The following is a 57,671-nucleotide window of genomic DNA, read 5'->3' on the forward strand; positions in this document are numbered from 1 at the left end:
ACAACTGAGTTTGTAATAAAGCAGATGGATTAATAAATGCAGTGTCTGTCCAGTTAAAAGTATAGTAATTTGTCTGAGCTCCATTTGCAGTACTTAGCAAAATTTCTCCGTTACATTCCATACAATGTGCATTTGTTAAATTATACGAAGGATTAAATGGTGCAGGCTCTACTACCTGATTGGTAACAATACCGCTACGACAACCCCATGTATTAGTTGTTATAAGTGTAACGTTATGTTGTTCGCCTGTTGGCCAGCTTACATAAATTGTATCCGAGACGGTTGTATTCAATATAACTGGTGATAAATTACCATTTGTATATGCCCATTCGTAATTTGTTATCATATAATCAACATGACCAGGTAGCGGCCATGTGTTTGCTATTATCATAGAACTATCATGACGACATGCTGGCATTGTTGTAGTAAATGTACCACTTGGATGCGGAGCAAAATACAATCTTAAAGTATCACTGTTTACACAACCTTCATGATTTTCTTGCCATATAAATTCTCTGTATTTTGGACCTGTTGCATTAAACACAGTATAACTTGTTCCTGTAATATACAAGCTATCGTTATATATTGTAGTTTGTTGTGGTCCGGTAGAATTATGGAAATGCACATTTGTAGGATCGAGCGAATACCAATGCCCATCTCCTATTGAAGGAACAGCACCCATTTCGTAATTCAATCCGCAAACTGTATCTGTTTTTATGCGATGGTTGTTACCAAATAATCCCGACCAGTAATTTGGTCCTGCATTGGCAACTGGCATTTCAATAAATTTAACAGGAACCACTTCAGAGGTATCGCGACACATACCATTTACTGTAATCCAGTAAAAATGATGATATCCGTAATAATCAACACCACCTGTATCTATTGTTGCAACAGGACTAGGGTTTGTTGGAGTTGGAGTAAAGGTTGTATTCTGAACTGTATCCATCCAATAACCACTTCCGTATGCTGGTTGTTGTGCATTTAATAAAGTAAATACCGGTCCGCAAACTACTGAGTCAGCAGGATCTACTAATTGTGTTGCTGTTTGAATACTACTGAAGTAAACATTTACTGAGTCATATCCGGTACATGATCCGTTATTCTCAAACCAATACATTGTTACAGTATCATTTTCTGAAGAATATCTTATCCATGTACAAGGAACATTCTGGTTTGCAGGTGTTAAATTTCCATTTTCTGCATCATAATAAGCTACACCACCTGAAGGACAACTCCATTGACCACCCGGTACAGAAGTTGTTGCGCAGATGTATGCAAATTTTCCGCAAACTGAGAAGTCTAATCCAGCATCCGGCATAGGAACAGTTTTAAATTCTATCCTAACTGTATCACGATCAAAACATACTGTACTTGCCTGATTCATTTCTTTCCAAATAAAATTATATACACCATAATCTGTTACAGTAACAATAGCATCAGGTGTGGTTGTTGGAACAAAATTAGCTGTTCCAGGAGGTGGAGGTACTGAGTTTGTTTGTGTACTCCAAATACCACTATGATTAGTAATACTCCATGCACCACCTAAATCATAAGATTTACCACATATTGCTGTATCAATACCTGCATTAGCAGCTGGTTTCTGGTAAAATGTTACTAAAACACTATCAACAGAATTACAGCTTGCACCATTTTGAGCATTCCAATAGAACCATACAGCATGCTGACTATTTGGATTAAAGAAGTTTGTTCCTAACAAAGTAGCATCAACATTTGGATTCCAAGGTATAGGATCTAAACCTGTAGGTGTGATAACCATTCCAGGTACAGATGGACAAGTCCACCATGCATTTACTATTCCGCTACCAATTGTATCTGCAGCCATTTGACTTGTAGAACCACAAATTGATTGAGTTGGTCCAGCTTCAGCATGAGGAGGTTTAATAAAAGTAATAGTTACTGCATCATTTCCAGGGCAAATTCCATTAAATGCATGCCATGTAAAGGTTACAGGATATGTTGTTGGAGTATATGTAGGAATCCATACATGTGGACTTGGATCAGCAGAATTTGCTGTATATATTGCAGCAACTGAAGAAGTCCAATATCCAGGATAAATACTATCAGCAGAAAGAACGCATGTCTGACCACATGATGTTGCATCAACGCCAGCACTAACTGAAGGAATAGCAAGGAAATCTACTCTTACAGTATCACTACTTGTACAAGTGCCATTAGTCTCAGTCCATATAAAATAATATGTTCCATATCCAGAGTTTGCATGTGCATTAGCATTAGGTGAAGAAACAGGGGTAAATGTAGCACTTAAACCAAATGCTGTCGACCATAATCCAGTAGCACCAGCTACACTAGGAACAGCAGCCATTGTATAATCTGAACCGCAAATCTGACCTTTTTCACCTGCATTTGCTCTTGGTTGTTCAGTAAAACATATAATTACATTATCGGTTGAATCGCATGCTCCACTTATTTCGTGCCAAGCAAAAGTATAACAACCGGGAGCTGTAACAGTAACAGTACTATTATTTGAAGATCCGCTACCAAACATAGATGTACCAGGTCCTGAAACCTGAGACCAACTTGCAACGTTACCTGGAGATGGTAAAGAGGCAGATAAAGAAGTTGTGAAGCTACAAACACTTGCATCTGGTCCGGCATTTGGGTTTGGTGTAAAACAACAATTTGGTGTAGATGCTGCTAGAACATCAACCTGTTGTAAAGTAGGAACAGAAACACAACCAGTAACTGTATTTGTAACAGTTAAATATATTGACTGAAGACCAACAGTACTCCATACAACAGAGTGAGGGCCACAACCTGTTCCGGGAGTAGAAACTCCACCGCTCCAGTCCCATGTATAACTATAGTTTGGATCACAAGGTGTTGAATAAGCAACATAACTTGGATTATTAACACAAACAGGACTTTGAGCAACAAAAGCCGAGGAAGGTATTGAGTTTACTGTTACCACATGAGTTGTTGTATCAGATGTACAACCATTTGCAGCAGTAACCCATAATGAAACTGTATTAGAACCAGGAGTCGCATATGTAATAGTATGTGGTCCAACTGAAACAGCAGTAGCAGGGTTACCACCTGTACCAAAATTCCAGTTAAACTGATTACCGTTTGTTCCGGTATAAGTCATTGTACTTGTTTGACCTGCACATATAGGACTTGGTGCATTAAATGTAGATGTTGGTACAGCATTAAAAATAACCTGAACAGTATCAGTACAAGTTAAATTTGATGAATTTGTTACCTGCCAAACCAAATTATATGTACCAGGAACAGTCGCTATAACAGATGTAGTAGGTGAATTTATACTTCCATAACTAATATTTGCCTGAGGAAGCCAATGAGTATTGATATCAGTTCCTAATTCTGTAGCACTTACAGTTGCATTTAAACCGCAAACTGTAACGTTTGAACCAGCATTTGCAAAGCATTGATTACATGAAGTTGGTGCCGTATATGTTACAGTATAAGTACAAGTTGCAGCATCGGAAAAAGTTGCAGTTAAAGTATGACTTGCACCATCAGAAAGAATACCAGCAAGGTTAAATGCAGTTGGACTAGTAAATGGTGCGTTAAAAGTTTGACTTATACCACTTGGCTGGTCAACTATTGTTAATGTACCTGTCATAGCATAATTTGCAGGTGTAAAATGGAAAAGTAAATTTCCAGAAACTGAATACTGATTAGTAAGAGGATTACATGGATTAACTGTGTAAGTAATATTATCAAAGAAACAAGCAACAATATTACAGTTTGTAGTTCCGGCACCAGTCTGACCATTATTTATCTGAGAGAAAATAATATTACAAGCCTGATTTGAATAGTTTGTAATTAATAAAATATAATATTGTCCGGTTTGAGCATTTGGTATATAAACCCACTCTTGCCATGACGCATCGTAACTACAGTCAATCATGTTACCTGATGGATATCCACCGCCTGCTCCAGCAGCATGGTGAGTAGATCCTGTTCCGGTTAACTGAGCTGTACAAGGTCCGGTTTGAGAAGTAAACGGTCCCCAACAGGCAAAGTCAACATCATGTTGAGGAACTGTATGCATTTCAATAGAAATGTTACCTGGTTGATCAATCAATAAGTAATACCAAGCAGGGTTTGGCTCAGAACCAAGGCAACCATAACTTGGTCCGGTTTCGGCTGTACCAGCATTTACACCGGCAGGAAAATTATAAGTAGTTCCTGTACAAAACGGATCGGATAGGTTACACATGTTATTCTGTGCAAATCCGATAGTTGTTAATCCGGCAATGCTTAAAAATAAAGCAATTAGTCGTTTCATATTGATTATTATTTAATTGTTTCGATGTAAGATTTCTTTGATTCTTTTGCTTTATTTAGCAAATCGTTTGCTTCTGTAAACCATCCGTTACCTTCTGCCATTGCACGTTGAGTAGGATCATTTACTACATAGTTTATTTTTGTTTCAATATTCACAATATTCTGATTTAACTGAGAAATTTTATTGCATTGTTCAGAAGAAAAAGCTTTCCAGTTTTCAATTGGTAAAATAACATCTTCAACATTTACGAACGCAACTCCGTTTTCAACAAAAATATTTTTCAAATAATCAAAATCTGTCTGAGCAGCAATCTCCAATTTTCCGTTACGTAAACCGGCATTTACTGCTGATGTAATATTTGAATTTACAATCTTGTCATTTTTTAATGCTTTAACACTAAATTGCTGAGCAGCTTCATTTGACAGACCTGAAATCTGAAATTCAATTTTTACTGGAGCCTGACTTTCGTTATGATATGACTGGCAAATATTTTTCTGAAAAATGGCAGTCACAGCAACATTTTGTTGAGCTTTTATGCTTGTTAAGCTAATAAACAGCATAAAAAAGAAGAACATTCCGAAGTGTTTCATATTGATTTTTATTTAGTTAATATTTTTTTCAGTTTTAAATTCTTATATAAGACAAATTAAGGTATAATTTCGTTGCCCAACAAGAAAAATATTTTTCATTTTTCTTTAAAACGAATAAAATTTATTTTTTACAATACAAGGATAACGCTTCTTTTGCCTGATTATTTCCATACAATGACGCATCAGTAAAGTACCTGCAAGCTAAATCAGCCTTTCCCTCCTGCCTGTATAACTCTCCTAACCAATAATTTACCTCTCCATTTCTGGGATCAAAAGAAATCACTGAATCAAATACTTTTTTTGCTTTTTGAAAATTCTTTTTTTGCATCCAAATCCAACCAAGATTTAGATATGAATTTACAAGTGACTTATCGAGAGAAATAGCTTTTTCAAACTCAGCTATAGCTTTCTCATAATCTTTGATTTGCATATGGTACCATGCAATATTTTGCCACGACAAAGCACTGTTAGGAAAATATTTTAAAGCAGACTCAAAATCAAATCCTGCATTTTTAATTTCTTTTAAATAAAACCATGCAAATGCCCTGTTTGTAATAGCTGTTTGGTGTTCAGGCACTTTACTTAAAACTTTTGAGAAATCACTTACCGCATTTTTATAATCGCCAATAGATGAATATGTCCAACCTCTATTAAGGTAAACCTCTAAAAGCAAACTGTCGTTTTCTATAGCTTTTTTATAATCTTCAATTGCGCCTGCAATGTCCCCTGAAGAAAATTTAAGATAACCGCGATTATTGTAAGCTAATGCATATTGCGGATTTATTTCAAGTGACTTATTAAAATCATTTAATGCTTCAATTTTTTTGTTTTGTTTTGCATATACCCATCCTCTATTGTTTAAAGCATCCGAATAATAAGAATCTATTTTAATTGCTTTTTCGAAATTAATTAAAGCTTTCTCAAAATCATTTTTCTGAAAATAAAACATTCCTAAATTATTATAAGTGGAAGCAACCAAACTATCTGTCTTTATTGCAAAACAATAGTAATAAAAAGCAAGACTATCGTTACCTGATTTATGATATATTTCGCCCATATTAGTATATGCCAGGGCCTTATCCTTATTACTCCTACTTAAAGTTATAACTTTATTAAAATCACAAATTGCAGAATCAGATTTTCCAATCATAAAATAAATCATAGCTCGATTAAAATAGGCACCAGGATCCAACGAATCAAGGGTTATAGATTTATTTAAATTTTTAAGTGCTTCAGCAGTTTTTTTTTCGTTTAAATAAACTCCTCCTAGATTGTTATAAGCAAAAGAGATCTTGGCATTTTTCTTTATAACATCGTTAAAAAGAGTTACAGAATTCTTCCACACCATTGACCTACTATATGTTATAATCGACAGCAATACAAGAATAATTACAAAAGAGGAATAATATATTTTTTTAAAATTTTTATTGCGCAGAATTAAATTGACCAGATAATGTGAAACTACAATAAACAATCCCAAATATGCCAGATAGCTATAACGATCTGCAACTACCAACCTCCCCTCAATTGGGATTATATGCAATACAATTGAAATATTAACAACAAAAAAGAACCATCCAAAAAACACTAAATTTGGAATTACTTTTCTTTTTATAATAAAATAAACTGACAAAGCTATAACAAATATCAAAATTATTAATGTATAATAATAATCATTAGGGAATCCTACATTATTAATATTTTCGGGATAAGGATGTACAGCATTTTGTGAGATTGGCAAAAACACATTTTTTAAATAAAACCATAAGGCAAAACCGGCTAGAATTAATCTATCAAATATTGAGAATACATTTCTTGAGTCAGGAATTTTTGACCATAACCCAGATTTATTATTTATAAAATAATATAATAAGTATGCTAACAAAAGTAAAGCAACAGTTACAATTGAGAATATCTTTATTTTCTTACTAATTTGAATTAGTTTAATTTTATTTTTTAAGATAAAATACGAAACAAATAACAATAATATCAAAACAACTGTAAGCTTGCTAAAAATAAAGAAAACAAATAAAAATATTAAGACTTTTTCAAATATTAATGAAACGGTTATTTTTCTGATAAAAAACAGATCAAATAAGATTAAAGTTATAGGTATGAGCAATCCCTGAATTTTGGAAAACGATGCTAACAATGCAAATAAAACAACTAGTAATATATATTTATTTTTATAATCACTTTTTAAATATTTAATATAAAACAGATAGCTACATATTGAAAACAAAGTAAAAAGCAAATCCTTAATTTCAGAAATCCAGGCAACAGATTCGACACGCATCGGGTGTAAAGCAAATAATAATGCTACTAAACCATAGATGTATAAATTATCTGTCAGTTTTTTACATAAAATAAAAACCAATACTACATTTAATAGATGCAACAAAATACTAAAACAATGAAATGGAACAGGGTTATTTCCCCATATATTATATATTACTGAAAATGAACTAAGAGTCAATAAAGTAAATCTTTCAAAATTAATATTATGTTTAACACTTTCTAAATTTAGGTTTTTAACAAAAATATTATCTGTAATTTGTTTATCATCATCCCATTTAATAAAATCGTGATTTATTATTTGAGAATAAGAAAATAAACATGCTAACAAAATTATTATTAGCATTATCCTTTCTAATGAAAAAAAACTTTTAATATTAATTATCTTCATTTTTCTTCAAACCTACAGCATTTTTCTAAAACACACAAATACCATTAAAATATATTTTTGACTTAATGCAATATTTTAGCAATTTTGTGCAATGAAAAATAAAAAAAGAACATTTTTAGGTAAAATATTCCGTTTTATAAAACGAGCAATACTTGCTTTTTTTATTTTAAGCATAATTACTGTACTGCTTTATAGATTCTTACCTGTAGTAATAACTCCATTAATGGTTATCAGACTAGGCGAGCAAATAGTAGATGGGGATTCACCAAAGCTTAATAAGATATGGGTTCCTATTGAAGAGATGTCGCCAAATATTGTACAGGCAGCAATTACAGCCGAGGATCAAAATTTCCATAATCATATGGGCTTTGATATAAAAGCTATGAAACAGGCTTTTAAAAACAATAAAAAAGGAAAAAGAATTAAGGGAGGAAGTACTATAAGTCAGCAAGCTGCTAAAAATATTTTCTTATGGCCTTCCAGATCTTATGTTAGAAAAGCTTTTGAGGGATATTTTACGATTTTAATGGAACTTACATGGAGTAAAAAAAGAATAATGGAAGTTTATTTAAACGTGATAGAGATGGGCGATGGTATATACGGTATTGAAATGGCTGCTCAAAAGTATTTTCATAAGCCTGCAAAAAAACTTACAAAAAGTGAATCTGCCTTGATTGTTGCATGTTTTCCTAACCCAAGAAGATGGAATGCATCAAAACCAACAGGATATATAAAACGTCGTCAACAATGGATTTTGAACAATATGGGTAAAATGAGGCGTGTAGACTGGACGAAAAAATAAATTACGGATAAATAATTACAGATTACTAATTATAGTTAAAGCTAAGCTTTTATAGTTTCTACAAAATATTTCTTTTTAAACCAGAATGCTACATTTACAAGGGCAATCATAACAGGAACTTCAACTAATGGACCTATTACTGCTGTAAAAGCCTCGCCTGAGTTCATTCCAAAAATTGCAATAGCAACTGCAATTGCCAGTTCAAAATTATTACTTGCAGCAGTAAAAGAAAGTGTAACAGTTTGTCCATAAGTTGCCCCTACTTTTTTACTCATAAAGAAAGAACCAACAAACATTATTACAAAATAAATTAATAATGGAATTGCTATTAAAACAACGTCCAAAGGAATACTAATTATTAGCTCTCCTTTTAGCGAAAACATTACAAATATTGTAAATAAAAGCGCAATAAGAGTTAAAGGGCTTATTTTGGGAATAAACTTAGTGTGATACCATTCTTTGCTTTTTACTCGAATTAAAATAAAACGGGTTAAAAATCCTGCTATAAAAGGTATTCCTAAATAAATAAATACACTTTCTGCAATTTGTGCAATAGTTATTTTACTAACTGCATCACTTGTTGGAACACCAAATAATCCGGGTAATATTGCAATAAAAACATAGGCATACAACGAAAAAAACAATACCTGAAAAATACTGTTAAAAGCTACTAATCCTGCAGCATATTGCGTATCACCTTTTGCAAGATCGTTCCAGACAATTACCATTGCAATGCAGCGTGCAAGACCTATCATGATAATTCCATACATGTATGGAAGATTTGCATTATTTTCTCCGGGAAACAATTTGAAAAATATTATTGCCAATGCAAACATTAATACCGGACCAATAATCCAGTTTTGAATTAACGACAACCCTAAAATTTTATAGTTTTTAAAAACATCGCCCAATTCCTCATATTTTACTTTTGCAAGTGGTGGATACATCATTAAAATTAATCCGATTGCGATTGGAATATTTGTTGTACTTTCAGGTGATGATTTTAACGATTCCCAAAATGTAACAATATGCGGGAAAAAATATCCACTTATTATACCAACCCCCATCGCTAAAAAAATCCACAGTGTTAAATAACGATCTAAGAATTTCAATCTTGCTTTCATCACTTAGAATTTAATTTTTTTTTCTGATACGAATTTCACTAATTTATAATCAAATAATTCGTGCAATTAGTGTCATTTTTAATAAATAATTAGTTAACAAATTTCTTCATTATAAAACTTTGTTAGTCTTTCTTTTATCTGATCTCTTATTTTTCTGTAAACAATAAGCTTTTCTTCATCTGTACCTGTTGCATCTGCAGGATCTTCGAATCCAATATGAACTCGCTCTCTAACATTACCGATAAAAACAGGGCAAACTTCTTTTGCATTATCGCATACTGTTATTACAAAATCAAACGGTTGTGAAATAAAATTATCAACAAGTTTTGGATAATGTTGTGATATATTTATCCCAATTTCTTCCATTACTTTTACAGCATATTTATTTACTTGTTTTTCGGGACGAGTACCTGCAGAAAATACTTCATTTTTCGGGTTAAGATTTCTCATAATCCCTTCAGCCATCTGACTACGACAGCTATTACCTGTGCAAAGAATCAGAATTCTCATATTATTGTTTATTATTATTTCTCGTAAACTTCTCCCTGAATTGTAAGTTCAATTTTATTTGTTACAGCATTTGAACTAACAGTAACTGTTTTACTAAAAACACCAATTTCTTTGGTATCATAAACTACTTTTATTATTGCTGATTTTCCGGGCATTATTGGTTCTTTTGGCCAGTTTGGAGTTGTACAATCACATGAAGGTGTAACATTATTCAGAATTAATGGACTTTTACCTGTATTTTTAAAAACAAAATCGACTTTTGCTTCTGCATTTTTTAGTAACGAGCCAAAATTATGTACTGTTTTAGTAAATGAAATCTCAGGAGCGTTTGGATTTGATTTTACATATGTGTTATCAATCTGTCCATAAACAAAAACAAATGACATTATTAACCACATTAACACAAAAGATGATTTGAAGATTTGATTGTATTTCATAAGATTCAATAATTAAAATATTAATTTACTAATTCACCATTGTTCAATTTAATCTTTTTATGTCCATATTCGGCAGCAGTAGGACTATGAGTAACCATTATTACTGTAATTCCTTTTTCGGTATTTATCTTTTTAAGAAAATCAAGAATTTCGAGTGATAAGGCTGGGTCTAAGTTTCCTGTTGGCTCATCGGCAAGTATAACAGAAGGATTATGCACTAAAGCTCTTGCAATAGCTACACGTTGTTGCTGACCAATAGATAACTGTCGAGGCAAATGATTTAAACGGTTTTTTAACCCAACAAATTCGAGAACTTCAGTGGCTCTTTTAATTTGTTCAGTTTTACTCACCCTAAGTAAACTTAACGGAATCATTACATTCTGAACAGTTGTCAAATATGGAATTAAAGCAAAATTCTGCATAATAAAACCAATATGATTTTTTCTGATTTTTGCTAATGCACTGTCTGAAATATTATCTATTCTTTTATCGTCGAAAAATATTTTACCAGATGATGGTTTTATTAAACCAAAAAGACTTAACAATAATGTACTTTTTCCAGAGCCGGAAGGACCAGTAATAGTAACAAAATCGGATTTATTAATTACTAAATTAATATTATTTATTGCATTTACCTTACCATCTTTGGTAGTATATTCTTTAGCTAATTTTTCTATTGTTAGTTTCATCTTTATTCCTCCTGTAAATTAGTGTGAGGATCAATTTTTGACGCAAGGTAAGCCGGAATAACAGTGCCGGTTAAGGCAATAACAATTGACAACAATAATGACCATAATAAATACATATAAAGAGGCTGAACAGACATACCAGCTATATATGGACCTAAAAGCATACCTGCAATTGTACCTATAACAAAACCCAGAACACCGCCGACAATTCCTAAGAAAACAGCTTTAAATAGGAATAATTTATATATCATACCTTTTGAGGCACCCATCATTCTTAGAACTCCAATCTCTTTATGACGCTCATTTACATTTGCCCAGATATAATTTCCCATTGAAATTCCGCCAACAAAAAATATAATAATTAGAAAAATTAAAGTTACCTTATCCATAAGTCTGTTGGTTTCAATCTGAGTTGACACTATCTGATTAATAGTTGTAATACGGGTATCTGGTAAAATATTTCGCAATTTTCCAAGTAAACCTTCAGATATGGCATTACAACATCCCATAATTTCAATAGTACTAATCTGATCAGGAGCATTTAATAATTCCTGAACAGTGGTTATATGAGCAAATACCCTATCATCATCAACTGTGCCAGTTTCGGGTAATACTTTTACAACCTTAAATTCCTGACTGTTTATTGTAATTTTTGAATTCTCAACAAGCTTTAGTTTTTTTGAAATTTGTGATCCCAACAAGCAATCATAACGATTTAGTGTATCAATTACTTTACGCATTAATTTTTCATCTTCAAATCCCTGCGATTTGTTTTCTGTATTAGATGGAGCACATGCAGTTTCTAATTCTTTCCCAACCAATCCTGAATTTTGCCATAATGGCTTAGAAGCTATTTCACTTTTCGGTAAAATACCAGTAAGAACAATACTTATTTCGCCAACCTTTACTCTTCTTGTTAATTTTGGCGACATATTATCAACACCAGAAATACTTGAAGTTAAAATTCTTTCAACATACTCCATTGGTATAGTTGGAGCATCAATATCTGAAGTATAATAATCATCGATACTTGTTCCTTGAGGTAATACTAAAATATTAGCCCCAAGGTTATCAAGTTTTTTTGCTACATTTTGTTTTGATACAACCGAGATACTTTGAATTGCCACAATTACAGCAATTCCAAGTGTTATTGCTAATATTCCGCTTATCAATTGTGATTTTCGTTTCCACAATTCAAGCCAAATAATTTTAAATGTATTCATTGTTAAAAACTAATTTAACATTTTTTTCCGCTGCCACAGCTACCTGGAGCACAACCTCCAACTCTTTTGTTAACTGTTTTAACTAAATCTTCAGACTTTGTTAAGCTATCCATTTTTCCGGTAAATTGCCCTTTACCATTAAAAATAACAACCGTAGTCTTTGTTAAATCAGGTTTAAGTAAATCAACAAAGTTCGCCTCTTCTTTACTTTCAACATCAACAAATACAACAGTTGCCTTATTTCCTAAGCTTGTTAATGCTGTTTTACATTCAGCCTGAATTGCTGCTTTGTCTTTTGCATTTTTCTTTCCACAGATAATTAATGCAGCTTTACCATTTTCAAAACCCAACAAAACTTCAGCCTGTGTTTTTGATGGTAATGTTGAAATAATTTTTTCTATTGACGCATCCTCAGATGTTAAAGCACCTGTAACTACACCATTTGACGCAACAACTAATATCAATGGCAATTGCGCACCTGCAATTCTGTATTTTGCAACCAAATCGGCATTTGCTTTTTCATCTCTATCTAATTTTAAAACAGTATTATTTTTAACCTTTTTATTTGCACTCTGAGATAACTGAACTAAATAATCAGTTCCTTTTGCTAATTTATCGGTAACAATTAAAAAAATAGATTTACCACTTTTTTGAGCCTTTTGAATATCAGCACTTACTCCTTGAGCAAAAATGTTTGTTATTACAAACAATGAACAAATAATAATAATTGTAATCTTTTTCATTTTATAATTTATTTATGTTTAACATTTACATTTAAAATCAGATATAGAACTTTTAAAAAATGTATCATATTTATCCTTTATTTCTTTAAGCTTTTTAAAATCCAGACAATAATGAATTTTAAGTCCGTCAATTGTACCTTTAATAATTCCTGCCTCTTTTAAAATTTTTAAATGTTGAGACACTGTAGTTCTTGAAATTGGTAAATCATCTGAAATATTTCCTGTTTTTATTTCCTTTTTTTTCTTTAAAAGTTTAATTATTGAAATTCTTGCAGGATGCGAAAAAACTTTACTAATTAATGCAAGTTCTTTTTCAACTTCATCAAACTCTTCTGCTTTATTGTTTGTCATGAATTAATGTTTAATGTCGTAAACGTACGACATTAATTTAAAATAAAAAAATATATAATTAGGCTTATTATATATTTAAGAATTATTAATATTTAAAAACTACCTATTATTATTTAGCGTGTTTATTTGAAGTACCTACACCATTTGTGTATGTATCAGAACAGGATTTCTGGTTTTCAGATTTTTTAATTGCACTAAGTATATCCATATATTCAAATGGATACTCGAATTTCTTAGCTAATTTACCTTTGCTATTAAATACATGTACAACAGGTCCTACAGCTTTCAAATTAGGTGCAAGTTGTTTAATAAATTCATCTTCAGATTTATCATCCAAATCAATTTCAATATTTATTGAATTTCCATTTAATACCTTAGAAGCTTTATTACATTCTTCAATCACTGCAGTTCTGTTCTTCATTGTATCTTTATACATAATAACAAAGACTGCTTTATTTTCGCTAAATGCTAAAAGAGCTTCAGCATGTTTTTTTGTAGGAATTGCTTTTAAAAGAGCATCAATAGTTGCCATGCTTTTTGTATAAAAACCACAAAGCGCGCCATTATTTGCTATTACAATTATTATTGGTGCACCCCATTCTTTAATGTTATATTTATTTACTAATTCTGTATTTGCTGAATCAGTTTTATCCATTTCAATAATAGCAGATTTTGAATATAATTTTTGTGTTTTTAATGCTATCTCTTTTGATTCAGAAATATCTGTTTTACCATCTCCAACAATTAAAAAAACTACTTTTCCTTTTTTATTTTGTTTTGCTATTTCAGATTTCACCTGTCCAAAACTAAAATTTGCTACTATAAACAGTATAAAAATTAAATAGTAACGAATTTTTATTTTCATAATTAAATTTTATTTATCATTTGCAAAGATACTAACGTAAATATACGACATTAGTTTTGATTAAAAAAAAGCAAAATTTTAGGTTATTTTAAAATAAAATGGAATTCTTTAGTTCCTACTATTATTCACAAAATAACCTAATTCAAAGATTTAAGATTTTTTAATGCATCGGGAACAAATTGCAGAACATTTTTAAGTATTGCACAATCCTCAAGTTTATCGCATTCTCCACATGTTTTAAAGTTTTTAGAATCTGCACAATTTCTAATTTCACATTTTTCGCAATGATTAAATTTAACTCCTTCTTCTCGACACCCTGTACAATTTATCATTTCTGAGGTAATATCGGGATTATGCTGAGATCTCCATGTTTCAGCAGTTTTAATGCGCAATTCATTATCATTTGTTATAGTAGCTTTTCTTGCATCGCAAGAAGCACAATTAATTCCACAACACGAAATAAGTTTTTCCATTATTCAAAATATTTATATTAATTATTTTTTTATTTAATATATTCAAATGATAATCTGGCAAATTCTTGCCATTTCTCAGAATTTACTGCAGAAACCTGAACCCATTCTTTCATTGGTCGGTTTTTACCTGATGGATCAAATAATTTTGAACCCTTTAAATTAATAGCTTCTTTATGTGCTTCGCCGGTGAGCTTAAATACCATTTCATTTTCAAAAAAACAGGCAAATGCTTTTCCATTTATTTTCAAGCATGGCTTACCAAACATCTGACTAATTACAGCATCTTTAAGATTCTGCCCAATGTTATTATATAGTTTTTCTTCTTTAGTCATAACTAATAAAATAATCGGTTATTTGATAAACTTTTTATTGATTTACACAAAAATACAAAAAACAAACAAAAGATTAATAAATTTTATCTGTTATTTATTTAACAATTTTCTGGTGTGGGTTAATAAATTAACCCCTCCGTATTGTCCGTGACCTGGAATAACAATTTTAGCATTTGGAAATTTACTTATTATTCTATCTATTGTTAAAGGGTAAGCAACTAAATCTCCATCTATAACATTACCCAAATCTTTTGAATTTATACTTTTAATCATGCACCCTGCAAATAAAATTGTTTCGGAAGGTATCCAGACTATAATGTTATCCATAGAATGCGCAGCACCTAAATAATAACAATGAATACTTTTATTACCCAAACTTATTTCAATAGAATCCTTAAATCCATGATTCGGAACAGGTAAATTTCTGGACTTTGCAATATCAATGGTCAATTGATTTGCAAACGATTCTATATTTTGAGAATGAATATAATTAAGTCCTCCTATACAGTCGTTATGCCAGTGATTTGGTATAAAACCTACAACTTTTAGATTCATCGAATCGGTTATCCATTCAAATAAAACTTTTGTCAATGAATCAGTCCATGACGAATTAAAAACAAAAGCCTCATTACCGTTAATAAATATTAAACCGTTTGCCGGAGTTCTTCCGTAATCTGGCAAATCAAGGTATGAAATATGCAAATACGCAGACTCAGATAATTTAATTAAATTAATATCCTTACAAACCTTAATAGTTTTATTATCAGTTTGCGAGAACCCGGTATATTGAATAAATACAATTAATAATAAAATCAGAAGTTTTTTCATTATCGTTTTGTGTTATTATAACATAATGTAACAATTGTCATAGTTATGGCAAATTATAATTAACTGCAATTTGTTTTCGCTGATAATGCATTAACTGGTATTTTATCCATTTTCTTTTTTGCATATTATATACCAAAACTTCTGCAATGGTTTATCGCCTGTATTCTTTACAGGTTCATTAATTTCTTTAGCATCTATAAAGCCAAAATTACCAAATTCTGATTTAATTGAATCTGAATCGTAAAAAAACAATGTTACACCAGGCCAGGCTTCAAATGTATCTTTGCTAATTTCGTTTCCTTGTCCGTATCTGAAATCCGTTTTTGAAATCGAAACAAAAACCATGTATCCATTAGGTTTAAGCTGATTATAACAATCATTTATCATTTTTCTTCGTTCTTTAGCGCTTAATAAATGGATTAATGCATAACTAAAGATTCCATCATATAATTCCTTATCAAACGGCATTGAACTAACAGAACCATGAAATACATTTATACTATCTTTAAAGTGTTTTTTTGCTAAAGAAATTGCAGTTTCAGAAATCTCGATCCCTGTAACCTTAAATCCATTGTCAGTAAATATTTTGGCATTTCTACCATAACCAAATCCGGGAATCAGAATTTTATGTAATCCGTATTTTTTAAATAATTCTAAAGTTTCAATAGCCGAATCAGCTGGGTCCCATCCCCACATTTCCTGTTTATCTTTAAAACTTGACTCCCAAAATTCTGTCATATATTTTATTGATTAATTTATTTGTGGTGCTTTGTTACTTGTTATAATGTTTTGACGCTTCCCAACACCGTGCACTATTTGCAGTCCACCTTAATTTTAACCGGGTGTTATATGGCGTTTTCTTATTTTCTCTTAATTAATTCTTCCTTTGCTAATTCCTGAACTTCTTCTGTCAAAGTTGTAATACCATTGGCAATATGTTCTAATTCTGCTATAGTCTTTGTTTTTAAAATACTTTCCCAATTATATGTCCCTTTAAATCTGCTACCATTTTTCAGTGAGTCTAAAAAAAGTTTCCGATGTCTCAAAATTCCATATCCAATAGAAAGAATTGATATAAAGATAAAAATTATTAAACCATAAACCTTATAGGACAAACTTAAATCAAATTTAAAAAAAAATAGATTTAATACTAGTAAAAAAACAATTGATAGAAAAGAAGCAATAACAGCATATGTAAAATCTAATGTATATGAAATCTCATTCTTAATAATTTTGACTTCAGTTCGTCTTGAAAAACTTGTCCAAAGATTCCATGGAACATTTTTAAAAGGGTTAAAAGAAAAAAATTCTCCTTCAATTACTATTTTATTATTGTCAATTCTTTCAATATTAGTATATAAAGATCCACTTAAATTAGCAATAAGAATATCGAGAATATCATTCTTTCTATTTTCTGGTATTTCTTTCTTGAAAGTTATTTTAAATATTGACATTGCTTTACATATTTATTCTAACAATTATCATAACTATTCATGGTGTCTGTCATAAAAAATGCCACTAACACATCACTACTCGTATCGTTAATTATTTGTAATTAAAATCAAAAATAAACAATAACACATTTAAAAGCAAAATAATGAATGAATTAGTTTTTATTTATAATTAGCGAATCTATTTTGTATTTTATCTTTAAATTATCAGTGTGTACGTAACGATAAAATTCGTCTATTTATAAAAGATGAAATCGACCTGACAGCTAAGGGTTTTTGAATGTTGTATTATAGGGTAGCTATTAATGAAATGCTTAAAATTTTAATTTATTTATAATACTGATTTTTTTATACTTGACAAAGTTACTCTTTATTTTTTTTAGAAATAATACCTACATTCTGACACAAATAAAAAGGTACAATTACTTAGTTAAAACAGTAAATAAACTCTTATACAAGAAATAGCTGAGTAGTAATTTTGATTAATAAATAATTAAAGTTATGAAAACGCATAATAAAAGCATATTAATAGTTGATGATCAGTTTATTAACTTTTATTTAATAAAAGAATTACTAGCAAATTATAAAATCAACGTAATATATGCAAGTTGTGGAATTGAAGCCTATGAACAATGTTTAAAAAACGAAAATATTGCTTTAGTTTTCATGGATATAAAAATGAAAGGCATAAATGGTTTTGAAACTGCAATTCATATTAAAAACATAAGAAAAAATTTACCAATTGTTTTTCAGACTTCTTATGCAAAAGAGTTTCTTAAAGATGAATTAATGAATAAAATAGGAAATGGATTTCTTGAAAAACCAATTAAAAAAGAAACTTTACTAAATGAAATTAAAAAGCATACAAATATTGAATTTAATAATTACGTAGATAATAACATTAATCAAAAGAAGAGAAAAGGTTTCTTCCACAACATATTAAATCAACTTGCTGCTACTTTTTATTAATACAGAATTTATTTAATACAAGTTCGATATAAAATAATAGAATACATAGTTTTGTTATTATGTCGCAGTATATGTCATTGACTTAAGCTAAAACTCCCTGTAGTTCTCGATTGAACTCGAACTAGCATTCTAGCTTGTTCCTCAGCCGCTCTGCGTCTGAGGAACAATTTCTATTTGCAACTTCGTCCGCCGCTCCGCTGCGGCGGAGGAAGCAAAGCGTATCTAGAAGTAAGCAAAAGGATTAACAAAATTACATTTTCTTAAGTCAATAACATTGATGTCACAGTTAAGAGTGAATTGTCAAAAAAAAACTTGTATTGAAATGGACAAAACGACTTGTTTTCGATACGAAATTATACAAAGAATTTCACTCTTCGCCGCGGCGAACCAGCATCATTTTCTTATATCGAACTCACGTTATTTTTAATTAATCCCAATCCCAGCTATCGTAATTACTATTACTGTTTGACTCGCTAAATCCACTATGAGCAACAGGAAGCTTGGCATAAACTCCAAAACAATTAAGCTTCTCCTTGTTTACCCATCTTTTACGGTAATCAAATCCTATAAAATAATTTGCCCATACAGATGTTTGAATTCCAAAATGTGCAGATCCCTCATTAGTATTAATTTGCAATAATGGTCCCACTGATAAACCAGCAACCAATATTCCGGTTTGTATTTCACTATAAAATCTAATTTTCTTTGATTCGAACTCTATTCCTCCATCGAAACTATATGGAAAATGCTCTAGGTTCCAATAAGCAACCTCTAAAGCAAATGACCCCCTTATTTTTTCACCTCCAAAATTTACATGAAACATTGGGCCAATAGTCCACACCTTTTGAGAAAAACCTACTTTAGCAGTAACAATTAACAGGAATGCTAAAAAAAATAACTTTTTCATATTGTTTAATATTTTATTTTATTATTCCATCAGATTATAACAAATCACAGTTTGCATATATCTTAAATACAACTTCCCATTTGCCACAACAGGAGAAGTCCACGCAAGGCTTTTAACATCCTTAATTGCATTTAACATTTCACCCACCTTTTTAAATGAATTAAAATCCGGTTTTACTAAATAAAGATTTCCTTTTAAATCAAGACAAATAATATAATTGTCAACAAAAATACAAGTACCACCACCAATTTCATTTGTACTCCACATTTCTTTTCCTGTTTTATACTCTACACACTTAAATGGGCTTCTGTTATTACTTTCACCTGTATATCCATACAGATAACCATCTACAAGAATCTGATCAGAATGCTGAGCTTCAATAACATTATTTTTCCATATTACTTTGCACCCTTTTTCGGTTGCTTCAATTAACTCACCTCCCATACCATAACCAGATGTGTGAAATATTAAATTTCCTGTAACAATAGGTGTAGTTGCATTTACATTATATTCTGTTGCCCATGGGATTGTCCATAACACTTTACCATCATTAGGATTTAAACAAGATAAACCTGTTCCATGATAAATTAAAAGTTTTGGAACAGAATCAAAAGTAATAGTCATAGCAGCAGAATAGCCGGCTTCACCTTCAATAGATTTCCATAACACTTTACCCGTAATTTTATCATATGCAATTACAGTTGCCTTTCCCCCACCCTGCACAATTAGCTTATCTTCTAAAACAAATGGCGTAGCTGAATGCCCCCACTGAGGCTCACTTCCGCCTTCATTCATCACATTCTTTTTCCATAATATTTTACCATCTAACAATTGCCAGCATACAACATCGCCACCACGTCCAAATGTGTAAACTCTGTTACTATCAATAACTGCTGTTGCACGTGCTCCAGGACCATGACTTGTATTAGTTTTTGCTTCATATAATCCTTTCCATATTAATTGTCCGGTTTCAGAATTCAGACAGAATACAAGATCATTATTTTCATCTCTTCCGGGTACAATCAACCTGTTTCCCTGTACAACAACGGTTGCCCATGATGCAGTTGCATTACCCTGACATAGAAAATCAACCTGCCAAAGCTTTTTTAATCCTTTTGACCAATCAGTATTTATTCCCTTTAAAGAACTTTTACCATCAAAATTAAAACCTCTCCAATTGGGCCAATCTGCATTACCAGTTGTTAAAGGTGGAATTTCAATTTTATCGGTTGGTATAGATTCGATATTTCCAGTAAGTTCCTCACTTCCTAAAACAGCCTGGTACCCTTTATATCCGATTATAGCACTAACAATTAAAAAAATTGAAAGAATTATAAGAATAATTTTGGTTCTTTTTTTCATATTTGAAGATTAAAAAGTTAATGGGTTATTTATTTAATAATTTATTAAGCTAATAGTTATTTAGTTAACAGTTACTTAGTTCAAAATTATTTTACTTGTTTTTTAATATTATAGGCTATTAAAGATTGTCCATGCCTTATATATAAAACACCATTTTTAATAACCGGATGTGCAAAATGTTCTTTAGTACCTTTATCTATTTTAAAACTACTTATTAATTCCATTTTCTCTTTGTTAGAATTTATAAGCATTACCTCTCCTTTTTGATTGTAGTAATACAACATATTATCAGCCATAACAATTGTACCAACACCTATTTTTAAAGAATCTGTTACCTGTCCAGAAATTGCATCAATACACTTTAAGTCCTTTCTTGAGTTTGTGCATGAATATATTTTGTTATCAACCTTAATAAATCCACCCATAAAATTATCAATATCTTTATTTCTCCATACTTCTTTCACCTGTTTACCATTATCTAAAAGTTCGAGTTTTACTGCACAGTTACCATCACCCGCTATATAATATATAAAACCATTTTCATACCAGGCACTGTTACTATGAGTGTCACCGTTACCAGGCTTTCTTTCAGCTAATGGAACATTATCTTGTTTGTGAACCCATAACAATTCACCAGATTCAACATCAATTCCCATTAACGAATATGCAGAGAATGTTACTAACAATGTTCTTTTTCCAAGTTGAATCAACACAGGGCTGTTATATCCGGCAATTTCACTTTGTCCTTTACAAACCCACATTATTTTTCCGGTAAAACGATTAAAAGCAATCACATTTGAATCGACACCACCATTTACAAAAAATACTTTATCCTGAAATACAAGTGGAGATTCAGAATGTCCATGATAAGGCAACCTTCCGGTTTTGTCTTTTAACATATTTGCAAACCAGATTATTTTGCCGGTTAAATCAAAACATCCAATATTACCTATACCGGAACATACATAAACCAAACTATCAACAACTGTTGGAGTAGAACGTGACCCTGGAAAAGATTTTATCCATTCTTTACCATAATCTGATTTCCATAACAATATACCCTGAAGATCGATTGCAAACAGATAACCAATAGAATCGATAGCACCTGTAATAAATATTTTATCAGTGGTAATTGCAGGAGATCCATAACCATCACCAACTTCATTGTTTAACCATAACTTTTCAGGACCAGCAACCGGCCATACCTTCAATAATTGTTCTTCTTTATAAATCCCTTTCCTATCAATTCCTCGCCATTGCACAACATCCTGAGCATTTAGAAACAGTATTAAATGCATCAAACAGAATAACAATGATATTTTTTTCATAATATTTTATTTTTTAATTTTATATGCCATTAAAGATTTACCATGTCTAACATACAAAATTCCATCTTTAATTACAGGGTGCGAAAAATGCTCCCCTGAACCTTTAATTATTTTGAAAGAACTTACCAACTGCATCTTTTCACCATTTGGATCAACTAAGCCAAACTGACCTTTTTCATTATAACAATATAACATGCTATCAGCATAAATTGTTACTCCTTTTTTAAAATCAAGTGAATCAAGCAACTTTCCACTGGTTGCATCTATAGATACCCATTTGTTTTTATCTTCAGATGCACCATATATTTTATTTTTAAATTTTATAACACCACTGAAATAATTAATAAGATGAGTATTTTTCCAAATTTCTTTAATTGTACTTCCATCATCAGATAATTTAAGCTTAACAGTTCCATTCCCACATCCTGCAGAATAATAAATAAACCCATCCTCATAAACCGGTGTATTTCCATGAATAAGACAAAATGTATCCTGTTTTTGAGACCATAATAATTTTCCATCACTACAATCTATTCCAACAAATTCATTTTCGGTGAATGTTACCATTATTTTTCGAACCGGAAGATTTATTAATATTGGCGAACAATATGCACTTTTTAAACTTTTCGCTTTAGAAATCCATTTTATTGTACCATTAAACCTATCAATAGCAACTATATTAGTATCCTTTCCACCAGGTGTTGCAAACAATGTACTATCATCGATTAACAAAGATTCGGAAAAACCAAAATCTATATTTTTTCCATGAAAATCGGAAATCATATTTTTCGACCAGATTTTTGTTCCATTATCTTTGTCAAAACATACAATCTCACCTAATCCTGAACATACATAAACTAATTTACCTGAAACTGTTGGGGTAGATCGAGAACCTTCAAAATTGACCATCCATTCTTTTCCATATGCTGATTTCCAAAGAAGCTTTCCACTTAAATTGAATGAAAATAAATAGCCAATACTATCAACCGCTCCATTTACAAATATCATATCTGATGTTATTGCAGGAGAACCATATCCACTTCCAATACTATCATAACACCAAACCATTACAGGACCATTTGCAGGCCATAATTTCAACAAATCTTTTTCGTTGTAATTCCCATCACGGTTATCGCCTCGCCACTGGGCTAATTCAGGAGTTTCTACTTTTTCAATAGTTTCTGAACAAGAGTATAGAAACACAATAAATACTACAAAAATTAAATTCTTCATATTTCAATATATTTTTAACCACTAAGTTACTCAAAGGTATTCACAAAGGAACACTAAGATGTTTTTTTTATTTCTTATTTGTTCTACTTTACGACTTTCTTAGTGCATCTTTGTGGTTAGTTAAAAAAAAAAATCCAAAGTTACCTTATTACTCTTTTTATTCCATCTTTTAAATGTTTAACATTAAAATTAACTAATAATCCTAATTTACAATCAGAAAGTTTTAAATAAGTAAGTATTTGCGCCATATGAATATCAGCTAACGATTCAACAGATTTAATCTCAACAATTACTTGCTTTTCTACTAATAAATCAATTCTATAACCAATATCAAGTTTAACTTCCTTATAAATTAATGGCAATGCTTTTTGTTTCTCCACAATTAATCCACTTTCTAATAATTCATAAAATAAACATTCTTCATAAGAACTTTCTAATAAACCAGGACCAAGACATGTATGAACTTGGAAAGAACAATCTAAAACTTTTTTAAATACTTCTTCAATATTCATATTCTTATTTTTACTACTAAGTAACTCAAAGGTTTTCACAAAGGAACTCGAAGGTAAAATAAATCTCTTTGTGAGACTTTGTGCCATACTTAGTGCACTTTGTGTTTAATTTTTTATTCATTTCGTAATGAAATTATTATATTTTTCTTTAAAGCCTTTTTAATTTGAAAATAAATCCAAATTAATGCATTAGTAAATATCAGAATAACAAGTAAAAAAACAAAAGTAAAAGACATGTTATAGGATATTGAAATTAATGAAGGCAAAATTCCAATAAATGAGGATACAATTCCTATTGAAATTCCAATAAATATTAAATAAATATTCTCTTTAAAAATCAAAGAAAAAATATTCTGTTTTGTAAAGCCTATAGCCAACATCATGGATAATTCCTGTTTTCTATCAAGTAGATTTCGGTATAATAATATTCCTATTCCAATGGTTCCGATTATTACACCTAACCCTCCTAAAATCATAAAAACCGATAAATATGTATTCGTTACGGAGCTAAACTGACTTAAGCGTTCTGTTGTTTTTGTAATATCTATTCCATAATCTTTTAAATAACTATTTAATAAATCATTTACGACTGTAATTTTATATTTCGGAACATCTACAAGCATTATTTTAGAACCACCTATTGAAGGGAAATTTTCTTTAAAATGTTTTTCAGAAATCAAAATATTTCCCTGAAATATAGAGGAACTCAAACCACCAACTAATACTATTTTCAGATTTTTTCCAGATTCATTAACATAAGTCAGAGTATCTCCAAGTTTCTTTAATAAACCCCATGTAATAACTGATTGATCGGCAAATGCAGGGATTATATTTTCGCCGTATTGTTTATTTAATTCTGTCCAAGGATTTAAATTATTTACATTTTCTGAAATATTCTCAAATGAGAAAGATTTACGTTTATTAAATTCTTCGGGATTTACACCAATTATTTTTGGATTCTGAATGTGATTTAAATTAAGACAACTTGCATCGTCACCATTTAATGAAAGAAACTGTGCAAAATTAACATTATTCAAAATACTATCATTTGAGAAACCCAATTTGTCTTTTCCATTTTTAGTATTTAAATTAAAGGTTAACGGAATACTTGTTTCTGCCCAAAAAGTATAGCCACCGGTACCAGAGTTATTTTCATTTTCGCTTCCTACAAATGTATTTTTATTTGCTCCAGTAATTACAACTACAAAAACACCCAATGAAATTAATATAACAATTGTTATACTCCTTAACTTATTTCTAGAAGCATTAATAAATGCAAGTTTATTTAAACTTGTTTTATCTGAATTATTCTTATTTCCAATTAAAATATAAAATAAAGTAATACATCCAACCAAAAACAATCCACCAGACATCAGAAACAAAGCAGCATTTTTATCTACAGAGGTTAATATCGAATATAATATTAAAGTTAATGATCCACCAAATGCAATAATAACAGAAAAAAACTGTATCCATTTATTTCTATTTCTAACAAATTTCAATGATATAGAATTATTATTAATCAGGTTTACTGCAGTTTTTTTAAGATTAAAATAAGTAACAACATAAATGGTTAACATCGAAATTTCGAAACCACTTAAAATACCTGTTAGCAATGTCATTGGTTTAATAGAGACATCCATCATTGAAGTTCTTATAATATCATTCCATACAGAATTTATTGCTAACATTAAACCATAGTTATACAAAATCCCAACACACACTCCAAATAGACTTCCTATTAATACAGTAATTGTGCTCTCATATACCTGCAGATTCAATATTTTACCTCTTCTATAACCCATACTAATCAGCAATCCAATTTCAGCTTTACGTGCTTTAAGATTTAAAACAAATAGCATTACTGTTAGAATAATTCCTGCAAGAATCACAAAAAAACTTAGACTTAAAAACAATTGACCAAAATCAACTCCAGTACTTGCAGACTGCATACCAGAGGTTTTAACATCAACAATAGAAAGGTTAAGATCTTCAGGATTAATTTCTTTTAAAATTTCCTGATCTGGAGTTTTTGTAGAAGAAATAAAAGTTGAATCGTTAAATCGAATTGAAGTATAATCACCAAACTTATTTTCCCAATGCTTTTTTCCTGCCTCAATTGAAATTACAGCTTTTGGAGTTCCTCTGTATTCATTCCAGTATTTTTCATCTTTATCACGAATTTTCTTTAGATCAATTGGGATATTAGTATTCCATTCAACACAACTAATTGCAGTTGCAAATCCAGGAAATTTAGGCATTAATGAACGATTAATAAGACTGTCCTTTGTTTGAATAATACCTTTTACAATAAAGTGACTACTATCTTCTCTTAAATTCTGTCTGTCATCAATAACAAAATACATTAATTTAAGTGTATCACCAATTTTTGAATCTAAGTCTTCAGACAACCAATCATTAATTAAAATTTCATTTTCTTTAAGTTCTTTACTATAATAATTCTTTGAAACAGCAGTCACAAAAGAATAAGGAGTCGATTTTTTCTTTAAACTTATTGAATTAACAAGATACGTTAAAATGGTTTTAGCAGTTGGAATTTTATTTATTATTGATAACGAAATCTGTTTATCAATAAATATTCTATCAGATGTTATTTCACAATTCCCTTTTTCGTCTATCTTATTAATTTCGATACCAGCATCTTTTACATTCCAGACATCAGAAAGCACACTATTAAAAAAATCTGTGTCAGCAATGATATTCTTCTGTTCTGTCAATAAAACAACGTTCACTAATCCATTTACATCTAACTTTGCACTTAAGTATTCTCGCGAAATAAAAACATTATAAGGAGCTACCTGATTGTTTTTCAAACTGAATCTACCAAGGTTATTTTCATCAGCAATTGCTTTTATTTTTAAGCGAAAAGAGACTGAAGGAATTTCTTCTGCACTAAATGGAGAATTGATTGGAATAACGCTTAATTTCTCAACCCTTAAAACTAATTCATCATTAACTTTTAAGTTTAATTTTTCTGCAGTATTTGTGCTGATTATAGCTTCATCAGTATTCAAATCAGGCATCTTTTTATTTGATAACAACCAAAAACTAGAATCGATACCTATTACCTGAGTCTTATTTATTCTTGTATCATTTTCAGGATTAGAAGAAATACCTTGAAGTAATATAATTGGTGCTGCCTGTACTTTTAATTTATTTGAAATTTCTTCAGCAAGTTTGGCTCTTACAAACCTATCGTTTGATTGCAGAACATATTGCACATTTCCAAGTCGATTTTCAACAATTCCAGTTAAACTAGCTTTTACAGAATCGCCTACTATTAAAGCTCCAGTTAAAACAGCAGTAGTAATAATTGTTCCGGCGAAAACAGCTAAATGTTGTTTTTTAAAGAATAGAACTGATTTTAATATGTAGTTTAGTTTTGTCATTTTTTTGTTTTGTCATTCAGAGCGAAGCGAAGAATCTAATTGTAGTATATCAAATAGGCACTTCGATCCGCCGCGGCGGACGCTCAGTGGGACATTAAGAATTATTATGATTTTATTAGTTTTCCATTATTCAATTTATAAATTATTTTCATTTTGTTAGCCAATTCAAAGGAATGAGTCACCAATACAAGTGCTACATTTTGTTCTTTATTAATTTTTGACAACAACTCACCTATTTGTTCAGCAGATTCCTGGTCAAGTGAACCAGTAGGCTCATCAGCAAAAATAATTTCAGGTTGATTTATCAATGCTCTTACAACAGCAGTGCGCTGACATTCTCCCCCTGAAAGTTGACCCGGATATTGTTTAATTTTATCTTGTAATCCTACAGATTTTAACAATTCTATTGCTCTTAATTTAGCAGCTTCTTTATGCTTACTATCTTTTATAATTAGAGTTGGCAAAAGAACATTCTCCAGTAAATTTAGTTGCGGTAACAAATGATGCAATTGAAAAACAAAACCAATTTTCTGATTTCGTATTTCTGCTAATTTCTTGTCATTAAATGTAGAAAGATCATCATTATTAATCTTAATTATACCAGAAGTTGGTTTATCTAATGTTCCAAGTATATTTAATAAAGTACTTTTACCGCAACCTGAAGGTCCTACAATTGCAACAGAATCTCCAGAATTAATTTTTAAAGAAATATTATCAAGCACCTTAATCTGCGATGAAGCAGTATTGTTTTGATAACTTTTATAGATCTTTTCTAATTCAATAATCATATTTTTCTTTTTCTATATTATGCAAGCCCTACAGGCTTGAGTTCAACTTATTTTTTTTACTTACAATAATGCAAGCTCTACGAGCTTTGACCACACATTTTATTTTTAACATAATTCAAGCCCTACAGGCTTGGGTTTAACTTATTTTTTTTACTTACTATAATGCAAGCTCTACGAGCTTGGGTAACACATTTTATCTTTAACATACAGCTTCTTTTTTTAATCATCAAACAATATTCAGATGCTCGTAGAGCATCCATTATTGTATCTAAAAACTCCAAACACCAATTTGATGCCTGTAGGGCATCCATATTTAGACATTATCAAAGAACTCAAATAAAAATCTATCATCGTAAACTACATCAAATTTTTTAAGTAAATCCAAATACTCCTCTCTAAATGGTCTTTTTTGATGATGCTCTTTCTGATTTAAAATGTAATTATAAACGTTTTCAACATGAGATTTACTATAAGAAAAAGCACCATAACCTTCCTGCCATTGAAATTTTCCTTTAACCAGTTTTTTATCATTAATAAAAAGTGAACTACTTCTTTTCAGATCTGATACAACATCTGAAATTGAAACTGTTGGGTTAATACTTAAAAAAACATGTACATGATCTAAATACCCATTAATTATAATAGTTTTATGTTTTTTATTTGTTAACAAATCACTCATATTACTGAACACTTCATTTCTGATAGATTCAGTCAACAAACATTCTCTGTATTTTACAGCAAAAACAAGTTGTGTATATAACTGTGTATAAACTCCAGGTTTCATTATTTCTTTTTTATGAAAGCCCTACAGGCTTTATTCCTTCTCTTTCTTTTACTTATTATTATGCAAGTCCTACGGGCTTGAGTTATAACTTTACTTATAATAATACTAATATATTATTTCCTGATTACTTTTTAATTTTAAAGTTAATCATATTTTCATAAATTTCAACTAGTCGCTTTGTTGAAACTTTCAAATTAAACTTTTCTTCAATAGCTTTTCTACCATTAATACTCATCAGATTTAATCTAGTTTGATCAGACAAAACTTCTGCAAGTTTTTCTGCAAGGGCATCTGAAGTATTAGGTTTGTAAATTGCACCAGCCTTAGATATTTCAACAATTTCGGGGAATGCAGCCAAATCGGGTTGAACAATTGGGATACCAGATGCTAAGGACTCAAGTTGGTATAATCCAAATGCCTCACCATTTAATACAGGAACAGATAAAACTGTAATTTTATTGAAAAATTCATCTAATACAGAAGTTCTGAAATCATCGACAAACTCAACAAATTGCAAAACTTTATTCTTTTCTAATTTGTTTATTTGTTTTTGAATAAATTTATTATCATCAGAAGTTTTACCACCAGTTAAGATTAACTTAAGATTAGATAATTCAGGTTGTGTTTTAATTTTAATAAAAGCATCAATAACGATTTCAAAACCGTTCTCTTCATTCATTCTTGACAAATACCCTATAGCCTGAGGATTCTGAGCTGGCGAATGAACATTATACATTTCCGGATTAACACCTAAATGGATCACATGTAATTTTTCTTCTTCAATCTGCATATTTTTCTGCATAATGTTTTTAAAGAAATCACTTACAGCAATAAATGCATCAATATCTTTTGCTTTTTCACTCATTAACTGCCAAAGCTTGGGTTTGTAATGCTCTTGCATTGCATTAATCCATACATCTTCATCCTGCAAAGAACAAAATACAGGAACATTTAATTCTTCTTTAATTTTAGCAGCTAATCCCATTAACAAGGCATTGGACAAATGAACAACATCTGGTTTCTCGTGATGTTTTAGATAATAAATTAGTTGATTTAATTCTTCAGTCTGAAAACCATCGGCTCCTTTAAGCATTGAAATTGTCATTTCTTCAAGACCTTCTGCACGAGTTGAACCTGATTTTTTTGCTGCATATTTTAAAATAAATGGAGAATTAAAGAATTTGTAAAGCCATTTTGGCATTTTGCGAAACAACTTAAAATTCTGTTTCAAATAAATATTTACAGCTCCATAAAAAACGGGAACTTCTGATTGATGAGCAAATTCTTCAATTGAATGGGGTAAATATAATGGCAATGTAATGGAATCATGTCCCTGTGCTTTTAATGCTTTCGAAAATGCACTATCGCGCAGACAATTTCCGCAATAAAATGTTCCTCCAAAACCAGGTACTATATAGGTTATTTTCATTTAATTTTTCATTTTTACTTTCTTCACCCTGAAGCTCTCGAAGGGTGACACTTTGCCCACCGCACAATATTTCGAGTACCTCAATATGACCCAACGCTTATTATTTTTATTATTTATCCTTTCCATAATTCATTACTTCCCAAAAACATAAACTTTTCCATCATCGGCACCAACAATTATAAAGTTATTTGTTACAGCAGGAGTGGAATAAACCGGACTCCCAATTTCATACGACCATAATTTTTTACCCGTTTTTAAATCCAAAATATAAAGTCTACCATCACCTGATGCCACAACTACAGAGTTTTGTGTTATAACAGGCGAACCCTCAATTTTTTGAAGAGTTGGAAAATTCCACAATATTTTTCCATCTGCTTTATTCAGACAATAAACTTTTTTATCTTGGGAAGTTATAACAACATACTTATCATAAATAGATGGTGAAGAAGTAAAAGTACCGCCTCCTTCAAATTTCCATACCTGTTTTTTTGTTGTTATATCAATACAGAAAAATTCTCCATCGTAATTACCGAAATAAGCACGATTTCCATCAATAGCAACTGACGAAGCTATATAATTATTGATATTAATTTTTGATATTTCTTTTCCTGAGTTCACATCAATTAAATGCAAAAAACCATCACAACCGCCAAAAGCAGCCATATTCTTAGAAATAGCAGCAGATCCATTTATATAATTTTCTGATTCAAATTTCCAGACAACTTTTCCAGTAGATGAATTAACACAGTGCAAATTATAATCGTAACTTCCGGTCAAAATTCTTTTTTGCTTTTTATCTGACCCTAACACCCAATTTGATGCACCAGAAATTTGTCCGTCAGTTTTATACTTCCATTTTAATTTTCCGGTTTTCGAATCCAAGGCATATAAATAACCTTCCAAAGACCCAACATAAATAGTATTATCAAGCAATAACGGTGCAGCTTCAATAGAGGTACCTGCTTTAAATTTCCAATTTAGTTTACCTGCTTTTGAAATTGAATACAAATAACCATCATTGGAACCAACATAAATATTATCATTACAAAATATTGGTGCTGATTTTATTTTATCCTCAGTTTTGTATGTACATAGCAATTTGTATGATTTCAATAAAGTCACATTTGTATAACCAGTCAAGTTTTGATTTCCACGAAATGAAGACCAGCAATCCTGAGCAAATACATTTATAGAAATTGCAAGTATTATAAGAAGTAATATGTTTTTAAAAAAAATCATCTTTCTCCTTTATAATTAGAAATTGCACCAGTGGGACAATTTAAGATACACTCCAACGCAGAATTTTTTATGGCCTCATCTAATGATTTGTTAAATGGAATATTAATCTGAATATCAAAACCACGTCCAACATATGACAATCCTACAATGTCTTTATTTCTCTTTGTTATTTCAACGCATAAACCACATTTAATACATTTTTCAGACTCATAAACTAAAACCTCATGCTGAAACAATTTTCTAATACTTTTTCTTTCTCGTGATTTAAATTTTTGCTGATCTGCTTCGTATTTATCAGACAAAATTCTTAGTTTACAGCTTTCAGCTTTTCGACAATCACATCTTAAACAGCGTGATGCTTCAGCTATTGCTACCTCATTATTAAAACCGGCAAGTTTACCATTCACGGGTTCATTCCGGTTACCCAACATTGATTCTTTAAGATATTCAGCAATCTCTGATTCATTAAGCTTTCCAAATCTTGAATTAAATTGTCTTTTTTGTTTTTTTAATGCAATTCCTGATAAATAACAATGTACAGAATTAGCTACTGCTTTTCCATTTGCGACAACCTTAACAGCCATCTTAATTGGCTTAATTACTGAACCAGCTGCAAATACTCCAGAAATGTTTGTTGTATAAGCATCTTCATTTATTTCCAATTGCTGAACATTAGAATTTTCACCAGTAGCAATTATTATAGCATCAAAATCATTGCTTATTTGATCAATTGTTACAAGCGAATTTAATTTAAACTCTGCACCAAATTGTTTTAAAATTTCAATCTCTGTTTCCAGAACAAGTTTAGGTAATTCTGTTTCAGATATATTTAATAATTTTCCTCCTGCACTTTCATTTTTATCAAACAAAGTACACGAATATCCATATCTTAACAAATGATAAGCAGCAGATAACCCTGCCATTCCAGTACCAATAATTCCTACTCTGTTATTTGAAGTAAAAAGTTTTTCAGGCAAGTAATACTTACCATTCTCACTATCTTTAATTGCAACAAATTTCTTTAACTGACAAATAGAGACAGCACCTTCAATTTGGTTTCTCCTGCATGCATTTTCGCATGGTGCTGAACAAATATAGCCAAGAATTAAGGGCAACGCTATTTCTTCTTTTACAACTTGAAGTGCTTTTAAAAATTCACCTTGAGCAATTAACCTATTCATTTTAGGAATATCCATAAAAGCAGGACAACTAATTCTGCACGGTGCTTCACAATCGCCCACATGATCACTTAAAAGCAACTCCAAAGCATCTTTCCTAAATTCAAAAACTTCTTGTGAATTACAAATTATATCCATTCCCTCCTGCACTTTCATTTCGCAAGATGGAATAAACTCTCCAGAAATATTATTCTTAACAGCACAAACCATACATGATGCATGATTAGGAACTGACTCATTAAAGCACATTGTAGGAATTTTAATTCCAGTAGTTTCTGCAGCTTTCAAAACTGAAATTCCATCTTGAACATGAATTGTAATATTATCAATTTTAAGATTTATCATTCTACCTTGTTATTACCGCTCCTGTCGGACAAATCTGTTTACAAATATCACACTTAATACATTTAGCAGATACAACGAAATGTAATTCATGTGGCTTTGCTTCAATTGCATCTGACGGGCACCTTTGTGCACACATAGTACAGCCAATACAATCGGTTGTTATTTCATATCTAATAATATTTTTACATTTTCCTGTAGGGCAAGAACCATTGATATGAGATTCGTATTCATGTCTGTAATACTGTAGTGTTGATAAAACAGGATTTGGAGCAGATTTTCCAAGTCCACATAAACTTCCTTTCTTCGTTTTTAGTGCAAGTTGTTCTAGTTTATCTAAATCTTCAGGTTTGCCTTCGCCATCGCATATTTTATTTAAAATATCAAGCATTCTTTTTGTCCCAACTCTGCAAAATGTACATTTTCCACATGATTGATCTTGGGTAAATGAAAGAAAATACCTTGCAATATCAACCATGCAATCGGTTTCATCTAACACTACCAATCCACCAGAGCCCATCATTGCTCCTGCATGAATCAAAGATTCATAATCAATAGTTATATCTGACATTGAAGCTGGAATGCAGCCACCAGATGGTCCGCCAATTTGAACTGCCTTAAATGTTTTACCATTTGCAATACTACCACCAATTTCTTCTACAATTTGTTTTATAGTGGTACCCATCGGAACTTCAATTAATCCGCCACGATTTACCTTTCCAGCTAAAGCAAACACCTTTGTTCCTTTGCTTTTATCTGTACCTATTTTATTGAATTCACTTGCACTATTTCTAAAAATCCATGAAACTAATGAGAAAGTTTCTGTATTATTTATCAATGTTGGCTTATCCCATAGACCACTTTCAGAAGGATAAGGTGGACGAAGTGATGGAAATCCTCTGTCACCTTCAACAGAAGCAATTAAGGCAGTTTCTTCACCACAGATAAAAGCTCCTGCACCTTGAAAAAGTTCAATATTAAATGTAAAACCAGAGTTAAAAATATTGTTTCCTAAAACTTTATTTTCTTTACAAATTTCTAAAGCAGTTGTTATTTGTTTTACTGCAAGTTTATATTCAGCACGAATGTAAAATATACCATGAGTTGCGCCAACTGCGTATGCTGCAATTAGCATACCTTCAATAATTCTAAATGGATAAGATTCTAATAACATTCTATCCATAAATGCGCCAGGGTCTCCTTCATCTCCGTTACAAATCACATATTTCACATCAGATTTCGCATTCCTCACAATTTCCCATTTGAGACCAGAAGGGAAACCTGCTCCTCCTCTACCTCTTAATCCACTTAACTTTACTTCTTCAATTATTTGTTCTGAATTTAATTCATGCAAGCATTTTTTTAAGGCAACAAAACCGCCAAGTTTAACATATTCGTCGAAATCCAAAGGTTTTATAACACCTCGATACTCTGTTGCAATATTAATTTGACTTTGCAAAAATTCAGAAACAGGAGTATCTCTTTTTTCTGAAGAATAATTATTTATTGTTACAGGAACATCATTTACAGCAACATTCTCGATAAAATTATAAAACCGATTTTTGAATTCAGTAATAAAACTATCAGTTTTAAAATGTTTTAATAAAATTTTTCTTACATCTTCAGGTTGAATTTTAGTGTATATAGCTGTCTCCTCACCCTCTTTAACAATTTCCATCATTGGCACTTGATTACAGATTCCAACACACCCAACCTGCTTTACATTTACATTTATTTTATTATTGTTTAATGTTTTTTCAAGCTCATCCTTTACTTCAAAACTTCCACTTGCAACACAACAGGAACCAAGACCAATTCTTACTTCTCCTTTAATATTGGATTCAACAGCAGATTTTTTTTCCTTTTTTAGATAAGGATTATTTTTCTGACTTAAAAAATCCTGTAATATTTCAGAAATTTTATCCGTTGTTACATGACCATAGGTTATATCATCAATCTGAACAACCGGAGCAATGGTGCAACAGCCAAGACAAGCAACTTTAGATACTGTAAACAATCCTTGAGCGTCAGTATCTGTTTGGTCATTTAATTTTAATTCTCTTCTAAATGCATCATAAACAAGCATTGCACCTTTTACATGACAAGCTGTACCAACACAAACATTTATTATATGTTTTCCGACCTGTTGATGTCTAAATTGAGAATAAAAAGTTGAAACACTTTTAATTCTTGCTGAAGAAATATCCGTTGTTTCACAGACTCTTTGAAGTGCTTCTTCTGGTAAATAATTAAATTCTGTTTGAATTGCCTGCAAAATAGGAATAACATTGTTCACCGCAGTACCTTTATCAGCAACAATTCTATCAACAGTATTTAATATTTCTTTATTCATTGTTTATTTTCCAATACAATAAAGATTATTACCAGCCCTTACAAATATTTTTCCATCAGCAAATGCAGGAGTAGAAACAGTATTTTCGCCAAGTTTAGGATCGCCAACAGAACTAAATGTTTTATCAGCTTTGAATATATGCATGGTTCCTTTTTTGTCCATTAAATAAACTCTCTCACCTATCAGTATTGGTGAAGAATAAGTACCTGTTCCAAATTCATGATTCCAGTATTTGTCACCAGTTTTAGGATTATAACAGGCTACTTCACCATAACTGGTAACAACAAACAAATATTTATCATTTGCAACCGGACTAGGAACGTCGGACAAATAATCATTATTCTCCCAAAGTATTTTAGGTTGATCTCCTATTTGTATTGCTACTAATTTTGCATATTCATTTAACGCAAATACAATTCCATTGGCATAAGCAACAGATGGTCCGACTTCACCTGAAGTACAATCAATTTTCCATAATTCTTTACCTGTTGAAGGATCGTATGAAGCAACATATGGTTCAGCAATTAATAGAATTTCAACTCTTGAACCTGTATTAACAATTACAGGTGAAGCCCATGAAATTTTTACTTTTCGGGGTGTACTCCAAATTGTTTTACCAGATTGAGTTGAAAGAGCCATCACCTTTGCACCATTATTCTGATCAAACTGAACAATTATTTTATTCTCAAATAACATTAAAGAAGATGAATGTCCATAATGGTTAGCAGGAACCCCAATATTTCGAGCCCAAACTTTATTGCCCTTCATATCCAATGCTATAATATCTCCTGTGGCAAAAATCGCATACACTTTTTCACCATCTGTTGTTACAGTAGGTGCAGAATATCCAGTATCATCAGTTACTTTAGGTGCAGTTGAAGGAGAACCGTCTATTCCACTTACATCTGCTGTCCACAATATATTCCCCGATTTTTTATCAAAACAATATACTTGTTGCTTTGTGCCATTTGCACCTGTTAAGAACACTTTTTCACCCCATACAACTGGTGAATTATAACCCGGTAGCGGAATAGTAGTTTTCCATTTAATATTTTTGCCACTTGCACCATCCCAACTAGTTGGAATATTTTTATGATAATCAATCCCATTACCACCAGGTCCACGGAAAGAAGGAAAATTACTCATCATTGCAGCTGTTGGAAATTCAATTAGAGTAGCAGTTTTAGAAGTATCAACAATTGCTGTATCAGAATTGATTTTTAAAGTATCACTATTCTGAATAATGTTAGAGTTAGCAATTAATGAATCATTCAAATTTAAATTACTTTCTAAAGAATCTTTTTGAGAAAATTTATTTCCGAGTTCATTATGAGATAAAAAAGCAAATATTAATGTAATTACAGCTAATAAAAGGCCTCCAATAGTTATCCATTTTCTTGCGTTCCTTTGGGTATTTGGCAATTTATCATCTTTAACAAAAGTAACTGCCTGTACTTTGTTTTTTGTAGAATCCATCATTAATACCGCAATAACCATAACAATGATTCCAAATAACAATAAATAACCGCCAAAACGTATTTGCCATTGATTTGTAAAATATGCTTTTCGTGCAAGTAAATCAAATTCTCTTATTTCATTTCTCAAAGCCTGATCTCCGGGATTTTGATTTAACCTTTCAACTAGAGTATTTATAACTTTTGTATTTACTGGATCGGCTTTATTTATCTGAAAATAATTCCCAATAATCAGAATGCATAAAGCAAAAGAAAATACCCCTGCAATAATCAATACTGATTTCCAGAAACGAGCTTTTGAGTTATTATATTCTTTTTCTTTTATCATTTTTTATTTGGTAAAACCGGGCAATAATCCATACATCTTGCACAACTGTGACAAGTAGCTTTGTTAGGACTATAATCCGAATGATATTTAAATACTGTTAAACTAACCAATGTTAAACCAAAAACAAGACCTATAAAGCAACCAAAAATCCAACTTCCGATATAAAATTCATCAATAATAATAGCAGCTTCTGAATACAATTGATCTATTGTTTGACCTGACGATTTAAAAGCAGTTATTTCTATTGCCTCTTTATCTTTTACTCCAAAATTTGTATTATTCATTACTTCTGTTGCTAGTTTCACTTTATGATTAACCATAGCAAGGTTTTCGTGAAAATTTGAAGCAATATATCCACCTGCAAAAACTAATACAGGAACAATAACACTTAACAAAACATATCGCTTAACAATTACCTCAGTTTTCTCTTTTTCTTTAACAGGAGCAGGTATATTAATAGCTCCAAAAGGACAAGAACTCTCACATAACTTACAATTAATGCAATTTGCAGGTGTTATTGTCATATGCTTAAATGAAAAACGACTAACAATATTCAATAAAGCTCCATAAGAACATAAAAAACGACAATAAGGTCTTGCAATAAATACTCCTACTAAAAGGAATATTGCCCCGAGCATAAACATCATAAAAGTGGCATCAAATCTGTAAAATCCAATAAATGGATCATATCTGCAAATTATAAAATCGGTGCCTGTTGCAGCATATAAAATTGCTAATCCTAAATATATAAATGGAATAATTCCAAGAACTTTCTCTAACCATGCCTTTATTGGCATTGGCCGAAATGCAAAAATATCTTGAATTGCGCCTAAAGGACATACTCCAGCACAAAATGTTCTCCCAAAAAACAATGTATACAGTAATGGTATTACAAAAAACAAAAGAGCAGTAATTGGAATATTGTAACTTTCATTAAAAAGCGCAAGGGTAACATTTTGGACTGATCCAACCGCACATACACAGCCTTGTTTGTAAAACCCAAAATAAAGTATGGTAAAAACGGACATCCAGAAAACACCTTTTCTTGAACGTTTTTTAAGAATTAACCATGATATTAGACTGAGTGCAACAATCAATACCAACACATCCAAATATTCAAGAATCATTGCTCTTGGAGCTGGTGTTATTGTCTCTGGTTGAACATGGCCCGATTCAAATTCAGGTTTTGGGAAACGATTTTTTGCGGACAAATCAAAAGCTTGTAATGAAATTATTACAAAAAAGAAAAACAATAATATGTTTTTGATTTTATTCATTAAAAAATCAGTTGTTTATCGGGATTGCAAATCCCGAGTTATTATGTTCTGGATTACAAATCCAGAACAGCTTGTTATTTATAGTTTGTTTTTCCATTTGTTAGAATCTCTTAAACCAAGCATTAAATATGAATCTGAACTCAATACTCTTGAAAATGCATTTGATGGACAATCTCTTGCAATTGAACATTCATTGCAATTATCACATAAATCCTGACTAACCTGAAGTTGAAGTGAACCATTACCAAAAGCTCCACAACCTTTCACACATTTACCACAGCCAATACAAAGTTCTTTATCTATTTCATATTCAAAAAATGGTTCTTCAATAAATTTTCGTTTTAATGCACTTGTTGGACAAAGTTGATTTTCTGCGGCTGTTGTTAAATCTTTAGTTCCCGGTTTAAAATATCCACCACATAAATCGCAGTATCCACACATATCATATGCATGAAAACATTTTACAGCTGAAGGTTTTTTCACACAACTTGTGGCACATCGTCCACATTGAGTGCATTTTTTTGTATCGAGTTGCCAGACAGTTTTTTCAGAAATAGTTTTTGTAATCAGTCCACCAGCAATGCTTCCCAACCCAATAAGGATAGATAATTGCATTCCTTTTCGAATGAATTCACGACGAGTGATTTTATATTTTTCTTCAGAACTCATTTATTTAATTTACCTGTTTCTTTAAATTTAACTGCTTCCGGTAAGTTACATTTATTAAGCTTATTGCAATTATTGCAAATAAAATCAAAATCGCAATTCTCATTTTCATCCTCTCTAGATAACAACGTGCCAGCAACTAATCCTAAACCAACTAAGATTGACCCCCTTGCAACATTTTTTATAAATTCTCTTCTATCCATTTTGCAATCTAGTTTGATTTTTCAAATACTCTAATTTGTTTCATTGACGGATCTAGGATATAAATCTTGTTTCTTGAATCAACTGCTAAATCAAGCCCTTTGGTTCCATCATCAAATTTATCTGGACCAGCAACTATGCAAACAAACTCACCAGAAGGAGAATAAATTTTAACTCTTGGAATTGCTTTTTCAGATGTCACAAATGAACCATCTGATAACAAAGTAAAATTAGTTGGATTACAACAACCACAAAATCCTTGAATTTCTTCAGATGATTTTCCCCAACTTGAAATTAAACCTCCTTTTTTATCAAATGCTTCTAATAAATATGCTCCTGGATTTACAATCCAAATCTCTTCATCTCTTCCTATTGAAACATCAAAAAATGCCGACCTGATAATTATTCCTGGAACACCTTTTAAGGAATCTTCTTTTGCAAAATCTTTCAGAAATTTTCCTTTTAAATCATATTCATGAACTACCCTATCAGTAGCATCAGCAACAAATACAGAAGATTCATTTATTGCAATACCAGATAAAATTGATTCTGTATTTCCGGTTTCCCAACGCCTTAAGAAATTCCCATTTAAATCCCATACTTCAACATGATTCTGAACTCCTAAATATATTTCACCAATTGAATTTACAGCAACACAATTGCCAACTTCACCCAGTTTAAATGATTTTAATTCTTTAAATTCTTTATCATAAACTATTACTTTACTTCCAACTATAACAATATCATCATTATCATCAATTGAGATTCCATTCAATTCATCAATTTCAGGTTTAATCTGAGCTACCTCTTTATAACAAATTAAACTTGTATCATACTTTTTTAAACTATCAGTATTTAATTCATATGGATTATCTTGGCTAACTTCAGAAAAGTATAAATCTTTTACCATTAAGGCTACAACAGCCAAAATCAGTATAATTAAGAATCCTATTATTAATTTTTTATTCATATAAAAACAATTAACCGCAAAGAATGCAAAGTCTTTCGCAAAGCTCGCTAAGTTTATATTCCATTAACAACTCTTTTAATCTCATATAACAACTAAACGCAAAGAATGCAAAGTTTATCGCAAAGTTCGCTAAGTTTATAGTCCATTAACAACTCTTTTGATACCATCTTTTAACCTCAATACATTAAAATTTATCAATAAACCCAATTTATAATTTCCAAGTTTCAAATATGTTAAAGTTTGAGCAAGGTGAATATCATTTAAACACTCAACACTTTTTAACTCTAACACTAACTTATTCTCAACAAGTAAATCTATTCTATATCCGCAATCCAGTCTAACTTCTTCAAATATTAATGGCATTGCTTTTTCTTTTTCGACAAACAAACCTGACTTATTTATTTTATAAAATAAACATTCTTTATAAGCACTTTCCAGTAAACCCGGACCAAGTGCAGTGTGAACTTCTATAGCTGAACCAATTATTATATTTGACAATTCATTTTCAGTCATTCTCTTATTTTTTTCTTTGCGTATTATTCTTTGCGCTCTTTGCGGTTTAATATTTTTATTTTTTAATATCTATACATATCATTTGTTTTGAATCTCTCATAATTAACTTTCCATCAGCAATGGCAATGGGACCCCATGCATCCTGCCCATCCATAACTTTGGTTTTACTTAACAATACAAATTTTGAGGTATTAGCTTCTGCAATTGTTAAAGTGCCATCATCATCAACAATATAAAATTTATCATCAGCAATAATATATGGACCTAAACCAAAACGAATATCTTTTCCACTCGACCAAAGAATTTTCTTACAATTATCAGGATTGCAACACACAAACTGATCGCGCAAACCACCTGCATTTTTTGGAAGTATTGCAAACATTAATCCTTTATAAAAAATTGGTGTCTGTTGTTCTGAAGCTACTCCTTCTGTTGGTAGATATTTTTGAAGAACCTTTACAGAAAAATTTCCTGCAACTCCGGTAAGTTGAAAAAGCATTGCTCCTACTCCATAACCCGCAGTAATAAATACTTTTCCATTATTTAAAATCACTGGCGATGGAGCAACCACATTTGGACCAAACTCAGTTGTTTTCCATAACAATTTACCTACATCACTTCCTTCTGCAGAAATTCCGCAGACACCACCAATAGCAGAATATACATACATTTTCTTTCCGCCAAAAGTCATTGGCATTATTGACGAATGTGACATTTTCCATTTATCAGGATTAGGAGTTTTCCAAAGCACTTTTCCTGTTGCGCAATCAACACCAATCATTATGGCATCTCCACCTGTGGCAATAACAGCAACATCATTATCAATAAACGGACACTGACCAGTATTCCAAAAAGGAATTTCGGTTTTATATTCTCTTTCTAAATCAATCCCCCATAACAAATCACCATTTAAAGAACTAATACACATTACATGTCCCTTTGGACCAATTGTAACAACATATTTGTCGTTTACTGCAGGAATTGTTCTTGAAATTCCATGATTACGTTTTATATGAACAGCATAAAATCTTCTCCATAATTCATCACCAGTTTCAAGAGATAGACATTTTAGAACATCAGCTTTTTTCGCTTCATTATAATCTAAAACATAAACTTTTCCATTATAAATTGCAGCAGCAGCATGGCCTTCGCCCATATCCAATTTCCAAATTATTTTAGGACCATCTTTCCCAAAATTATCAATAAGTTTTATGTTCTCTTTGTTAATATTATCAAAATCGGCTCCTCGAAAATGTGGCCATTTACCTGTTAGTGTTGAAGAGTATTCTTTCAAAGAAGTAAATTTTTCACCAATTTTTACAATAATATTTGTATCAGCAGATCTGGGTGGTCTATTATCCAAACCTGGAAGACTAGCTTTAAAATCCTTTACAGGATCATGAACAAACCATAATACAAAAACAGTAATGCTAATTAAAGCAAGAAGAATAATTATATATTTTGTTATATTCTTCTCAAACATTTGAAATTATTCTGCAGCTAAAGAATAAGCAATTAAAACATTACCATGACGCATATATAAAATACTATTTTTTATTACCGGATGCGCCCAATGATAATCTGCACCTAGAGTAATTTTAATTTTACTTATAATTTCGAAAGCATTTTCGGTAGGTTTTACTAAAGCAAAGTCACCTTTATCGCTATAACAATATAGCAAACCATCATTAGCAATTGTAACCCCTTTACCTAAAGCATCAGTTTGATATTTCATCATTCCAGTTTGCCAATCAATACATTGCCAGGTTTTATTATCCTGACCAGAGCCATATAAGTTTCCACCAATTAATACTACTCCACCCATCTGGTTATCTAAAGTAGTATTTGTCCATAATTCTGTTACTGAATTTCCATCATCGGCAAGCTTTAACATAATTCCACCCGAACCATAACCACTAACAACATAAATTTGTCCATCATGATAAAGTGGTGTATTTGCATGAACCGACCATTTATTCTTTTTTGGGTATGTCCATATAACTTTTCCAGTTTCAGGTTCAATTCCCAATACTGTACTTTCAGTAAGAGTACAAATTATTTTTTTCCCTTTATGATTAATTAAAATGGGAGAACAATATGCAGTTAATTCTCCTGCTCCCGGAGAAACCCATATTGTTTTACCATCGTTTCTATTTAATGCAACAATGTTACTTTCTTTACCACCTGCAGAAAAAATAACTTTATCTTCAACAATCAAAGGTGATTCAACAATTCCCCACTTTGGTGGTTTTGCACCAAATAATTTTGCCAAATCAATTGTCCACAGAACTTTTCCAGTTGTAGCATCAAGACAAACTGCTAACCCATAACTACTATTTACATAAATCTTATTTTCAAATACAGTTGGAGTAGAACGACATCCAGGCCATGATTCAGCCCACTCTCTTCCATATGCAGTTTTCCAAAGTAAATTCCCTTTTAAATCCAACGCAAAAACATAACCTGTAGTATCAATCATACCACATGTAATTATTTTATCAGAAGTAATTATTGCTGATGCAAAGCCTTTACCTAAATCATCAAAATGCCATAATATCTTTGGACCATCTGCAGGCCATTGCTTAATTAATCCGGTTTCATTATAAACACCATCACGGTTAATACCACGCCATTGAGTCTCAAATTGTGCATTAGCCAAGCTAAAAATAAACAAAGAAATTGCAAGGAGAGTATTGAATTTACTATTTTTCATAAAAAATCTTTTACTACATAATTTTATACTGTTGGCAAAGATAACATTTCTATGTTTTTTACATCAATTTAGATTATTAAAAAATCATATTTTAAGACATAATTTTCTAAAAATACATTTTACCTAAGAATAAAATAAATTGATTCTACGAAACTAGAGAAATAGTAAACGAAACATAGAAATAATCTGACAAAAAACTAAACTGCTACATCAATAGTTTCCTGCCTTAACTGAGTAGAACTTTGGCTGATCTTTACTTTAGAAAGTATAGTTTCTAATAACGGCAACATAACTTGTAATGCACCTATGTTTATTATCAAATTCCATAATGGTTCAAATTTTTTCCAGCCACCTGTATAAAACAAATGCTTCATCTGATGTTTAAATAAATCATGCGAAAAGGAAGCTTTTAAAATATTATTCCATGAATAGAATTCCTTATATGACCACAAATACCCTTCTTCTAATTCTATAGAAGTCATTTTTGTTGTATTAAAAACAACATGCCTGGTATCATATAAATCCCAGTTTCTTGTTAAAAGCCTACCGGAATTTTCCATTTCATTAAACAATCTGGTTCCGGGGTAAGGTGTAAGAACATGATACGTAGCAGTTGTTATGGCATTTTTAACTCCCCATTCAACAGTTCTTTTAAAAACATCTTTATCATCATCATCCAGACCATAAACAAAGCTTCCATTTATCATTATACCATGATTATGCAGGCTTTTTATTGCTTTTTCGTAATCAATTTTAAGATTTTGATTTTTATTGCTTTGTTTTAAATTTTCAGATGAAAGAGTTTCAAACCCGACAAACAGACTTCTTAAACCGGCATCAGCAGCTTTATCTAATAAATCATTATTTAAAACAGATGCCACAGTTGCAGCTCCCTGAAAAACCCTGCCCATGCCTTTCATTGCAACAAATAATTCAGCTGCAAATTTTGGATTTCCAAATAAATGATCGTCTAAAAAATATAAATGTTTGCCTGGTAATCTGTCAATATCTGCCAAAATGGAATCTATTTGCTGAGTGTAAAATGATTTCCCACCCTTAAAAAAATCATCTTTATAACAAAAATCACAATTATGAGGACAGCCTCTGGAAACTACAATTGAATTAGGCACAAGATAAAGATTCCGTTTTATCAAATCTCTTCTTATTAATGGTTGATTATCTAATGTTCTGATATTTGAAAAATATCTTTTTTTTGTATTTCCATTTTTAAAATCAATTAAAAATTGCGGAAAACTTTGCTCAGCTGGACCAAGAAAAATTGAATCGGCATACTGTTCTGCTTCATCTGGCAATGCAGTTACATGCAACCCACCCAAAGCAACAAAACTTCCTTTTGTTTTATAATGTTTTGCAATTTCATAAGCCCGATAAGCATTTGTTATATACACTTGAATAATTACAAGGTCTGGTTCATCATCTAGATTTAATTTTTCTACATGCTGATCCTGCAAATCAATCTCATCATCATCACTTAAAAACGATGCAAGAGTTGCTAGCCCAAGTGGTGGAAATAAAGAATATTTTATTGGTCGCCATAATGGACTTTTAGCTTCCCTTAATGCTGGTAAAATTAATTTAACCTTCATAGATATCTATTTAATTTTACTTAGCTTATAGTTTCTGAAAATGTAATAAAATGTAGTAATAAGAATTAGTCCCTGACCTACAATATATGTTAACCAGGGAAAATTCTTCGGAACAAATTTCATAGAAAGAATAAGAACATCATGACTAAAGAGATTAAGTATTAATTTTAACCATGAAAAATACTGATTTAAATATGTAATAAATTCCTGCATAAAACCTCCAACTACAATTAAAGACCCTATAACAAGTAACCACCATTCAATTTTGGACAAATTACATTCCTTGTTTCTTTCACTAAAATGGATTATTCCTATTGAAAGCAAAATCATATTTAAAGAAGTTAGTACTGGAGCAATCACAGGACCAGTCCACATTGATGGAAGAAGAAATAAAACATCCCATGTAAAAAGCGAAGAGGGCCAACCAATAATAACATATAAGAAAACATAATAAAAAATATCCCAGACTGCAAAAGCATAAATAAAACAGGCAAAACGCTCTTTAAAATCTCTTCCTGTTAAATATCCAATAGTAACTAACATTACTAATGTAGCAGCTTCTCTGAAAAATTCTGTAATTGCAACAGTTCTAGTAACAAGTGAAAGTGGAAATGAAAATCCATCAGGATAATAATGTTCACGCAAATAAATTACAATTGCCGATTCGAGCATTGCCATTGCAATACTAAATATTGTTAAAATAAATAATCTTTTTGGCCAGAATAATGATTTCATAATACAATTATTTTAATTACTAAAAATATTTGTTCCAAATGATTCACACCTATTCCACTTTTATTCATAACGGGTTTCGTTACGACTTGCAGTAGAAGTTCTTTTTTGAACTGAATTTTTGTTTCCATTTTCAATTTGTTCAATTTTCATTCTGAAATTTTTATAATGTTTATATTTTTCAATCAACTGAGGTCGGCTAATAAAGTTTTTATATGCAACTTCGTCATAATAATTCCATGATAATTTTGTTCCCATTTCCCATTCATATAAAAAATTGAACACAGTTTTTACATAATAACTTCTAAGATTATAAGCATAAAAATAATTTGACTTATAATTACCTTCAAAAACCCAGGGATTCTTTAAATGTTTTACAGGATAAAACTCATTATAATAAAGCTGATCTGGAAGCTTATTTATATCTATTAATGGAAGAGCTTTTGTTGACATATTAACTAAAAATTCATAATCCAAATCTTTGCAATACTTTGTGTTATATTTAGTAATAATAGTATCATAACTTAAAAGAGAGGTTATTGTTAACACAATGTACATTGCCCACGAGTTTCTATTTATAAGATAATAGCCTGATTTTTTTCTAAGAATTTTAATAAAGAATGTATACAATCCAAACAATACTAACATTAAAAAAATAAAAACACCAATTCTTTTATATGCTAGACCATATTGATCAATATAATGATAGTTTCTAATACCAACAGAGATTGCAAGAATCAAATTCTGAACAATCCATAATGCAGCTAATTTTCTTAAAATTTTACCTCTTGCAAAGAAATTCTGGTTTTTTCTGAAAATATATAACAATATTCCCATTGATAAAAGAATACTTAAAATTAAAAGATATGTACCTTCATGTACAAATTGTTTTAAATTCATTCCTTCTTTAAACTCAAACCCAAACCATAAGAATTTAATATCGACAATATTTGCAGCTAATACAAGAAGGTTAATTAATACCAATAATACCAGCGCAGATAAATATTCTTTTTTCAAGCCTGTGAATGAAAATCTTCTTTTTCTCCGAATTTTCACCCTTGATATTGTCAATGTTAGTTTGCTTTCAACTTTAGATAAATCAGATGCTTTATTTCGTAAAACTAACCATGTAACTAACAATATACCATGCACAAAAAAGAATATGCTTGCAAATGTTATATTACCAAAAATATTATAAAATAAATCCTGAATGGGAATAAGAACCTTGTCAGAGTATTCTGCAAATTTTTCGCTTGCAAAATAAAATATAAAAAAGAAAACAATTAAAATTAATATTGGTAAAATAATTATACTAAACCACCTTGAAAACCCTGAGCTTTGCGATTTCTCTGATTTATTTTTATTTCTTCCTGCAAAAAAGGAATAAGGAGATAATACCATTCCAACAATTGAAGATGGTATTGCATAAACAGGGCTTCTTGTATTTGACCATTGCGAAAAACTAGCGAATAGTATCAATGAAATCACATACATAACAACAGAGAATGAACTTCCATGAATTGTTACAGCAATACTTGTTGACAAAAGCCCAAACATTGACAACCATAAAGGTATTTTTTTAAGCGATTCACGAAAAAGGTACATCAACGATGGAACAATAAAAATTGTAAAAAATAAAAGATTAATACCAGGAGTTTCATGCCAAAAAAGCCACTGAAATAAACATGCTCCGATTAAAATCAGTAAGTAACTGATGTTGATTTTTGTTTTCATAATAGTACTTTGCGTTTCAAAGTTAATAAATAAAAAAAATTATTCGTTTTGTTTAATAATATTTTCAAGAACATTTAAGTGTTCCTTAAAAGCATTTCTGCCTAATAAAGTTGAACGATAAGAAGTATTAGGTTTTTTGTTTATGAAACGTTTATTTATTTCAATATATTGTTCAGCTTCTAATGCTTTTATATGACTGGCAAGATTACCATCTGTTATATCAAGCATCTCTTTTAAAGTGCTGAAATCAACCCAGTCGTTAACCATAAGAATCGACATAACGCCAAGTCTTATGCGGTTTTCAAAGGCTTTATTAAATTTATTTATTGGCAACTCCATAATCGTATTTAAAATAAATTACTATACCATATAAAATATGAAGAACGCCAAAACCAATACCCCAAAACCAAATTCCATAACCATTAAAAAATGATGCTAATATTCCTAAAAATATTTCTGATAATCCAAAATAATATGTGTCAGAATAAGTAAATTTACTTGCATTAACTAATGCCATCCCATAAAATATTAAAGTGGCAGGAATTATCATTAAATAATATTGATGGTATATAAGAAAAAAGCAAAATATGCCACCGGTAATTAATGGAATAAGAAAATGTATTAATAATCTTTTAGATGTTTTACTCCAGAAAGGAACTCCTTGCTTAATGGCTTTTCTCCACGAAAAATAAACACCTGCAAAAAGTGCAATAAAAAAAACAATTAAAGCATCAGCCAGTAAAACAATAACTGAATCATCAAACATTATCAAAATTCCCAATTGATTAATATACCACCATGCATAAACAGCACCTAACAGGGCTGCAATGCCTGCTATTATTCCGGAAAATCCGCTTAATGATAAAAACCTGGATGATTTCTCCATCAGATTTCTTATTTCTTTTAAATCTTCGATTTGAGCCATATTATAGTACTTTGTAATGCAAAGTTAGAAATTTATTTTAAACATGCAAATTAATGTTAGTTAAAATAAGTTAACCAGAAATATGATTTTAATTTATTAAGCTAGTATTATTAAAATTGTCTAGTAAATATTAAGAACTTTAGACACTTTAAGAACTTTAGTCACTTTAAGTACTTTTTAATATCTTTGCGCCTCACAAAAAATAACACAATGATTGCAGTTGACGGACTTACAGTAGAGTTTGGAGGTACAACACTTTTTAAAGACATATCTTTTGTAATAAATGATAAGGACAGAATTGCTCTAATGGGAAAAAACGGAGCAGGAAAATCTACATTGTTAAAAATTATTGCTGGAGTTAGAACTGCCTCGGGAGGAAGAGTTTCGTCACCAAAAGATACAGTTATATCTTACCTTCCACAGCATTTAATGACTGAGAATAATCGAACTGTATTTGAAGAAGCCGCACAAGCTTTTGCTAAAATTTTTGAAATGCAGAATCAGATTGACGATTTAAATAATCAATTATCTACCCGTACCGATTATGATTCTGAAGAATATTATGCCTTAATAGAACAAGTTTCTACAATTAGTGAAAAATTTTATACAATTGAAGAAATAAATTATGATGCCGAAGTAGAAAAAATACTTTTGGGTTTAGGTTTTGTTAGAACCGATTTTACTCGACCAACTAGCGAATTCAGTGGTGGTTGGAGAATGCGTATCGAATTAGCCAAAATACTTTTACAAAAGCCGGATTTAATTCTGCTTGATGAGCCTACAAATCATTTGGATATTGAATCTGTTCAATGGTTGGAAGATTTTCTTATAAACAGTGCAAAAGCAGTAATTGTTATCTCTCATGATAGAGCATTTGTAGATAATATAACAAATCGAACTATTGAAGTAACAATGGGCAGAATATACGACTACAAAGTTAATTATTCAAGTTATCTACAATTAAGGAAAGAACGAAGAGAACAACAACAGAAGGCATTTAATGAACAACAGAAAATGATTGCTGAAACTGAAGATTTCATTGAACGCTTTAAAGGTACTTACTCAAAAACTCTTCAGGTTCAATCCCGGGTTAAAATGCTTGAAAAACTTCCATTACTTGAAGTTGACGAAGAAGACACATCAGCATTACGATTAAAATTTCCGCCATCACCTCGTTCAGGGAATTATCCGGTAATTATTAAAGAATTATCTAAAAGCTATGATAATAATATAGTATTTAAAAACGCTTCGCTAACAATAGAACGTGGAGAACGCGTTGCCTTTGTTGGGAAAAATGGAGAAGGAAAATCAACACTTGTAAAATGCATAATGGGTGAGATTGACTTTGAAGGTGAATGTATACTTGGTCATAATGCTTTGATAGGGTATTTTGCACAAAATCAGGCATCGATGTTAGATGAAGAATTAACAGTTTTTCAAACTATTGATAATGTAGCAAAAGGTGATATACGTTCTAAAATAAGAGATATTCTAGGCGCATTTATGTTTGGTGGCGAACATTCTACAAAAAAAGTAAAAGTACTTTCCGGCGGCGAAAGAACAAGACTCTCGATGATTAAACTTTTACTTGAGCCAGTTAACTTTTTAATTCTTGATGAGCCAACAAATCACCTCGACATGAGAACTAAAGATATTCTTAAAGCCGCATTAATGGATTATGACGGCACTTTAATTCTTGTTTCACATGACAGAGATTTTCTGGGAGGACTTGTTAACAAAGTGTACGAATTTGGCAATAAACAGGTAAAAGAACACCTTGATGACATTTATTCTTTCTTGGAAAAGAAAAAAATGGAAAACCTTAAAGAATTGGAGAGAAAGAATCAGAAATAATATCAAAGAATTTAACTAAATAACATAAACGTATATTTAACTTATACATTGTCATCCTTCGAGTGCCTCAGGATGACAACACGAGTGCCTCAGGAGTCAATTCGAGAAACAAAAGATACATTTAGTCACTCTGAGGCTCTCGAAGAGTGATTGAGATAAACAGAATAAATTATATTTTTGTGTTATTAAATTTTTGCCATGAACTTACTAAGTGTTTATATACTTAAATGTAATGACAATTCATATTACACTGGTGTAACAAATGACATTGAAAGAAGACTATTCGAACACGAAAATGGAATAAATACTTCCTGTTATACTTTTTCACGAAGACCGCTAAAATTAGTTTGGCTTTCAGAATCCATGGATGCAACTCAAGCTATAGAACTAGAAAAACAAATAAAAGGTTGGAGAAAATCTAAAAAAGAAGCTTTAATAACTGGAAATTGGGATGAGTTAATAAAATTAGCTGCTATAAGAAAAGGTAATATTAAGTAGAATTATATAGTCATCCTTCGAGTGCCTCAGGATGACAATACGAGTTACCTTAATGACGAAACGATGGTCTCAGGAAACGCGATGCTGGAAGTGTTTCAACAAAAACAATCAAGATTTCTTTCCTGGCTTTTTCTTCTTTTTGTTCTGAAATGCATCATCCTCGGCAATTAAAGCTTGCCAATCGTGATTGCTGGCTGCAGATAAATCAATAGTCTCAACGTATTCCTCAGGATTTATATTTCTAACAGTAATTGGCTGAGTTAAGAAACTCTCAATTTCTTTTAATATTTTTCTTTCTTCTTTACTACAAAAAGAAATTGCCAAACCTTTTTTATCAGCTCTACCAGTTCGTCCAACACGGTGCACATAATTTTCTACTTCTTCAGGCAAATCGTAATTAATAACATATTCCACATTTGGAATATCAACACCACGTGCACTTACATCAGTTGCTATTAAAATTTTATTTATTCCTTCTTTAAACTGATTCATCGCAGAAGATCGTTGATTCTGGTTCTTATCACCATGTATTGTCTGACTGGAAATACCGACTCTTTCGAGTGCTTTACATACTCTTTCAGCACGAACTTTAGTTCTTACAAATACCAGAATTTTACTATCCGGATTTTCCTTAACAATACGTTCTAAAAAGAATCGTTTATCATCCATCTCAACAAATTCAACCGAATGTGTAATATTTTTAGAAACCGGATCTTTAGGTGATATCTGTATACGAACTGCTTTTTGAACAAGTGAATATGCTAAATCTTTAATTCTTTCATTAATTGTTGCAGAGAAAAAAAGTGTTTGTCTGGTTCTTGGGATCTTTGTTATGAGATGATGCATTTCGTTAATAAAACCAAGCTCCAGCATGTGGTCAGCTTCATCTAAAATAAGAATTTCAACATCATCAAAATAAATATGTTTTCTATGCTCAAGGTCAAACATTCTGCCTGGTGTTGCAACAAGAACATCTACTCCCCTTTTTAACATTTCAATCTGAGGATCTATATCTACACCACCAATTAACCCTAAAACCTGCAAGTTTGTTCCCTTTCCTAATTGCTCAAAAACTTCTGAAACCTGCAAAGCTAGCTCGTGGGTTGGAACCATAACTACACAACGAATTCCATGTTCATGTCGAACAACTCTTCTTCCCTGTAAAATTTCAATTACAGGAATTGCAAAAGCAGCAGTCTTTCCTGTTCCTGTTTGTGCAATAGCTAAAACATCTTCACCTTTTAAAATTGGTGGAATTGCTTTATATTGAATATCTGTAGGCTTTCTAAATCCTAATTTCTCGAGATTCTGCTTTATTTCGGGAGCAAAATTATATTTTTCGAATTTCATTTTTATTTATTCTGATTAAGTGCAAAGGTACAATAACTTTTAGCATGAATATTTGACACAAACGAAGTTGATATTAAATTATAACACAAACCTCTAAAACAATTCATTATTTTTGCAAAGTTATTAATAAAATAATTAATGAATAATTGGCTTGAACGTACAGAATTACTTGTAGGAAGTGATGGCATCCAAAAACTTAAAAATGCACATGTATTAGTTGCAGGCTTAGGCGGAGTCGGTGGCTATGCAGCAGAAATGATTTGCAGAGCCGGAGTAGGAACTATTTCAATTATTGATAGTGATAAGTTTATGCCATCAAATAGAAATAGGCAATTAGGAGCACTTGTTAGCACTAATGGAATGCCTAAATCAGAAGTAATGAAAACCAGATTACTTGATATTAATCCTAATGTTAAAATAATTGCCTATTGCGATTACTTAAAAGAAGATGAAATAAAAGAAATTTTGCTAAAAGAAAAATACGATTTTATTATTGATGCAATAGATACACTGACTCCAAAGTTTTTTGTAATTTATCACTCAGTAATGAATAATTTAAAATTTGTAAGTTCAATGGGAGCTGGCGGAAAACTCGATCCTACACAAATAAAAATTACAGATGTTTCAAAATCTTACGAATGCAAATTAGCATATAAAATAAGAAAAAAACTTCATGCACATAATATAAAAACAGGTTTTAATGTAGTTTTCTCCGCTGAAATTGTTCCGAAATCAGTAATTATTGCTGAAGAAACAGGACCTAATAAAAAATCAACAATAGGTACAATTTCTTATATACCCGCTATTTTTGGTTGCTATTGTGCTTCTGAAGCCATTAAAGAAATTTTAGCTTAAATAATAAAAGCATCTATGCTTTTAATAGTTTACTTTAAGCAATCGTGAATGCTTGCATAATTATTTACAAAATCTAATATTGTTCCTTATCATTTGGGAACTCAACATTTTTAACATCTTGTATGTAATGTGTTACAGAAGATTTTATTTCTTCAAATAAGTTATGGTATCTTCTTAAGAAACGAGGAGAAAACTCATTTGTAATTCCTAGCATATCGTGCAAAACGAGTACCTGACCATCAACTTCATGTCCGGCACCAATACCAATAATAGGTACATGAACCTCCTTAGAAACTTTAGCAGCTAATGCTGCAGGAATTTTCTCGAGTACAATTGAAAAACAGCCGATTTTATCTAAAATATGTGCATCAGCAATTAATGCTTTTGCCTCCTCCTCTTCTCTGGCTCTTACAACAAAAGTCCCGAATTTATTTATACTTTGAGGAGTTAAACCCAAATGACCCATTACAGGAATTCCAGCTGACAAAATTCTTTGTATAGATTCTTTTACAACCTCACCACCTTCAAGTTTGACAGCAGAAGCACCTGTTTCTTTCATAATTCTAATGGCAGAATTCAAGGCCTCTTTTGAATTTCCCTGATAAGTTCCAAATGGCATGTCAACAACAACTAAAGCACGCTTTGTTCCCCTAACTACTGCTGATGCAAAATATATCATTTCATTTAATGTAATTGGAAGTGTAGTATCATAACCAGCCATTACATTTGAAGCAGAATCGCCAACCAAAATAACATCAATACCTGCTTCATCTAAAATTTTAGCCATCGAAAAATCATAAGCCGTAAGCATAGATATTTTCTCACCTTTAAGCTTCATTTCAGCCAGTACGTGCGTAGTGACTTTTCTGGTATTTTTATGAACTGACATATAGTATTTTTATTTCTTGATATTATAGCTACATTTGCGATAAGAAATACAAAGTTGTATAAAATTATTGGAATCCGGATGTCGAAATTTACAAAAATAAAGCTATTAGTCTTATTATCAACTACTATATTTCTAATTCAGTGTAAGAAAGATTTTGATGTAAATGATGACTGGAAAGATATTCCTGTTGTTTACGGACTACTAAATTCTACTGATAGTGTACACTATATCAGACTTTCAAAAGCATTTCTAGGCGATCAGGATGCTTATGTGATGGCACAGATTAGCGATTCATTATACTACCAAAATGCTACGGTGAAAATTGAAGAAAGAATAAATGGAAATTTAACAAATACCTATAATTGTGTTAAAATTGACACAATTCGTGAAGATGGTATTTTTGCACATAATAATGTTGTTTACAGAACTACCGGACATTTATCCACTAATTCTAATGCATTATTTAAACTTGTAATAAATGCTAATGACAACGAAATATCATCAGAGACTGCCTTAATTCAGGATTTCACTGTCTTTCCAATTAACAATCCTGTGTCAATGTCAGCTACTACAAATAAACTTAACATAGTTTGGAATACTCCACCTATGGGAAGATTATTTGAACCTGTAGTTAGATTTTATTATTACGATATTACCGCTACTGATACTACAAAAAAATATTTAGATATCACACTCGGAGCAAAGACCTCAAATACAAAAGAAGGGAACGAATCGATGAGTACTGAATTAGTTGGAAGTAATTTTTTATATACAGTAGCTAACATAATGCCTGATAATCCACAATTAATTAAAAGGGTTGTTGCAAAAGGGAGTATTGAAGTAAGAATCTCTGTTGGCTCTGATGACATGTACACATATATTCAGGTAACCCAACCATCATCCGGAATTGTAAGCGAGAAACCTGCATATTCAAATATCAGCAATGGATTAGGTCTTTTCTCATCAAGATATTTAAAAATTGCACCTGCAACCAAACCATCCTTAAGCTCAAAAACTTTAGATTCATTAGCTGGAGGTATTTATACCGGACCAAACGGTAAAAATCTAAAATTTATAGGTAACAGTGCAACAACAAGTATCTGGACCAGCTTCCCTTAATTCCTGCCTTTTTGTCTTAACTTTTGCCTATTTGACGTATAGTCAGTTTGTCATACTGCCATTTTTACTGTCTTAACACATCATTTTCCATGTGGCATAAACATTGAAAATCTCAGAACAAAAAAATTGAAAATTTTAAAACTATAATAAAATGGGAAAAATTATTGGAATCGACTTAGGAACAACCAACTCATGTGTTTCTGTTATGGAAGGAAATGAGCCGGTAGTAATAGCAAATAGCGAAGGTAAACGCACAACACCTTCTATTGTTGCTTTTTTAGATAACGGTGAACGTAAAGTTGGCGACCCTGCAAAACGTCAGGCAGTAACTAACCCTACAAAGACTGTAGCGTCAATAAAAAGATTTATGGGTACTAAATTTGACGAATCAACTAAAGATATATCACATGTTACATATAGTGTTGTAAAAGGCGATAACAATTCACCAAAAGTAAAAATTGATAATCGTAATTACTCACCTCAGGAAATCTCTGCAATAGTTCTTCAGAAAATGAAAAAAACTGCAGAAGATTATTTAGGACAGGAAGTAACAGAAGCTGTTATTACAGTTCCTGCTTACTTTAATGACTCACAACGCCAAGCGACTAAAGAAGCTGGTGAAATTGCAGGCTTAACAGTAAAACGTATCATTAACGAACCAACAGCTGCTGCATTAGCATATGGATTAGATAAACGCGGAAAAGATATTAAAATAGCAGTATATGATCTTGGAGGTGGAACATTTGATATTTCAATTCTAGAAATGGGTGACGGTGTTTTTGAAGTAAAAAGCACAAACGGTGATACACACCTTGGTGGCGATGACTTTGACCAGACAGTAATTGACTGGTTGGCAGATGAATTTAAAAAAGATGAAGGCATTGATTTACGTAGAGATCCAATGGCTTTACAACGCTTAAAAGAAGCTGCAGAGAAAGCTAAAATTGAACTTTCAAGCTCAACACAAACAGAAATCAATCTACCTTACATTATGCCGGTTGACGGAGTTCCAAAGCATCTTGTAAAAACTCTTACCCGTGCTAAATTTGAACAGTTAATTGACAAATTAGTTCAGGCAACTATTGAACCTTGTAAAAAAGCAGTTGCAGACGCAGGAATAAGTGTTAAAGAAATTGATGAAATAATATTAGTAGGTGGCTCAACCAGAGTTCCGATAATTCAGAAAGTTGTTGAAGATTTCTTCGGAAAAACTCCATCAAAAGGTGTAAACCCTGACGAAGTAGTTGCTATTGGTGCAGCAATTCAAGGAGGTGTTCTTTCAGGAGAAGTAACCGATGTTCTTTTGTTAGATGTTACTCCTTTATCACTTGGAATTGAAACAATGGGTGGTGTAACAACACGCTTAATTGAATCGAACACTACAATTCCTACTAGAAAAGCTGAGACATTTACAACAGCAGCCGACAATCAATCATCAGTAGAAATTCACATCTTACAAGGTGAACGATCAATGGCACGCGATAACAAAACAATCGGACGTTTTCACTTAGACGGTATTCCACCTGCTATGCGCGGTACTCCACAGATTGAAGTAACATTTGATATTGATGCAAATGGTATTCTTAATGTTTCTGCAAAAGACAAAGCAACCGGAAAACAACAATCTATTCGTATCGAAGCTTCATCAGGATTATCAGAAGACGAGATTAAAAGAATGAAAGCTGAAGCTGAAGCTAATGCTGATGCAGACAAGGTAGCAAAAGAAAAAATAGACAAATTAAATCACGCAGACAGTTTAATTTTCCAAACCGAAAAACAATTAAAAGAATTTGGAGATAAACTTCCAGCTGATAAAAAAGCACCTATAGAAAGTGCATTACAGAATTTAAAAGATGCTCACAAGAATCAGGATATTGCAGGTATTGATAAAGCAACTGAAGAATTAAACAAAGTTTTCCAGGCAGCATCCGAGGAGATGTACAAAAACGGTCAACAACCACAAGGAAATCCTAATGAACAACCTCATCACGAACATCAGGAACAACAGGCAGAAGGCAAACAAAATAAAAATGCCGAAGTTCAGGATGTAGATTTTGAAGAAGTAAAATAACAATAGACTTAATAAACATGAAGAAGCCGGCTTTCGCCGGCTTTTTTATTACATAATTGTCACTAATGGGGATTGCAGCTCAATGACGATATGTTTCTTTATTTCAAGCGGAGCCTCTTAAAATAAACTTTTATAATTAATACAATTTATTAAAATTTTTCTCGTTAAAAGAGTCATTAAATAAAATGCATGCTATAAATCTACTTTTTTTTATTAACCTCTTAATCTAAATTTTATGAAAAAAAGTATTTTAATTATTAGCATTGGCATTATTCTTTTTAATTCATGCCGTAAAGAAGATTCTATAACAATAACACCTGTTATAACTCAAGAAACTGTAAACGATTATTTCCCTTTAAATACCGGAAACTATTGGGTGTACAAGCAAACCTCGTTAGATAGTTCTGGAAATATAATTCCTAATACCTGGGGAAACGATTCAATTGTAGTTAAAAATGATACAATTATTAATAGTAATACATATCATACAGTATTTGAATATAATTCTTTAGGTCATACTTCTCCTTATGTTCATTATTATAGAGATTCTTCTAATTGTATTGTTGACAATAATGGTGCTATTGTTTTCAGTATTAACCCAGGGTTTGTTAAAAATCAAGTTTTTGCTTATTTGTCTGATACTATTGCATATGTTAATT

51 protein-coding genes (1 of these 51 running past the window's edge) are annotated in these 57,671 nt (G+C 31.2%); 8 read left to right on the forward strand and 43 right to left on the reverse strand.

Going from position 1 to position 57,671, the window contains the following annotated elements; all coding sequences use genetic code 11:
* The 3 genes from HY951_13090 to HY951_13100 all read right to left on the reverse strand — a co-directional run.
* On the reverse strand, positions 1-4,297 hold a 4,297-nt coding region (locus HY951_13090), incomplete at its 3' end, for a hypothetical protein (GenBank protein MBI5540993.1).
* Positions 4,298-4,305: 8 nt separating this feature from the next.
* Positions 4,306-4,887: a hypothetical protein gene (locus HY951_13095; protein MBI5540994.1), complete on the reverse strand. Its 582-nt coding sequence runs from the start codon at positions 4,885-4,887 to the stop codon at positions 4,306-4,308.
* Between the two features lie 121 nt (positions 4,888-5,008).
* Positions 5,009-7,573 carry a tetratricopeptide repeat protein gene (locus HY951_13100; GenBank protein ID MBI5540995.1) on the reverse strand — a complete coding sequence of 855 codons (2,565 nt, stop codon included), beginning with the start codon at positions 7,571-7,573 and terminating at the stop codon, positions 5,009-5,011.
* Positions 7,574-7,664: 91 nt separating this feature from the next.
* On the opposite strand from HY951_13100, the gene mtgA reads away from it, so the two are divergent.
* Positions 7,665-8,375: a monofunctional biosynthetic peptidoglycan transglycosylase gene (gene mtgA / locus HY951_13105; GenBank protein ID MBI5540996.1), complete on the forward strand. Its 711-nt coding sequence runs from the start codon at positions 7,665-7,667 to the stop codon at positions 8,373-8,375.
* A gap of 41 nt (positions 8,376-8,416) precedes the next feature.
* On the opposite strand, the gene arsB is transcribed toward mtgA, so the two are convergent.
* The 13 genes from arsB to HY951_13170 all read right to left on the reverse strand — a co-directional run bounded on the left by arsB (position 8,417) and on the right by HY951_13170 (position 17,404).
* The gene (gene arsB, locus HY951_13110) at positions 8,417-9,499 is read right to left on the reverse strand and encodes an ACR3 family arsenite efflux transporter (protein MBI5540997.1); all 1,083 of its coding nucleotides are present in this window, start codon (positions 9,497-9,499) and stop codon (positions 8,417-8,419) included.
* A gap of 93 nt (positions 9,500-9,592) precedes the next feature.
* Positions 9,593-10,009: an arsenate reductase ArsC gene (locus HY951_13115; GenBank protein ID MBI5540998.1), complete on the reverse strand. Its 417-nt coding sequence runs from the start codon at positions 10,007-10,009 to the stop codon at positions 9,593-9,595.
* 14 nt (positions 10,010-10,023) lie between these two features.
* On the reverse strand, positions 10,024-10,446 hold the full coding sequence (locus HY951_13120) for a DUF1573 domain-containing protein (protein MBI5540999.1): 423 nt from the start codon (positions 10,444-10,446) through the stop codon (positions 10,024-10,026).
* Between the two features lie 20 nt (positions 10,447-10,466).
* Positions 10,467-11,135: an ABC transporter ATP-binding protein gene (locus tag HY951_13125; GenBank protein ID MBI5541000.1), complete on the reverse strand. Its 669-nt coding sequence runs from the start codon at positions 11,133-11,135 to the stop codon at positions 10,467-10,469.
* A gap of 2 nt (positions 11,136-11,137) precedes the next feature.
* Entirely contained in the window at positions 11,138-12,358 is a 1,221-nt protein-coding gene (locus HY951_13130; GenBank protein ID MBI5541001.1) for an ABC transporter permease, read from the reverse strand.
* Positions 12,359-12,372: 14 nt separating this feature from the next.
* A complete protein-coding gene (locus HY951_13135; protein ID MBI5541002.1) occupies positions 12,373-13,101 on the reverse strand; it encodes a hypothetical protein in 729 nt (242 codons plus the stop codon).
* Positions 13,102-13,119: 18 nt separating this feature from the next.
* Positions 13,120-13,452 carry a helix-turn-helix transcriptional regulator gene (locus HY951_13140; protein ID MBI5541003.1) on the reverse strand — a complete coding sequence of 111 codons (333 nt, stop codon included), beginning with the start codon at positions 13,450-13,452 and terminating at the stop codon, positions 13,120-13,122.
* 109 nt (positions 13,453-13,561) lie between these two features.
* Positions 13,562-14,317, reverse strand: coding sequence for a hypothetical protein (locus HY951_13145; protein ID MBI5541004.1), 756 nt, complete (start codon positions 14,315-14,317; stop codon positions 13,562-13,564).
* A gap of 137 nt (positions 14,318-14,454) precedes the next feature.
* Positions 14,455-14,790, reverse strand: coding sequence for a DUF3795 domain-containing protein (locus tag HY951_13150; GenBank protein MBI5541005.1), 336 nt, complete (start codon positions 14,788-14,790; stop codon positions 14,455-14,457).
* 29 nt (positions 14,791-14,819) lie between these two features.
* On the reverse strand, positions 14,820-15,122 hold the full coding sequence (locus HY951_13155; GenBank protein ID MBI5541006.1) for a hypothetical protein: 303 nt from the start codon (positions 15,120-15,122) through the stop codon (positions 14,820-14,822).
* Positions 15,123-15,212: 90 nt separating this feature from the next.
* The gene (gene bla / locus HY951_13160; protein ID MBI5541007.1) at positions 15,213-15,950 is read right to left on the reverse strand and encodes a subclass B1 metallo-beta-lactamase; all 738 of its coding nucleotides are present in this window, start codon (positions 15,948-15,950) and stop codon (positions 15,213-15,215) included.
* 102 nt (positions 15,951-16,052) lie between these two features.
* Positions 16,053-16,688 (reverse strand): methyltransferase domain-containing protein, encoded by a 636-nt coding sequence (locus HY951_13165; protein ID MBI5541008.1) that lies wholly within the window; start codon positions 16,686-16,688, stop codon positions 16,053-16,055.
* A 122-nt stretch (positions 16,689-16,810) separates the two neighbouring features.
* Positions 16,811-17,404 (reverse strand): hypothetical protein, encoded by a 594-nt coding sequence (locus HY951_13170; protein MBI5541009.1) that lies wholly within the window; start codon positions 17,402-17,404, stop codon positions 16,811-16,813.
* A gap of 498 nt (positions 17,405-17,902) precedes the next feature.
* On the opposite strand from HY951_13170, the gene HY951_13175 reads away from it, so the two are divergent.
* Positions 17,903-18,370, forward strand: a complete 468-nt coding sequence (locus HY951_13175) for a response regulator (protein ID MBI5541010.1) — start codon at positions 17,903-17,905, stop codon at positions 18,368-18,370.
* A 427-nt stretch (positions 18,371-18,797) separates the two neighbouring features.
* Here HY951_13175 and HY951_13180 read toward each other — a convergent pair whose 3' ends face one another.
* The 25 genes from HY951_13180 to HY951_13300 all read right to left on the reverse strand — a co-directional run bounded on the left by HY951_13180 (position 18,798) and on the right by HY951_13300 (position 48,376).
* A complete protein-coding gene (locus HY951_13180) occupies positions 18,798-19,277 on the reverse strand; it encodes a hypothetical protein (protein ID MBI5541011.1) in 480 nt (159 codons plus the stop codon).
* A 21-nt stretch (positions 19,278-19,298) separates the two neighbouring features.
* Positions 19,299-20,639: a PQQ-like beta-propeller repeat protein gene (locus HY951_13185; GenBank protein MBI5541012.1), complete on the reverse strand. Its 1,341-nt coding sequence runs from the start codon at positions 20,637-20,639 to the stop codon at positions 19,299-19,301.
* An 86-nt stretch (positions 20,640-20,725) separates the two neighbouring features.
* Positions 20,726-21,967 carry a PQQ-binding-like beta-propeller repeat protein gene (locus tag HY951_13190; GenBank protein ID MBI5541013.1) on the reverse strand — a complete coding sequence of 414 codons (1,242 nt, stop codon included), beginning with the start codon at positions 21,965-21,967 and terminating at the stop codon, positions 20,726-20,728.
* A gap of 6 nt (positions 21,968-21,973) precedes the next feature.
* Positions 21,974-23,200: a PQQ-binding-like beta-propeller repeat protein gene (locus HY951_13195; GenBank protein ID MBI5541014.1), complete on the reverse strand. Its 1,227-nt coding sequence runs from the start codon at positions 23,198-23,200 to the stop codon at positions 21,974-21,976.
* Positions 23,201-23,340: 140 nt separating this feature from the next.
* On the reverse strand, positions 23,341-23,712 hold the full coding sequence (locus HY951_13200; GenBank protein MBI5541015.1) for a GxxExxY protein: 372 nt from the start codon (positions 23,710-23,712) through the stop codon (positions 23,341-23,343).
* A gap of 113 nt (positions 23,713-23,825) precedes the next feature.
* Entirely contained in the window at positions 23,826-27,122 is a 3,297-nt protein-coding gene (locus tag HY951_13205; protein MBI5541016.1) for an ABC transporter permease, read from the reverse strand.
* Between the two features lie 104 nt (positions 27,123-27,226).
* Positions 27,227-27,910 (reverse strand): ABC transporter ATP-binding protein, encoded by a 684-nt coding sequence (locus tag HY951_13210; protein ID MBI5541017.1) that lies wholly within the window; start codon positions 27,908-27,910, stop codon positions 27,227-27,229.
* A 313-nt stretch (positions 27,911-28,223) separates the two neighbouring features.
* Positions 28,224-28,694: an IS200/IS605 family transposase gene (tnpA, locus tag HY951_13215; GenBank protein MBI5541018.1), complete on the reverse strand. Its 471-nt coding sequence runs from the start codon at positions 28,692-28,694 to the stop codon at positions 28,224-28,226.
* A gap of 124 nt (positions 28,695-28,818) precedes the next feature.
* Positions 28,819-30,123 (reverse strand): glycosyltransferase family 4 protein, encoded by a 1,305-nt coding sequence (locus HY951_13220; GenBank protein MBI5541019.1) that lies wholly within the window; start codon positions 30,121-30,123, stop codon positions 28,819-28,821.
* A gap of 132 nt (positions 30,124-30,255) precedes the next feature.
* Positions 30,256-31,362 carry a PQQ-binding-like beta-propeller repeat protein gene (locus HY951_13225; GenBank protein MBI5541020.1) on the reverse strand — a complete coding sequence of 369 codons (1,107 nt, stop codon included), beginning with the start codon at positions 31,360-31,362 and terminating at the stop codon, positions 30,256-30,258.
* On the reverse strand, positions 31,359-32,885 hold the full coding sequence (locus tag HY951_13230) for an NAD(P)-binding protein (GenBank protein ID MBI5541021.1): 1,527 nt from the start codon (positions 32,883-32,885) through the stop codon (positions 31,359-31,361). The genes HY951_13225 and HY951_13230 overlap by 4 nt, the downstream gene beginning before the upstream one ends.
* Position 32,886: 1 nt before the next feature.
* Positions 32,887-35,235: an NAD(P)H-dependent oxidoreductase subunit E gene (locus tag HY951_13235; GenBank protein ID MBI5541022.1), complete on the reverse strand. Its 2,349-nt coding sequence runs from the start codon at positions 35,233-35,235 to the stop codon at positions 32,887-32,889.
* 3 nt (positions 35,236-35,238) lie between these two features.
* On the reverse strand, positions 35,239-37,038 hold the full coding sequence (locus HY951_13240) for a PQQ-binding-like beta-propeller repeat protein (GenBank protein ID MBI5541023.1): 1,800 nt from the start codon (positions 37,036-37,038) through the stop codon (positions 35,239-35,241).
* On the reverse strand, positions 37,035-38,315 hold the full coding sequence (locus tag HY951_13245) for a 4Fe-4S binding protein (GenBank protein MBI5541024.1): 1,281 nt from the start codon (positions 38,313-38,315) through the stop codon (positions 37,035-37,037). Before HY951_13245 ends, HY951_13240 begins: the two co-directional genes overlap by 4 nt.
* Positions 38,316-38,393: 78 nt before the next feature.
* Positions 38,394-38,984 (reverse strand): ferredoxin, encoded by a 591-nt coding sequence (locus HY951_13250; GenBank protein ID MBI5541025.1) that lies wholly within the window; start codon positions 38,982-38,984, stop codon positions 38,394-38,396.
* Positions 38,981-39,184, reverse strand: coding sequence for a hypothetical protein (locus HY951_13255; protein MBI5541026.1), 204 nt, complete (start codon positions 39,182-39,184; stop codon positions 38,981-38,983). The genes HY951_13250 and HY951_13255 overlap by 4 nt, the downstream gene beginning before the upstream one ends.
* Before the next feature lie 8 nt (positions 39,185-39,192).
* Positions 39,193-40,152 (reverse strand): hypothetical protein, encoded by a 960-nt coding sequence (locus HY951_13260; GenBank protein ID MBI5541027.1) that lies wholly within the window; start codon positions 40,150-40,152, stop codon positions 39,193-39,195.
* 135 nt (positions 40,153-40,287) lie between these two features.
* The gene (locus HY951_13265; protein ID MBI5541028.1) at positions 40,288-40,665 is read right to left on the reverse strand and encodes a GxxExxY protein; all 378 of its coding nucleotides are present in this window, start codon (positions 40,663-40,665) and stop codon (positions 40,288-40,290) included.
* A 55-nt stretch (positions 40,666-40,720) separates the two neighbouring features.
* Positions 40,721-42,148, reverse strand: coding sequence for a PQQ-like beta-propeller repeat protein (locus HY951_13270; protein ID MBI5541029.1), 1,428 nt, complete (start codon positions 42,146-42,148; stop codon positions 40,721-40,723).
* A 6-nt stretch (positions 42,149-42,154) separates the two neighbouring features.
* The gene (locus HY951_13275) at positions 42,155-43,378 is read right to left on the reverse strand and encodes a PQQ-like beta-propeller repeat protein (protein ID MBI5541030.1); all 1,224 of its coding nucleotides are present in this window, start codon (positions 43,376-43,378) and stop codon (positions 42,155-42,157) included.
* Positions 43,379-43,575: 197 nt separating this feature from the next.
* Entirely contained in the window at positions 43,576-44,985 is a 1,410-nt protein-coding gene (locus HY951_13280) for a B12-binding domain-containing radical SAM protein (protein MBI5541031.1), read from the reverse strand.
* 6 nt (positions 44,986-44,991) lie between these two features.
* On the reverse strand, positions 44,992-45,663 hold the full coding sequence (locus HY951_13285) for a hypothetical protein (protein ID MBI5541032.1): 672 nt from the start codon (positions 45,661-45,663) through the stop codon (positions 44,992-44,994).
* Between the two features lie 117 nt (positions 45,664-45,780).
* Positions 45,781-47,451 (reverse strand): DUF4173 domain-containing protein, encoded by a 1,671-nt coding sequence (locus HY951_13290; GenBank protein ID MBI5541033.1) that lies wholly within the window; start codon positions 47,449-47,451, stop codon positions 45,781-45,783.
* Between the two features lie 39 nt (positions 47,452-47,490).
* Entirely contained in the window at positions 47,491-47,790 is a 300-nt protein-coding gene (locus HY951_13295) for a transcriptional regulator (GenBank protein MBI5541034.1), read from the reverse strand.
* Positions 47,771-48,376 carry a hypothetical protein gene (locus HY951_13300; protein ID MBI5541035.1) on the reverse strand — a complete coding sequence of 202 codons (606 nt, stop codon included), beginning with the start codon at positions 48,374-48,376 and terminating at the stop codon, positions 47,771-47,773. The genes HY951_13295 and HY951_13300 overlap by 20 nt, the downstream gene beginning before the upstream one ends.
* Before the next feature lie 210 nt (positions 48,377-48,586).
* Between HY951_13300 and HY951_13305 the strand changes: the two genes are divergently transcribed.
* Together HY951_13305 and HY951_13310 are read left to right on the forward strand one after the other, a co-directional pair.
* Complete coding sequence (locus tag HY951_13305) at positions 48,587-50,230, forward strand: ABC-F family ATP-binding cassette domain-containing protein (protein ID MBI5541036.1); 1,644 nt, start codon at positions 48,587-48,589, stop codon at positions 50,228-50,230.
* Positions 50,231-50,428: 198 nt separating this feature from the next.
* On the forward strand, positions 50,429-50,728 hold the full coding sequence (locus tag HY951_13310) for a GIY-YIG nuclease family protein (GenBank protein MBI5541037.1): 300 nt from the start codon (positions 50,429-50,431) through the stop codon (positions 50,726-50,728).
* Between the two features lie 108 nt (positions 50,729-50,836).
* Here HY951_13310 and HY951_13315 read toward each other — a convergent pair whose 3' ends face one another.
* Positions 50,837-52,078 (reverse strand): DEAD/DEAH box helicase, encoded by a 1,242-nt coding sequence (locus tag HY951_13315; protein MBI5541038.1) that lies wholly within the window; start codon positions 52,076-52,078, stop codon positions 50,837-50,839.
* Positions 52,079-52,216: 138 nt separating this feature from the next.
* On the opposite strand from HY951_13315, the gene HY951_13320 reads away from it, so the two are divergent.
* Entirely contained in the window at positions 52,217-52,933 is a 717-nt protein-coding gene (locus HY951_13320) for a tRNA threonylcarbamoyladenosine dehydratase (GenBank protein ID MBI5541039.1), read from the forward strand.
* 73 nt (positions 52,934-53,006) lie between these two features.
* On the opposite strand, the gene panB is transcribed toward HY951_13320, so the two are convergent.
* Complete coding sequence (panB, locus tag HY951_13325; protein MBI5541040.1) at positions 53,007-53,822, reverse strand: 3-methyl-2-oxobutanoate hydroxymethyltransferase; 816 nt, start codon at positions 53,820-53,822, stop codon at positions 53,007-53,009.
* A 78-nt stretch (positions 53,823-53,900) separates the two neighbouring features.
* Here panB and HY951_13330 point away from each other — a divergent pair, with 78 nt between their 5' ends.
* From HY951_13330 to HY951_13340, 3 genes are all read left to right on the forward strand, one after another.
* Complete coding sequence (locus HY951_13330; GenBank protein MBI5541041.1) at positions 53,901-54,941, forward strand: DUF4249 family protein; 1,041 nt, start codon at positions 53,901-53,903, stop codon at positions 54,939-54,941.
* Positions 54,942-55,092: 151 nt separating this feature from the next.
* Positions 55,093-57,012, forward strand: a complete 1,920-nt coding sequence (gene dnaK / locus HY951_13335; GenBank protein MBI5541042.1) for a molecular chaperone DnaK — start codon at positions 55,093-55,095, stop codon at positions 57,010-57,012.
* Between the two features lie 235 nt (positions 57,013-57,247).
* Positions 57,248-57,671: the 5' portion of a hypothetical protein gene (locus HY951_13340; protein MBI5541043.1), read on the forward strand. It continues 221 nt past the right edge of the window; the window shows 424 of its 645 coding nt (coding positions 1-424); its start codon is at positions 57,248-57,250; its stop codon lies beyond the right edge, outside the window.

The sequence above is a fragment of the Bacteroidia bacterium genome (assembly GCA_016218155.1).
GTDB lineage: Bacteria > Bacteroidota > Bacteroidia > Bacteroidales > GWA2-32-17 > GWA2-32-17.

What these genes read in the sequence shown, in the direction of transcription:
- HY951_13305 (MBI5541036.1), top strand. Translation starts at nt 48,587, where the DNA reads ATGATTGCAGTTGACGGACTTACAGTAGAGTTTGGAGGTACAACACTT.
- HY951_13100 (MBI5540995.1), bottom strand. Translation starts at nt 7,573, where the DNA reads ATGAAGATAATTAATATTAAAAGTTTTTTTTCATTAGAAAGGATAATG.
- HY951_13140 (MBI5541003.1), bottom strand. Translation starts at nt 13,452, where the DNA reads ATGACAAACAATAAAGCAGAAGAGTTTGATGAAGTTGAAAAAGAACTT.
- HY951_13225 (MBI5541020.1), bottom strand. Translation starts at nt 31,362, where the DNA reads ATGATTTTTTTTAAAAACATATTACTTCTTATAATACTTGCAATTTCT.
- HY951_13300 (MBI5541035.1), bottom strand. Translation starts at nt 48,376, where the DNA reads ATGGCTCAAATCGAAGATTTAAAAGAAATAAGAAATCTGATGGAGAAA.
- HY951_13210 (MBI5541017.1), bottom strand. Translation starts at nt 27,910, where the DNA reads ATGATTATTGAATTAGAAAAGATCTATAAAAGTTATCAAAACAATACT.
- HY951_13180 (MBI5541011.1), bottom strand. Translation starts at nt 19,277, where the DNA reads ATGAAAAAGTTATTTTTTTTAGCATTCCTGTTAATTGTTACTGCTAAA.
- HY951_13270 (MBI5541029.1), bottom strand. Translation starts at nt 42,148, where the DNA reads ATGTTTGAGAAGAATATAACAAAATATATAATTATTCTTCTTGCTTTA.
- HY951_13295 (MBI5541034.1), bottom strand. Translation starts at nt 47,790, where the DNA reads ATGGAGTTGCCAATAAATAAATTTAATAAAGCCTTTGAAAACCGCATA.
- HY951_13240 (MBI5541023.1), bottom strand. Translation starts at nt 37,038, where the DNA reads ATGATAAAAGAAAAAGAATATAATAACTCAAAAGCTCGTTTCTGGAAA.
- HY951_13190 (MBI5541013.1), bottom strand. Translation starts at nt 21,967, where the DNA reads ATGAAAAAAATATCATTGTTATTCTGTTTGATGCATTTAATACTGTTT.
- HY951_13185 (MBI5541012.1), bottom strand. Translation starts at nt 20,639, where the DNA reads ATGAAAAAAAGAACCAAAATTATTCTTATAATTCTTTCAATTTTTTTA.
- HY951_13315 (MBI5541038.1), bottom strand. Translation starts at nt 52,078, where the DNA reads ATGAAATTCGAAAAATATAATTTTGCTCCCGAAATAAAGCAGAATCTC.
- arsB (MBI5540997.1), bottom strand. Translation starts at nt 9,499, where the DNA reads ATGAAAGCAAGATTGAAATTCTTAGATCGTTATTTAACACTGTGGATT.
- HY951_13200 (MBI5541015.1), bottom strand. Translation starts at nt 23,712, where the DNA reads ATGAATATTGAAGAAGTATTTAAAAAAGTTTTAGATTGTTCTTTCCAA.
- HY951_13275 (MBI5541030.1), bottom strand. Translation starts at nt 43,378, where the DNA reads ATGAAAAATAGTAAATTCAATACTCTCCTTGCAATTTCTTTGTTTATT.
- HY951_13260 (MBI5541027.1), bottom strand. Translation starts at nt 40,152, where the DNA reads ATGAATAAAAAATTAATAATAGGATTCTTAATTATACTGATTTTGGCT.
- HY951_13155 (MBI5541006.1), bottom strand. Translation starts at nt 15,122, where the DNA reads ATGACTAAAGAAGAAAAACTATATAATAACATTGGGCAGAATCTTAAA.
- HY951_13285 (MBI5541032.1), bottom strand. Translation starts at nt 45,663, where the DNA reads ATGGCAATGCTCGAATCGGCAATTGTAATTTATTTGCGTGAACATTAT.
- mtgA (MBI5540996.1), top strand. Translation starts at nt 7,665, where the DNA reads ATGAAAAATAAAAAAAGAACATTTTTAGGTAAAATATTCCGTTTTATA.
- HY951_13310 (MBI5541037.1), top strand. Translation starts at nt 50,429, where the DNA reads ATGAACTTACTAAGTGTTTATATACTTAAATGTAATGACAATTCATAT.
- HY951_13125 (MBI5541000.1), bottom strand. Translation starts at nt 11,135, where the DNA reads ATGAAACTAACAATAGAAAAATTAGCTAAAGAATATACTACCAAAGAT.
- HY951_13135 (MBI5541002.1), bottom strand. Translation starts at nt 13,101, where the DNA reads ATGAAAAAGATTACAATTATTATTATTTGTTCATTGTTTGTAATAACA.
- HY951_13220 (MBI5541019.1), bottom strand. Translation starts at nt 30,123, where the DNA reads ATGAAAATAACCTATATAGTACCTGGTTTTGGAGGAACATTTTATTGC.
- HY951_13170 (MBI5541009.1), bottom strand. Translation starts at nt 17,404, where the DNA reads ATGTCAATATTTAAAATAACTTTCAAGAAAGAAATACCAGAAAATAGA.
- HY951_13250 (MBI5541025.1), bottom strand. Translation starts at nt 38,984, where the DNA reads ATGAGTTCTGAAGAAAAATATAAAATCACTCGTCGTGAATTCATTCGA.
- HY951_13230 (MBI5541021.1), bottom strand. Translation starts at nt 32,885, where the DNA reads ATGATAAATCTTAAAATTGATAATATTACAATTCATGTTCAAGATGGA.
- HY951_13120 (MBI5540999.1), bottom strand. Translation starts at nt 10,446, where the DNA reads ATGAAATACAATCAAATCTTCAAATCATCTTTTGTGTTAATGTGGTTA.
- HY951_13330 (MBI5541041.1), top strand. Translation starts at nt 53,901, where the DNA reads ATGTCGAAATTTACAAAAATAAAGCTATTAGTCTTATTATCAACTACT.
- HY951_13265 (MBI5541028.1), bottom strand. Translation starts at nt 40,665, where the DNA reads ATGACTGAAAATGAATTGTCAAATATAATAATTGGTTCAGCTATAGAA.
- HY951_13255 (MBI5541026.1), bottom strand. Translation starts at nt 39,184, where the DNA reads ATGGATAGAAGAGAATTTATAAAAAATGTTGCAAGGGGGTCAATCTTA.
- HY951_13130 (MBI5541001.1), bottom strand. Translation starts at nt 12,358, where the DNA reads ATGAATACATTTAAAATTATTTGGCTTGAATTGTGGAAACGAAAATCA.
- HY951_13245 (MBI5541024.1), bottom strand. Translation starts at nt 38,315, where the DNA reads ATGAATAAAATCAAAAACATATTATTGTTTTTCTTTTTTGTAATAATT.
- tnpA (MBI5541018.1), bottom strand. Translation starts at nt 28,694, where the DNA reads ATGAAACCTGGAGTTTATACACAGTTATATACACAACTTGTTTTTGCT.
- HY951_13150 (MBI5541005.1), bottom strand. Translation starts at nt 14,790, where the DNA reads ATGGAAAAACTTATTTCGTGTTGTGGAATTAATTGTGCTTCTTGCGAT.
- HY951_13165 (MBI5541008.1), bottom strand. Translation starts at nt 16,688, where the DNA reads ATGACAGAATTTTGGGAGTCAAGTTTTAAAGATAAACAGGAAATGTGG.
- HY951_13095 (MBI5540994.1), bottom strand. Translation starts at nt 4,887, where the DNA reads ATGAAACACTTCGGAATGTTCTTCTTTTTTATGCTGTTTATTAGCTTA.
- HY951_13290 (MBI5541033.1), bottom strand. Translation starts at nt 47,451, where the DNA reads ATGAAAACAAAAATCAACATCAGTTACTTACTGATTTTAATCGGAGCA.
- HY951_13115 (MBI5540998.1), bottom strand. Translation starts at nt 10,009, where the DNA reads ATGAGAATTCTGATTCTTTGCACAGGTAATAGCTGTCGTAGTCAGATG.
- dnaK (MBI5541042.1), top strand. Translation starts at nt 55,093, where the DNA reads ATGGGAAAAATTATTGGAATCGACTTAGGAACAACCAACTCATGTGTT.
- HY951_13280 (MBI5541031.1), bottom strand. Translation starts at nt 44,985, where the DNA reads ATGAAGGTTAAATTAATTTTACCAGCATTAAGGGAAGCTAAAAGTCCA.
- HY951_13195 (MBI5541014.1), bottom strand. Translation starts at nt 23,200, where the DNA reads ATGAAGAATTTAATTTTTGTAGTATTTATTGTGTTTCTATACTCTTGT.
- HY951_13235 (MBI5541022.1), bottom strand. Translation starts at nt 35,235, where the DNA reads ATGAATAAAGAAATATTAAATACTGTTGATAGAATTGTTGCTGATAAA.
- HY951_13320 (MBI5541039.1), top strand. Translation starts at nt 52,217, where the DNA reads ATGAATAATTGGCTTGAACGTACAGAATTACTTGTAGGAAGTGATGGC.
- HY951_13175 (MBI5541010.1), top strand. Translation starts at nt 17,903, where the DNA reads ATGAAAACGCATAATAAAAGCATATTAATAGTTGATGATCAGTTTATT.
- HY951_13205 (MBI5541016.1), bottom strand. Translation starts at nt 27,122, where the DNA reads ATGACAAAACTAAACTACATATTAAAATCAGTTCTATTCTTTAAAAAA.
- panB (MBI5541040.1), bottom strand. Translation starts at nt 53,822, where the DNA reads ATGTCAGTTCATAAAAATACCAGAAAAGTCACTACGCACGTACTGGCT.
- HY951_13145 (MBI5541004.1), bottom strand. Translation starts at nt 14,317, where the DNA reads ATGAAAATAAAAATTCGTTACTATTTAATTTTTATACTGTTTATAGTA.
- bla (MBI5541007.1), bottom strand. Translation starts at nt 15,950, where the DNA reads ATGAAAAAACTTCTGATTTTATTATTAATTGTATTTATTCAATATACC.